The 57671-nt window shown below is 62.2% G+C and carries 49 protein-coding genes and 1 pseudogene (1 of these 50 running past the window's edge); 28 read left to right on the top strand and 22 right to left on the bottom strand.

Annotated features, from left to right (window positions below):
• Positions 1-195: 195 nt before the first annotated feature.
• From MMB74_RS25220 to MMB74_RS25255, 8 genes are all read right to left on the bottom strand, one after another.
• Positions 196-984: a Fic family protein gene (locus MMB74_RS25220; protein ID WP_277431391.1), complete on the bottom strand. Its 789-nt coding sequence runs from the start codon at positions 982-984 to the stop codon at positions 196-198.
• A gap of 523 nt (positions 985-1507) precedes the next feature.
• Positions 1508-2152, bottom strand: a complete 645-nt coding sequence (gene maiA / locus MMB74_RS25225; protein ID WP_277431392.1) for a maleylacetoacetate isomerase — start codon at positions 2150-2152, stop codon at positions 1508-1510.
• 15 nt (positions 2153-2167) lie between these two features.
• A complete protein-coding gene (locus MMB74_RS25230) occupies positions 2168-2866 on the bottom strand; it encodes a fumarylacetoacetate hydrolase family protein (RefSeq protein ID WP_277431393.1) in 699 nt (232 codons plus the stop codon).
• Between the two features lie 79 nt (positions 2867-2945).
• Entirely contained in the window at positions 2946-3992 is a 1047-nt protein-coding gene (gene gtdA / locus MMB74_RS25235; RefSeq protein WP_277431394.1) for a gentisate 1,2-dioxygenase, read from the bottom strand.
• A gap of 94 nt (positions 3993-4086) precedes the next feature.
• Positions 4087-4410, bottom strand: a complete 324-nt coding sequence (locus MMB74_RS25240; protein ID WP_277431395.1) for a non-heme iron oxygenase ferredoxin subunit — start codon at positions 4408-4410, stop codon at positions 4087-4089.
• A gap of 8 nt (positions 4411-4418) precedes the next feature.
• A complete protein-coding gene (locus tag MMB74_RS25245; protein WP_277431396.1) occupies positions 4419-4892 on the bottom strand; it encodes a nuclear transport factor 2 family protein in 474 nt (157 codons plus the stop codon).
• A 1-nt stretch (position 4893) separates the two neighbouring features.
• Positions 4894-6150 (bottom strand): aromatic ring-hydroxylating dioxygenase subunit alpha, encoded by a 1257-nt coding sequence (locus tag MMB74_RS25250; protein WP_277431397.1) that lies wholly within the window; start codon positions 6148-6150, stop codon positions 4894-4896.
• Between the two features lie 41 nt (positions 6151-6191).
• Positions 6192-7178, bottom strand: a complete 987-nt coding sequence (locus tag MMB74_RS25255; RefSeq protein WP_277431398.1) for a 2Fe-2S iron-sulfur cluster-binding protein — start codon at positions 7176-7178, stop codon at positions 6192-6194.
• 132 nt (positions 7179-7310) lie between these two features.
• On the opposite strand from MMB74_RS25255, the gene MMB74_RS25260 reads away from it, so the two are divergent.
• The 3 genes from MMB74_RS25260 (at position 7311) to MMB74_RS25270 (ending at position 10946) form a co-directional block, all read left to right on the top strand.
• Complete coding sequence (locus MMB74_RS25260) at positions 7311-8213, top strand: LysR family transcriptional regulator (protein ID WP_277431399.1); 903 nt, start codon at positions 7311-7313, stop codon at positions 8211-8213.
• A gap of 168 nt (positions 8214-8381) precedes the next feature.
• Positions 8382-9722, top strand: coding sequence for an aromatic acid/H+ symport family MFS transporter (locus MMB74_RS25265; protein ID WP_277431400.1), 1341 nt, complete (start codon positions 8382-8384; stop codon positions 9720-9722).
• 90 nt (positions 9723-9812) lie between these two features.
• Complete coding sequence (locus tag MMB74_RS25270; RefSeq protein ID WP_277431401.1) at positions 9813-10946, top strand: porin; 1134 nt, start codon at positions 9813-9815, stop codon at positions 10944-10946.
• A gap of 46 nt (positions 10947-10992) precedes the next feature.
• Here the strand turns inward: MMB74_RS25270 and MMB74_RS25275 are convergent, their stop codons facing one another.
• Positions 10993-11598, bottom strand: a complete 606-nt coding sequence (locus MMB74_RS25275; protein ID WP_277431402.1) for a CGNR zinc finger domain-containing protein — start codon at positions 11596-11598, stop codon at positions 10993-10995.
• Between the two features lie 83 nt (positions 11599-11681).
• On the opposite strand from MMB74_RS25275, the gene MMB74_RS25280 reads away from it, so the two are divergent.
• The 3 genes from MMB74_RS25280 (at position 11682) to MMB74_RS25290 (ending at position 16340) form a co-directional block, all read left to right on the top strand.
• On the top strand, positions 11682-12494 hold the full coding sequence (locus MMB74_RS25280) for an alpha/beta hydrolase (protein ID WP_277431403.1): 813 nt from the start codon (positions 11682-11684) through the stop codon (positions 12492-12494).
• A 558-nt stretch (positions 12495-13052) separates the two neighbouring features.
• Complete coding sequence (locus MMB74_RS25285) at positions 13053-13763, top strand: hypothetical protein (RefSeq protein WP_277431404.1); 711 nt, start codon at positions 13053-13055, stop codon at positions 13761-13763.
• Between the two features lie 510 nt (positions 13764-14273).
• Entirely contained in the window at positions 14274-16340 is a 2067-nt protein-coding gene (locus MMB74_RS25290; RefSeq protein WP_277431445.1) for a hypothetical protein, read from the top strand.
• Positions 16341-16432: 92 nt separating this feature from the next.
• Here MMB74_RS25290 and MMB74_RS25295 read toward each other — a convergent pair whose 3' ends face one another.
• Both MMB74_RS25295 and MMB74_RS25300 read right to left on the bottom strand, forming a co-directional pair.
• Positions 16433-16951: a helix-turn-helix domain-containing protein gene (locus MMB74_RS25295; RefSeq protein WP_277431405.1), complete on the bottom strand. Its 519-nt coding sequence runs from the start codon at positions 16949-16951 to the stop codon at positions 16433-16435.
• Positions 16952-17175: 224 nt separating this feature from the next.
• Positions 17176-18723 carry an MFS transporter gene (locus MMB74_RS25300; protein ID WP_277431406.1) on the bottom strand — a complete coding sequence of 516 codons (1548 nt, stop codon included), beginning with the start codon at positions 18721-18723 and terminating at the stop codon, positions 17176-17178.
• 320 nt (positions 18724-19043) lie between these two features.
• On the opposite strand from MMB74_RS25300, the gene MMB74_RS25305 reads away from it, so the two are divergent.
• Complete coding sequence (locus tag MMB74_RS25305) at positions 19044-20252, top strand: MFS transporter (protein ID WP_277431407.1); 1209 nt, start codon at positions 19044-19046, stop codon at positions 20250-20252.
• 23 nt (positions 20253-20275) lie between these two features.
• On the opposite strand, the gene MMB74_RS25310 is transcribed toward MMB74_RS25305, so the two are convergent.
• Complete coding sequence (locus MMB74_RS25310) at positions 20276-22144, bottom strand: chloride channel protein (protein ID WP_277431408.1); 1869 nt, start codon at positions 22142-22144, stop codon at positions 20276-20278.
• Positions 22145-22492: 348 nt separating this feature from the next.
• On the opposite strand from MMB74_RS25310, the pseudogene MMB74_RS25315 reads away from it, so the two are divergent.
• Positions 22493-22792: pseudogene (locus tag MMB74_RS25315) on the top strand (hypothetical protein); the annotation flags it as partial.
• Positions 22793-22970: 178 nt separating this feature from the next.
• Here MMB74_RS25315 and MMB74_RS25320 read toward each other — a convergent pair.
• Positions 22971-25271: a filamentous hemagglutinin N-terminal domain-containing protein gene (locus MMB74_RS25320; RefSeq protein WP_277431409.1), complete on the bottom strand. Its 2301-nt coding sequence runs from the start codon at positions 25269-25271 to the stop codon at positions 22971-22973.
• A gap of 231 nt (positions 25272-25502) precedes the next feature.
• Between MMB74_RS25320 and MMB74_RS25325 the strand changes: the two genes are divergently transcribed.
• The 9 genes from MMB74_RS25325 (at position 25503) to MMB74_RS25365 (ending at position 35843) form a co-directional block, all read left to right on the top strand.
• On the top strand, positions 25503-26423 hold the full coding sequence (locus MMB74_RS25325; protein WP_277431410.1) for a bifunctional helix-turn-helix transcriptional regulator/GNAT family N-acetyltransferase: 921 nt from the start codon (positions 25503-25505) through the stop codon (positions 26421-26423).
• Positions 26424-26591: 168 nt separating this feature from the next.
• Positions 26592-26750: a hypothetical protein gene (locus MMB74_RS25330; RefSeq protein ID WP_277431411.1), complete on the top strand. Its 159-nt coding sequence runs from the start codon at positions 26592-26594 to the stop codon at positions 26748-26750.
• Between the two features lie 237 nt (positions 26751-26987).
• Positions 26988-27686 (top strand): glycine zipper 2TM domain-containing protein, encoded by a 699-nt coding sequence (locus MMB74_RS25335; RefSeq protein ID WP_277431412.1) that lies wholly within the window; start codon positions 26988-26990, stop codon positions 27684-27686.
• Between the two features lie 99 nt (positions 27687-27785).
• Positions 27786-28106, top strand: a complete 321-nt coding sequence (locus MMB74_RS25340; protein WP_277431413.1) for a DUF4148 domain-containing protein — start codon at positions 27786-27788, stop codon at positions 28104-28106.
• A gap of 65 nt (positions 28107-28171) precedes the next feature.
• Positions 28172-28864: a response regulator transcription factor gene (locus MMB74_RS25345; RefSeq protein WP_277431414.1), complete on the top strand. Its 693-nt coding sequence runs from the start codon at positions 28172-28174 to the stop codon at positions 28862-28864.
• The gene (locus tag MMB74_RS25350) at positions 28815-30161 is read left to right on the top strand and encodes a HAMP domain-containing sensor histidine kinase (RefSeq protein WP_277431415.1); all 1347 of its coding nucleotides are present in this window, start codon (positions 28815-28817) and stop codon (positions 30159-30161) included. The genes MMB74_RS25345 and MMB74_RS25350 overlap by 50 nt, the downstream gene beginning before the upstream one ends.
• 76 nt (positions 30162-30237) lie before the next feature.
• Positions 30238-31632 (top strand): TolC family protein, encoded by a 1395-nt coding sequence (locus MMB74_RS25355; RefSeq protein WP_277431416.1) that lies wholly within the window; start codon positions 30238-30240, stop codon positions 31630-31632.
• Positions 31629-32690, top strand: a complete 1062-nt coding sequence (locus tag MMB74_RS25360) for a metal transporter (protein ID WP_277431417.1) — start codon at positions 31629-31631, stop codon at positions 32688-32690. The genes MMB74_RS25355 and MMB74_RS25360 overlap by 4 nt, the downstream gene beginning before the upstream one ends.
• A gap of 57 nt (positions 32691-32747) precedes the next feature.
• Entirely contained in the window at positions 32748-35843 is a 3096-nt protein-coding gene (locus MMB74_RS25365; RefSeq protein WP_277431418.1) for an efflux RND transporter permease subunit, read from the top strand.
• On the opposite strand, the gene MMB74_RS25370 is transcribed toward MMB74_RS25365, so the two are convergent.
• Together MMB74_RS25370 and MMB74_RS25375 are read right to left on the bottom strand one after the other, a co-directional pair.
• Positions 35840-36493 carry a glutathione S-transferase family protein gene (locus tag MMB74_RS25370; protein WP_277431419.1) on the bottom strand — a complete coding sequence of 218 codons (654 nt, stop codon included), beginning with the start codon at positions 36491-36493 and terminating at the stop codon, positions 35840-35842. The two genes, MMB74_RS25365 and MMB74_RS25370, sit on opposite strands and share 4 nt — an antisense overlap.
• Before the next feature lie 237 nt (positions 36494-36730).
• Positions 36731-37177, bottom strand: a complete 447-nt coding sequence (locus MMB74_RS25375) for a VOC family protein (protein ID WP_277431420.1) — start codon at positions 37175-37177, stop codon at positions 36731-36733.
• 230 nt (positions 37178-37407) lie between these two features.
• On the opposite strand from MMB74_RS25375, the gene MMB74_RS25380 reads away from it, so the two are divergent.
• The gene (locus tag MMB74_RS25380; protein WP_277431421.1) at positions 37408-37731 is read left to right on the top strand and encodes a hypothetical protein; all 324 of its coding nucleotides are present in this window, start codon (positions 37408-37410) and stop codon (positions 37729-37731) included.
• A gap of 52 nt (positions 37732-37783) precedes the next feature.
• Complete coding sequence (gene chrA, locus MMB74_RS25385; RefSeq protein WP_277431422.1) at positions 37784-39001, top strand: chromate efflux transporter; 1218 nt, start codon at positions 37784-37786, stop codon at positions 38999-39001.
• Positions 39002-39082: 81 nt separating this feature from the next.
• On the opposite strand, the gene MMB74_RS25390 is transcribed toward chrA, so the two are convergent.
• Positions 39083-39736: a peroxiredoxin gene (locus MMB74_RS25390; RefSeq protein WP_277431423.1), complete on the bottom strand. Its 654-nt coding sequence runs from the start codon at positions 39734-39736 to the stop codon at positions 39083-39085.
• A gap of 534 nt (positions 39737-40270) precedes the next feature.
• Here MMB74_RS25390 and nirB point away from each other — a divergent pair.
• The 9 genes from nirB to MMB74_RS25435 all read left to right on the top strand — a co-directional run bounded on the left by nirB (position 40271) and on the right by MMB74_RS25435 (position 52080).
• On the top strand, positions 40271-42703 hold the full coding sequence (nirB, locus tag MMB74_RS25395) for a nitrite reductase large subunit NirB (RefSeq protein WP_277431424.1): 2433 nt from the start codon (positions 40271-40273) through the stop codon (positions 42701-42703).
• 18 nt (positions 42704-42721) lie between these two features.
• Positions 42722-43042 (top strand): nitrite reductase small subunit NirD, encoded by a 321-nt coding sequence (nirD, locus tag MMB74_RS25400; protein WP_277431425.1) that lies wholly within the window; start codon positions 42722-42724, stop codon positions 43040-43042.
• Between the two features lie 17 nt (positions 43043-43059).
• Positions 43060-45795, top strand: a complete 2736-nt coding sequence (locus tag MMB74_RS25405; protein WP_277431426.1) for a nitrate reductase — start codon at positions 43060-43062, stop codon at positions 45793-45795.
• A gap of 55 nt (positions 45796-45850) precedes the next feature.
• Positions 45851-46426 (top strand): ANTAR domain-containing protein, encoded by a 576-nt coding sequence (locus tag MMB74_RS25410; protein WP_277431427.1) that lies wholly within the window; start codon positions 45851-45853, stop codon positions 46424-46426.
• 7 nt (positions 46427-46433) lie between these two features.
• Positions 46434-47540, top strand: a complete 1107-nt coding sequence (locus MMB74_RS25415; RefSeq protein ID WP_277431428.1) for a CmpA/NrtA family ABC transporter substrate-binding protein — start codon at positions 46434-46436, stop codon at positions 47538-47540.
• A 218-nt stretch (positions 47541-47758) separates the two neighbouring features.
• Complete coding sequence (locus tag MMB74_RS25420; protein ID WP_277431429.1) at positions 47759-48901, top strand: HPP family protein; 1143 nt, start codon at positions 47759-47761, stop codon at positions 48899-48901.
• 161 nt (positions 48902-49062) lie between these two features.
• Positions 49063-49479 (top strand): helix-turn-helix domain-containing protein, encoded by a 417-nt coding sequence (locus tag MMB74_RS25425; protein WP_277431430.1) that lies wholly within the window; start codon positions 49063-49065, stop codon positions 49477-49479.
• A gap of 21 nt (positions 49480-49500) precedes the next feature.
• On the top strand, positions 49501-51285 hold the full coding sequence (locus MMB74_RS25430) for a chloride channel protein (protein ID WP_277431446.1): 1785 nt from the start codon (positions 49501-49503) through the stop codon (positions 51283-51285).
• A gap of 471 nt (positions 51286-51756) precedes the next feature.
• Positions 51757-52080, top strand: a complete 324-nt coding sequence (locus MMB74_RS25435; RefSeq protein ID WP_277431448.1) for a hypothetical protein — start codon at positions 51757-51759, stop codon at positions 52078-52080.
• Here MMB74_RS25435 and MMB74_RS25440 read toward each other — a convergent pair.
• The 6 genes from MMB74_RS25440 to MMB74_RS25465 all read right to left on the bottom strand — a co-directional run.
• Positions 52010-53395 (bottom strand): amino acid permease, encoded by a 1386-nt coding sequence (locus MMB74_RS25440; protein ID WP_277431431.1) that lies wholly within the window; start codon positions 53393-53395, stop codon positions 52010-52012. The genes MMB74_RS25435 and MMB74_RS25440 overlap by 71 nt on opposite strands.
• 108 nt (positions 53396-53503) lie before the next feature.
• Positions 53504-53959: a universal stress protein gene (locus MMB74_RS25445; protein WP_277431432.1), complete on the bottom strand. Its 456-nt coding sequence runs from the start codon at positions 53957-53959 to the stop codon at positions 53504-53506.
• Positions 53960-54068: 109 nt separating this feature from the next.
• Complete coding sequence (locus MMB74_RS25450; RefSeq protein ID WP_277431433.1) at positions 54069-55145, bottom strand: NAD(P)/FAD-dependent oxidoreductase; 1077 nt, start codon at positions 55143-55145, stop codon at positions 54069-54071.
• Between the two features lie 263 nt (positions 55146-55408).
• The gene (locus MMB74_RS25455; RefSeq protein ID WP_277431434.1) at positions 55409-56506 is read right to left on the bottom strand and encodes a porin; all 1098 of its coding nucleotides are present in this window, start codon (positions 56504-56506) and stop codon (positions 55409-55411) included.
• Positions 56507-57065: 559 nt separating this feature from the next.
• Positions 57066-57419, bottom strand: a complete 354-nt coding sequence (locus tag MMB74_RS25460; RefSeq protein WP_277431435.1) for a DUF3564 family protein — start codon at positions 57417-57419, stop codon at positions 57066-57068.
• Between the two features lie 131 nt (positions 57420-57550).
• A protein-coding gene (locus tag MMB74_RS25465; protein ID WP_277431436.1) for a hypothetical protein crosses the window boundary here: on the bottom strand, positions 57551-57671 show its final stretch. Its footprint extends 446 nt past the window's final position; only the last 121 of its 567 coding nucleotides appear in the window; its start codon lies beyond the right edge, outside the window; it ends in the stop codon at positions 57551-57553.

Genomic DNA, 57671 nt, shown 5'->3' on the forward strand with positions numbered 1-57671 from the left:
GGCATGCATGGCCGGCTCCGTTGTCCCGCGTGGAACCGACCAGCATACCGAGGTTAAAACACGACATTTCTATCTAGCTAAAACACGACATTTGCATAAAGCCCTAACACCCAAAACGTTGATAATTGGGATTATGTCAAATCCAGAATGTGTATCCAACGGCCTGTGAAGCGCCCGTTGGCCATAGCGCCGTTCTCAAAGCGACGACGCTGGGCTGTCGGCTCCGTCAACCGGCCTCAGCCCCAACACCTCGAGATACACCGCAAGCGATCGCTGCACAGACGCAGCCACCAGCGCCGTAATCTCGCCGTAGTCACCGCTAACGCACGCAACGTCCAGCGCGTCGTAGTATGCCAGCCGATCTTCCTTACGGATAATCGCCGGCGGGTAACCGACCCTCATCAATTCGAAGTTCAGCAGCAGCCGTCCCGTTCGTCCGTTGCCATCGATAAACGGGTGAATCTTCACGAACCGCGTGTGCAGTTGCGCCGCCCGCGCGACCGGGTGCAGGTCGGCCGAATGACCGTACCAATCAATCAGCCCTGCCATTTCAGCCGCCACATGCATAAAGTCCGGGGGGGGCGTGCTTGTGCCCGCGATCACCACGTTCTCCTGCCGATACCGGCCTGCCTGTTCGGGATCGATACTCTTTAGGACGAGCGAGTGCAAATTCCGAATCTGCCACTCAGTTAGCGCCTCACGCTTTGCGACAATCTCCTCGACGTACAAGATGGCATCACGGTGATTCGTTGCCTCCAAGTGCTCGCGAAGAGACTTTCCGCCAACAGTAATACCCTCCAATACCACCTTGGTTTCTCGCAACGTCAACGTGTTGCCCTCGATCGCGTTCGAGTGATACGTCAACTCCAGCATCAGTTTCTCGCGCAGCGACGCAACCGTATGCGTCGGCAGCGGGCGTGCGGCGTCAAGCGTCGCCTTGTTAGCGTCGATCGCCGTCTGCAGCGCAGCGGTTTGATTCGACATTTCCTTCCCATCGGGATGTTAACTATGGCGAAACTATATACCCTCCAATGACCGAAGTCCGTCCGCCCCCTTCACGTCCCATGCGCGCCCTGCCCCAACCTCCCGTTCGAGATGCAAGTCTGGATACGCCGCCATCAGTGCTGGCCACGCGGCCCCGACGCTTTGTGCCAATTTGGTCGCCACGTTGTCGCGGGTGATGTCGGACATCGGCTCGACCCATAGCGGCTCCAGCGATGAAGGCGCTGATATCAACCAGCGCCGCGTGTGCGCCGCGCGGACGGATTGAAGCAGCATAGGGTCGATTTCAACGGGGAAGGCATGCCGGTTCCTCAAGACCGCCATATGCGCGGCGAGCGCTCAGCTTAAAGCCCTTAGCGAGGCGCCATGGTCCGTCCCGCGCGAAATCTTGGGGCTACAGGCGAATCATCGCGTTGCGTCTCTATCCCTTACCTCGTTCGATCGAACGACACTGCGCACGACCACGCCGGCATGGTGCCAACGCCCAGCTAAAACCTTGCTTCCGTCACGGCGCAACGTAGTCCGGCTGTAGTTTCGGCTGCGAAGCCGCAAACGCCGGATGCGCGCTCGCGTGCCGGTACACGGACAGGCTCAACGGATAAGCTTCCAGCTCGCATCCCATTCGCAACGCGTTCGCCATCTGCGGCACGAGAGCGCAATCCGCGAGTGTCGGTGCATCGCCGAAACACCAAGGCCTTTTCCCATGTTTCGCGAGAAGTCGCTCGACACAGGCCATCCCTTGCTCGATCCAGTGGTTGTACCAGGCGCGCTTTTGATCCGGTGTGACGCCCAATTCCGTCTCGAGGTATCGAAGGACGCGTAGGTTGTTGAGAGGATGAATGTCGCAGGAAATCAGATACGACAACTCGAGCACCCGCGCGCGAATCTCGCCGTCGAGCGGAATCAACCTGGGCTCGGGAAAGCGCTCGTCGAGCCAGTCGACGATCGCCAGCGATTGGCCCAAGCTGAAATCGCTGTCAACCAGCGCCGGTACCGCCGCCGACGGGTTGAGTCGCTCGACATACGACTCTATCCGATGCTCCCCGGTACGGATATTCACCGGTACGTAGCTGAACGGGACGCCTTTGAGCGCCAGAGCGATCCGCACTCGATAAGACGTCGAACTGTTGAAGAAGTTATAAAGTTGCATCGGCCGTTCTCGGTGTCACACGACCCGCACACGCAGTTCGCCAAGACGGTCGACGCCGACCGTCATGACATCGCCGTGCTTGACCGGGCCGACACCTTCCGGCGTGCCCGTATAGATCACGTCGCCCGGCTCCAAGCGGAAGAACTTCGACAAATCCGCAACCGTCTCGGCAACCGACCAGATGAGATGCGAAACATCGCTTTTCTGCTTGGTTTCGCCATTGACCGTCAACCAAATACCGCCCTGTTCGAAATGACCCACATCGCTCGCACGATGAATCGGCCCAATCGGCGCCGAGCGATCGAACGCTTTACCGATTTCCCATGGCCGACCCATTTCGCGCATCTTCATCTGCAAGTCACGGCGTGTCATGTCGAGGCCAACGGCGTAACCGAAAACATGCCCGAGCGCGTCACTCACCGGGATATCCGATCCCGCCTTCCCTATCACGGCGACCAACTCCGCCTCATAGTGATAGTTGGCTGTCTGGCCCGGATACGTCAATTCCAGCGTTTCATCGTATGCCACTGGTACGACGGCGTCAGCTGGTTTGCAGAAGAAAAACGGCGGCTCGCGGTCGGGATCGAATCCCATCTCGCGCGCGTGTGCCGCGTAGTTGCGGCCGACGCAATACACCCGCCGTACAGCCAACTGCGCATCGCTGCCGGCGACGGGAACTGCGATGGGCGCCTCGGGGGGGAACACATACGCCATAACGAGAACTCCTGTTTTTATGCCTTGAAATAAACATCGCGCAGAAACGCTCGAAGCATTGAAACGCTCTGCCGAAGAACTACTGGCGCGCCTCGCGCAGCAAGTTCAACGCTGCGAGCACCGGACGATCCGAGTAGCTGAACAACACGCAATCGCTGTTCGCTGTGAGGCTCACCGGCTGCCACGACGGAACGACGAACACATCGTGAGCTTCGAACTCGAAAGACTCCGTGCCGATTCGTGCCACGCCCGTCCCTTCCACGACGCAATAGACCGTCGCATCCGTGCTGCGATAGGTCTTGCCCACAAAACCCGCGGGGAGAAACTGCATGAAGGTCGCGATGGTGGGCATCGGCCAGCCGCCGGTCGTCGGATTGACGTAGCGCAGCTTTACGCCGTCCCAATCGTCCAACTCGCCGTTTCGATAGAGCACGTCGAGCGCCTCACGGCTGCGCTCATACGGGTAGCTGAAAACAGGCGACGACGGATTCGTGACTCGGTGCCGAACCGGCGCCATGTTGTGCCCGAATCGCGCGAAGCTGTCGCCTTCCGAGCGCAACACCGGCTGCGTCACCTCAGGATAGGTTTGCGCGAAACCCGCATCGAGAGTGCCGATCAGCGGGATATCGAGTCCGTCGAGCCAGACGACCGGCTCACCGCCGTCCTCGATGGCCGCGTTGCCGTGGTCGTGCCACGTCCAAGACGGCGTAATGATGAAGTCGCCCGGATGCATGGTCGTGCGCTCGCCGTCGACGGCGGTCCATGCACCGCGCCCCTCGACGATGAATCGCAACGCTGACTGCGTATGCCGGTGGCTCGGTGCGACTTCTCCCGGCAAGATCAGTTGCAACCCGGCATACAGAGTGGAGGTAATGCTGGATTTTCCCGCTAAGCCCGGGTTCTCCAGAACCAGCACGCGCCGGACCGCCTCCTGTGCGCTGATCAGCGAGCCCGCCTCCATCACGAGATCGCGAATCTCCGCGTATTTCCAGATCGCCGCGACCGCCTGGGGCCTGGGTTCCTTCGGTACGAGATTGTGCAGCGACTCCCATAGCGGCGAAAGCCGCCTGGTCTGAAGTTGCTTGTAGTATGCCGAGCGTTGCTCGCCCAGCGTAATAGCTGTCATGCGTGCCTCCCTCTTATGATCGATCGATTGTGGATCGCGGCGCGCAGGAGCACCGTCGGCGAACAAGCCCCGCACGGTGCGCTCCGAGCGTCGTTCAATCACCTGCGTGGAGTTCGACGAAGACATAACCGCCTTCGATCTTCACGGGATAGGTGCGAATGTCGGTAGTGAGCGGTTCGCACATCGCCTTGCCTGAGCGCACATCGAATTTCCCTTGATGCAACGGGCATTCGATTTCGTGCCCATCGAGAAAGCCGTCGCACAATCGTGCGTGACCGTGCGTGCACAGGTTGTCGGTCGCGAACACTGCGCCGTTGACGCCGTAGATCGCCAACTCCCGGCCGGCGGCGCTCACCGCCGTCACGTCGTCTTTCGGCACGGCCGATAGCTCGACCACTTTGATCCATTGCGTTGCCATCACACACCTCAAATCGGATAAATGATCGAATTCGCGATCATTTCGCTGTCGAACACACAAATTCGCGATTCAAACTTAAGCCCGTCGGGCGTAGAACGAATCGTGTCTAGATATCGCCCGGCGTTGAACACCGTCGTCAGCTCATCCGGCTTCGTCCTGAACACCGCGTAGTTGGCCTCGGCCTCGATACGCCCACCATCGACGCGCAGAATCCGCGGCGCGCCCACCACATGACGCTGGTAGTACGGGTCGTGGAAGATCGTCTCCGTCATGCCGTAAACACGATCCTTCAACATCCCCTTGCTCTCGAATGCGAGCGTCGCGAGCGGTAAACCGCGGTCGAAGTTCTCACGAGGCTGAATCTTGTAGCTGCATGCATCCGTAAAGAACTCCGGCCACTTGTCCCATTCGTTGTTGTCCACGACGGACGCATAGTCGGCGTAGAGCGCAAGCACCTGCTGATACGATTCGAAATCCAGCATGTCAAACCTCCATCACTTGGCGCCAGTATCGATACATCCCGCGAATCAACGTTTCGGTCACCATGTGATCGGTATTTTCGACTTCGCGTCCGCCAAGCTCGGCGACGGTTCGATGAAACGGCTTCTGTTCGAAACCTTCCTGCGAGAACTCGATGACCTCGCCGTCATCTGCCGAAACGAAACCGGCAGGCCCGAAGAGATTCGCCTGACGCAAGCGTCGACGCGTCATCTCTTCGCAGTCTTCTTCGAATCCGAAATGCGTCCACACGAAATCGAACGATCCATGTCCATTCGGTTGGATATGGCGTGTCGAGACGGAATTGACTTGCTGCTGAATGATCACGCTCGGGAACAGCGTCATCATGACCGCCGTAGGCGCGCCCCACCACGGTTCGTGCACCACATCGAGAAAACGATTGTCGTTGAGCGTCATCTGGTCCTTGAAGCTCGACACGCCGCTCGTGACCTCGCCCTTGCCGCCGGCCCCACGTGTCGAAATCATCGCGGCGTGGCGGAAAAGCTCATCCATTTTCAGTTCGGATTTGTTGTCCGCCCGCCAAAGACCGAACGTGACGAACCACGTGTGAAGCAGTCCCGGGTGATAGGGATCCTTGATGTTTTCTTGCATCAATTTCCAATTGCCGGGGATACGCTGGCGGTTGTATCCGAGGATCTTCAACTCGCGACCATCGAACACGCGGTCGAAGTATTCGAGGATCGTAGGGCCCAGGAAGCGCTCGAGCGACGGGAGGTCATGGTCGAACGACGCGAAGATCACACCATTGCGTCGAGCCACGTTCAGCTTCGTCAAGCCGTGCGCTTTCGGATCGAAATCCGCCGGCATGCCACCATTGACTTTGCCATCGGCCTTCACCCCTCGGCGAAATGGAACACCGACCAGGTTCCCCTTCAGGTCGTAATTCCATTGATGGTACGGGCAAGTGAAATCCTTGCGATTGCCGAACTTCTCCCGGCAGAAACGCACGCCGCGATGGGCGCAGACATTCTCCACGACGGCAACGTCGCCATCGGCCGTCCGCGTCACGATGACCGACCGTTCGCCGACCACGGTCCGCTTGAAATCGCCCGGATTCGGGATCTCGGCATCGAGGCCGACATAACACCAATGGCCCGAGTAAAAGAAGCGCTCGAGCTCGCGCCGATACGTATCGGCGTCGGTGTAAGCCCAGAATGGAACCCGGCTCGATCCGCCGTCCTTCCAACTCGGCCGCACAAATGCAACGGGGGCCTCGCTCATAATGTGTCTCCTACTTAGAAATGAATCGCGATCGGCCAATGTCACACGCCGCTTGCGTAAAATGCGTCCGCGTAAACGTGCTCTGCCCGAATGCCCTTCTGCCGCAGCAAGATCGAGGCGGCCTCGACCATCACCGGTGCGCCCGCGACATAAGCTCTCCAGCCTTTTAAACTGCCCCAGTCGCTGTTGACCGCTTCCGTCACGACACCGGAGCGGTAGGCGCTTTGCACGTTCGACGATGTCACCACCACGTGGGCCGTCAGATTCGGCAGCCGCTCCTTCAACTCGTCTAGCCAGCACACGCCGTAGATGTCATGCGGCGACTTGACGCCGAAATACACGTGCACCGGATTGGCCATGCCGTGCTCCGCCATCCCGCGAAGGATCGACAAGATCGGCGCGAGGCCGGTACCACCCGCGATGCAGATAAGCGAGTCAGACGTCTTTCGCCGCAGGTACGCCGTGCCGAGCGGTCCGCTCAACCGCACCGGATCGCCCTGCTTTAGTTCCGTGGAGACGTAAGACGTCACGCGCCCGCCGGGAACGACGCGAATGTGGAACTCGACTTCCTCGGCGTTGGCGGTAACCGCCATCGAATACGGTCGAATGTGATGCGGCGTGAACTGCAGCGAGGCGTACTGCCCGGGTGAGAATTCGAACGGTTTCGACAACGCCAGACGAACGCGCTTGATGTCGTGCGTGAGGTCCTCGATGCCGACCACGGTCGTCTTCATGATCTTCGATGGATGGACGACGACTTCATCGACTTCGGGGATTTCGATCACGCAGTCTTCGATCAGTGTCGCCTGACAGGCCAGAACCGACTGCCCGTTGGCCGCAGGCTGATTCGTATCGGACGCGCCGGTCATGAGCACGTTGCCTGACACGATGCGGCAACGGCACGTGCCACAACGCCCAGCCAGGCAACTGTATGAAACCGGGATCTGATGCGTGCGCAGCGCCTCGAGGAGGTTGTCGCCCGAACGCACGTCCAGCGTTCGTTGCAGTGGCAGGATCGAAACTTCCATGGGACCAGCATCTCCGGGTGGTTCAACTTATGCCCGCATGATGCCGTTCGCCATTCCATTGATAAATAGAAATCCGTTGATATTCGATATCACCGCAAGTGATAATGGTTCGCATATCGGAGGAGACGTAGCGTGGAACTTCAAGAAATCGATCTCAACTTGCTCGTGGTGTTCAACGAACTGCTTCGGCAACGGCGCGTTTCGTCCGTCGCCGCAACGCTTGGCATTTCCCAGCCAGCGATCAGCAATGCACTGAACCGTCTGAGGAAGGCGCTTGGGGATGAGCTGTTCCTGAGAACGTCGAAGGGCATGGTGCCGACGCCATTTGCCGAGACGCTCGCGGAACCGATCGGCTATGCACTGGGCGCGATCCATAGCACATTGAACGTCACGTCCCATTTCGACCCTGCATCGAGTACGCGCGCGTTCTCGATCGCCATGACCGACATCGGCGAGATTTACTTCTTGCCCGACCTTATGAAGCGGTTGGCAAAGGTTGCCCCCGGCGTCTCGATCAGCACCGTGCGCAATCAATCCGACACGCTGCGCGAAGACATGGAACGCGGCAACGTCGACCTTGCCATCGGCTTTTTACCCGACCTCAAGACAGGCTTCTTCCAGCGGCGTCTGTTCAGACAAAAGTATGTTTGCCTCTTCAGGAAAGGACACCCTCTTGCCAAAACCGGCATGACGATGAAGGCGTTTCTGCACTCGGAGCATGTATCGATCATTGCGGAAGGGACCGGGCATAGCATGGTCGATTCCGCGATTCAACGCGCCGGGATTCAGCGCAACGTTCATCTACGTGTGCCGCACTTCGTGGCGGTCGGTCACATTCTGCAGACGACCGACTTGATTGCCGTCGTACCGGAGGCCTATGCGACGCGCACGCTCGCGCCGTTCGACCTCGTCAGCGCGCCGTGTCCGATCAAGATTCCGGATATCGCGATCAACGTGTTATGGCATGCGAGGAATCACCGAGAGCCGGGCAATCAATGGATCCGGCAACTCGTGTTCGACGAATTCTCGATCTAGCGTCGTTGGACACGAACCCGACGCATCGAAACCAGCCGTAGGGCTTGGGCTCCAGACCAAAATAACTGTCGTGAATAACACGCATTCATGTGCCGGCGTAGACGCGCCCATATGAAATCGGCAACCTTCGCGACACAACAAAGAGCACACATAGTCTGGAGACGAAACATGCAATCTTCCCAAAGTACACTCGAAATCCGCAGTTGGCTGGATAACCAGCGCATATCCCTCTTTCAATGGCGCGTCTTGCTGCTTTGCTTCGCCTGCGTGGCAGTCGATGGCTTCGATACGGCGTGCGTCGGCTTCATTGCACCAGCGCTCAGTCAAGAATGGCGCCTGTCCCCTTCCGTTCTCGGCGCCCTATTCGGCTCGGGGCTCATCGGGCTGATGGTCGGCGCGTTATTTTTCGGCCCGCTCGCCGATCGCATCGGCCGCCGCGCGACGCTCATCGCGACGGTCGCCTTCTTTGGGGCGACCAGCTTAGTGACGGCCTACGCACCCAACATCGAACTGCTCGTCGCATTGCGCTTCGTCACCGGTCTAGGGTTGGGAGGCGCGATGCCAAACGCCATCGCATTGACCTCCGAATATTGCCCGGAGCGCAAGAAGTCGCTCCTCACAACCGTGATGTTCTGCGGATTCACCTTGGGGTCGGGCCTGGGCGGGGTGGCGGCATCGCAGTTGCTGCCGACGTACGGCTGGCGTAGCGTCCTGATTCTCGGCGGCGTCCTACCGCTCATGCTGGTCCCAGTCATGCTGGCCGCCATGCCCGAGTCGGTCCGCTACCTCGTGCTTGGAAACGACGATCACCGCGCGAAGATCGCAACCCTCTTGCGGAAAATCGCACCGCTCACGGTTCCCGATAACACGCGATTCACCTTGCAGGAGGCGCCAAAGAGCGGCTCGCCGGTGCGCCAACTTTTCACGCACGAATACCGGTCGGGCACGCTGCTGCTCTGGGTGGTGTTCTTCATGAGTTTGCTCGTCGTGTATCTGCTGACGAATTGGCTGCCGACGCTGATCCATCGTTCAGGCATGCCGCTCGTTCTCGCCTCCAAAGTAGCGGTGATGTATCAGATCGGCGGAACGATCGGCGCGCTGCTCATCGGACGGTTGATGGATAAGATCAGTCCGACCGCCGTTCTCGCTACTACCTACGCCTTCGGAGGGCTCTTTCTGATCGCCACCGGCATAGCGACCGGCGCGTTGCTGGCGACCGCGGTCATGGGTGTCGGCTTCTGCATCAGCGGCTCTCAGATAGGCGCGAACGCCTACGTTGCCCGCTACTATCCCACCGCCAGCCGCGTGACGGGGATCAGTTGGGCGCTTGGCATCGGCCGCCTCGGATCCGTTGTGGGCGCACTCGTTGGAGGGGCGCTGCTCTCGGCCAACATCACCTTCCCGATCTTGTTTTCGATCGTCGCCGTGCCGGCGGTCATTGCCTCCGTCGCAATCTTCGCGTGTGGCCGAAAGAGCCCAGCGATCGAAACGAAACCCGCAATTGCTTGATGGCCCCCTTGCCCGGACGGGAACGCGTAACCCGTCCGCGATCGATGCATCGAATCAATTAAATACGACCTCCTAGCGGAGCGGAGACACATGAAACTATCGACATGGATGATCGGTGGACTCGGCATGCTCAGCGTGTCGGCGTTCGCCCAAAGCAGCGTGACGTTGTACGGCGTGATCGACACGGGTATCGAATACGTATCGCATGCGAACGCGGCCGGTGGAAACTTGATACGCATGCCGGGTATAACGGGCGAGTTACCTTCCCGATGGGGCCTCAAAGGCGCCGAGGATCTCGGCGGCGGACTGAAGACCGTGTTTCAGCTCGAAAATGGCTTCAATCCGAGGGCTGGAGATATGGGTCAGGGCGGCCGGCTGTTCGGCCGCCAAGCGTGGGTCGGCCTGCAAGGACCATGGGGGCAAGTATCCTTTGGGCGGCAATACTCGATGACGTTCTGGGGCCTTGCGGACTCCGATATCCTGGGTCCTGACATTTACGGCAGTGCATCGCTCGACGCTTATATTCCGAACGCGCGCAGCGACAATACGATTGCGTACATGGGCGCCTTTCACGGGCTAACGCTCGGCGCAACGTACTCGCTCGGCAGGGATTCCACGGGGACAGGCAATTCGCCCGGCCAAGGAACGTGCGCCGGTCAGGTAGCGGGGCATTTCACGCAATGCCGCCAGTGGAGTGCGATGGTGAAGTACGACGCATCGGTATTCGGCGTTTCCGCGGCGTACGACGAGCAACGCGGCGGCACCGGCGCCGCCGCCAATTTCTTCAACGGTCTCGCCCCATTCGGATTGACCAACGAGGGAGACAAGGACGTTCGCATGCTAGCGAGCGGGTACGCGAAGCTCGGCCATGTGAAGCTCGGCGCTGGCTGGCTGGGACGTCATGTCGAAATCGTATCGCCGGCAGTCCCCGATGTGCGCTCCAATCTTTTCTTCGTCGGTGCGTCGTATCTGATCACACCAGCAGCTCTGATCGATGGCGAAGTGTTCAGAATCGTCAATAGCGAGCAGGACACACGCGCGACCATGACGACGCTGCGCGGCACGTACTTCCTGTCGAAAGAAACGGCCGTCTACCTTCAAGGCTCGTATTTATGGAACAGCGCGAGAGCGCATTACAGCTTGAGCTCGGGCGGTGGTGGCACGACACCCGCAGCCGGCGCGGGCCAGTTGGGCTTGATGGCGGGCATCCGGCATTTGTTTTGACCTGGACCGGCGCAGCACGCTGCGCCGTGGCCTGACCCACACGCGATCATCGATCGCGAAACGCTTGTACCTTCGCGCGATTGCCGCAAGTGCGCATATCGCACCAACGCCGCCCAGCGCCGCGGCCACGATCGACGAAGAACCAAGTGCACCGTCCGCACTGGCGAACCCTGCCCAAATCGTCACTGCGCATCAGGTGTTCGAAAGCGAGCGCGACTGCATCGACCCAGCGCCACGCCGTCTGCCCGTCGGGCCGCCATATGAAGCGGCCCTCGAATGCAGCTAACGTGCTGCGGCCGATCGCGTCGCGGATCGCCACAGCAAGCGAGTCCATCGCTCGCCCATCGCCCCTTCCGCTCGTCACATCTAGGATCGCCTCATACGCGACTTCGCGAAACCGACGCAGCGCAATCAGTTCGTCCGCGCCGTCCAGCCCCGGGTGCTGACGAAAACGCTTCAGATCATCCGGAGCTAGCAGCCCCGCAGCGGCAGCCCAAGCGTGCATGTCCCGCCATTGCATGAGCTTCTCCTCCACGCGCGTCTTGCCCTTGTCTGCCACCGTGTTGAGAAAGTCCAGCGCGGGGTGACCACCGACGAAGTCTGCGTCGCCCCATGGATGTTCATGAGATGGATGTTCAGTCGAAGTAACCATTAATTTCTATTTGACGGTTGCGTGACGGCGATAGCTACCGTAACCTATTATACGTCATTAACAGGTTACGAAGGAGTGCGATGATGCTAGAACTCCCAAACCGTTTCATCTTCGATGGCCACCGGATCGCATGGGGCAAGCTGGGCGACGGCCCGCCCATCGTGCTGGTGCATGGCACACCGTTTGCGTCGCAGGTGTGGCGCCGGATCGCGCCGTGGCTCGCGCGCAAGCACTGCGTGTTCTTCTACGATCTGCTCGGCTACGGCCAATCCGACATGCCGGACGCGGACGTGTCGCTGGGCATCCAAAATAAGCTCTTCGGCGCGATGCTGCGCGAATGGGGCATCGAGCGGCCGCGGGTGCTCGCACACGATTATGGCGGTGCGACCGTGCTGCGGGCGCATTTTCTCGATGGCATCGCGTACGCCGATCTGACGCTCGTCAATCCCGTCGCAATCACGCCCCAAGGTTCGCCGTTCGTGCGGCATGTGGCGCAGCACGAAGCGGCGTTCGCTGGCCTACCCGCCTACGCGCATCACGCGCTCCTATCGGCTTATATCCGCAATGCCGCTGCTAGGCCTCTGGACGAGGAGGCGTTGGCCATCCATCGGTCGCCGTGGCTTACGGCGGCGGGCCAGGCGGCGTTCTATCGCCAGATCGCGCAGATGGACCAGCGCTACGTCGAGGAAGCCCAAGCACGTTACGCGCCACCGCCGTTCCCTGTCCGTATCGTCTGGGGTGAGGACGACGTCTGGATTCCGCTCGAGCAAGGGCAGGCACTCGCGGACCGAATCGCGCACGGCATGCTGATCAAAGTGCCGAGCGCCGGGCATCTCGTTCAGGAGGATGCCCCCGAGGCGATCGTCTGCGCAGTGCTCGGTGGAATTTGCCGTTGAGCGATTCAGCCGACGCATTCGAGGCGGTTTCGCGACCGGATCGGTCTTAGCGTCGTTCGGCTGGCAGGCGCGCGCATAGGCAATGCAGGAGCCTGCGATGCGCGAGCCAGTCGTGACGAGTTGCGTCACAGTCCGTCGGCTAGCGTCAATACGCGCGAATTGTCGAGCCAATCGCATCTCAGCAGCACACCCTACTGACCTCGCCTGGACATGGCTGTAGTACGCCTTGTTCGTTACCTACCACATCTGCTAGGTAGCGAAATGGAACTGCGTCGCCAATAATTGGCGTACCAATTGAATTAAAAAGACGCGAGGCCCTTGGACCGGGCCATTTAAAGTCGGCATTCGCAACGATAATGCGAGCCGCAGCGGCGCCGACAGACGCCATTATCGCTACTCGTAAATAAGTAAGCGCTAACCGGGGATATCGTCACTCCGGACGCTGGCCGCCTGTCGCTTAATGCGACGCTCAGGCCCCATAGCGTAAAAATTTGGCGATTGTATCGCCCGCTCGAACCTTCGAGCGGGCGAAATCACTGAACCACTCAGGAGGCCATCATGAGTTTACAGGATTGGAACAAAGGGCAATTGATTACGCTTAATCCGGGTGACACTGCCACTTGCCAGCAACTCAATTCTGGCCAGATATACGGCCTGATCTTCTACAACAGCGCGGGCAACGACGCGGGTGCCAACATCTCCGTAGTCTGGAGTCAGTCCCAACCGCCGGCTTCCGTCCATGTGCCCGGGACGACGGGCAACCAGGGCCTTGCATCCGTGCTATTCGTCAATGGCTCCGACACCACTACGGTATCGGCCGCCATGCTACAAAACCAGCCTGGTGCGCAAGTCCAAACCTATATCGCCAGCGTCAAGATGCCTGTCGACACCACGGGCATCAACAACCAAGCGTTGTCGGCCGACGGTCAACCGCACGCCTTCACCAAATTCACCCGCTACTACACGGTGCCAGCCTCGCATTGGTATCAAGCGCAAATCCAAAGCAACATCAACCAGTTCATCGCGATTCAGTTCGCGCAACAGTCCGCGATCGTCAACGTGGTCAATTCCTTGGTCGACCCGGGACTGCTCATCCAGGCCGTGGGCAGCGCCACGAGCCAAGTCACCAAAAACGTCGTTCCCTATCAAGCGTACTCATGGCCGCTGCAAGGCAACGGGCAACAACTCGTGTTCGTCAATGCGGATAGCGTGCAAAACTCGCAGAGCGCAAATATCTCTCTACAATCGCTGAGCGCTCTGTATTCGTGATGTCGGTTTGGACGGGTCGTACCTTCTCATCAGAATCCGCCCGAAGTAATCGATATCGATGATCCGGCCACCTCCCCGGTGTGGCCAGCCCCTCCCGTAGGCGTCGCGGCCCATCGGGAGGGGCGTTTTTGCTTGCACATCCATCTGTTCCCTGCAGAAGCCGGCAGCGGGTTTCGCATACACGAACCAATAGCCTTCACTGCAACCGGCAATACGACATTCTCTCACTTCATGCGTCACGCTTGCAATGAGCGTGATGGCCCCGACGCCCGAAATCGGCCGATAGCGCCAAAAACGAGAATTTGCGATTCTTTAAAAATAGCGGCACATCGCTTGCTCCGCCACGAGCGTCTATTTCCGCAAATCCCAACGCTCAACGAAAACACCCAAGCACGCTCCACGCCATCGTCAATCGGCATCCCCGAAATTCCATAACAAACGAACATGGAGGCATATGTGAAGAAATTCGTTTGGAATCGCGCTTTTTACATTTTCATTGGTCTCACGACACTGCTCGTCGCCTGCTCCGGCGGCGGCAACGACGATAGCGCGCAACCTAGCGGCGACGCCCTCGCCTTTCAAATGCAAGCGGGCGGCCAAACCAACGCGTTCTACCGTCAAGGCAATGTGGCCGCGCATTTACTCATGCGCTCATCCACCAAACCAAGGCTGCTGGTCGTGTTTCCCGCCGGTAACAGCGGCACGGGCCTGTGGTTCCAAGATACGGCTCAGCCCGTCGCCTGGACCCTCGACTCACCGATCGCTCCCAGCGTGAACCGCGACAACCAGGGCCGCGATCTCTATGGGATCTCGGCCAATGTTTCCGTGAATACCAATCAATTGACGTTGCGTGGCGCGCTACTCACCTCGGTGCGCTTCATGCGCGACTTCAACGGCGGCTATTCGGTCCCGCCCAACGTCCAGACCCAGCCGGTCGTGAACGGCAATACGATTCATTGGCAGCGCAATCGCGTCGACGGTGCGCCCGGCTACGCACTCGTGGTTCAGGTGATCAACGGCGGCACGGTCAGCACGAATGCGGCGGGCTCGCTCGTGTTCAATGCAGCGCATGGCGATAACGCCGTGCATTTGCGCGTTCTCGCGTGGACCGGCGAAAGACCGCTCACGCCGATCACGCACGTCAACCTGTTCAACAACACCGTCAACCCGGATACGCAAAGCCAGAACGTCGTCGAATTCCTGAGCTACCAGGACAAGCTCCTCGCAGGCTCTTGGCAGTATGACACCTACTTCGGCCGCGACACGCTCATCTCCGTGCGCATGCTAATGCCCGTCCTACAGCCCCCCGCCATCGAGGCTGGACTCACCGCCGTCTTGAGCCGGCTCTCGTCCGACGGGATCGTGGCGCATGAAGAAGGCATCGGCGAATTCGCCGTCATCGACAACGAGCGAAATGGGCGCGGCAACACGGCCACGCCCACCTACGACTATAAAATGATCGACGGCGATTACCTGCTCGCCCCAGTGATGGCGGCGTGGCTCATCGACGATGCACGCGGCGCGGCCCGGGCGGCCGCCTATCTTGCACAGACGGAAGAAGGCGGACAGACCAACGGCAGCCGATTCGTGACCAATCTGGTTCATGTTGCCAATACCGCGCGCGCATTTTCACAGCAAAGCGTCGCGTCGAACCTCATTCACCTACGCTCCGGCCAAATCGTCGGTAATTGGCGGGACAGCACTGACGGCCTCGGCGGCGGCGTGTACCCGTACGATGTCAACGCGATACTCGTTCCGGCCGCACTGCGGGCCGCGAGCCGTTTCCTCGACAGCGGCCTGCTCGATCCATACCTGAACAGCGAGCAGCGCACCGCGCTAGCGGACGCCGCACAGCAGGCATCGGTTTGGGAGTCCGCCGCGGCCGCATTGTTCCAAGTGTCGATTTCAGCCGCACAAGCCGCGACCGCCGTGCCAAGTTACGCCGCGCAGACCGGCGTCCCCGCGGGTACGCTGCCGAGCACGACGACATCGTTCTACGCGCTGTCCCTCGACGAGCAAGGCAATCCGATTCCAATCATGAACTCAGATGGCGGCTTCGCCCTCCTGTTCGGCACGCCATCGACCGACGTCCTCTCCCGGATCGTGACCGCCGCCGTGCAGCCGTTCCCGGTGGGTCTCGTCACCGATGCGGGGATGCTGATCGCCAATCCGGCCTACGCCAATTCTTCGTTATGGCCACGCTTCACCAACGCGGCGTATCACGGCACCGTGATCTGGTCTTGGCAGCAGGCGATGTGGGTGGCCGGCCTCGACCGGCAACTCGCGCGTCAGGATTTGCCCGCCGACATCAGAACGCTGCTCGCCAATGCGCGCTCGCGAATTTGGCAGGTGATTTCGAACGCCTCCGACATGCGTGCCTCGGAGATGTGGACGTGGTCATATGCCAACGGCGCCTATCAGGCCGAAGCGTTCGGCACGCACAGCGCCGACGCGACCGAAGCGAACGCCGCGCAGCTGTGGAGCACCACCTATCTGGCGATTACCGATCCGAACCTGCGGGCGGGAAGATACTGGTGGCAAACGCGAAACGGCCATGAGGGGGTTGCGGCTCGCTAGCGCTCGAGCGATCGTCGCGACAAGCCCTGGACTACCGCAATCGACGTTGAAACGGACCCGCCGCGCCGTGCGGGTCCTCATTGCGAAGCGCCCTATCGTTCCCCTTCGTTAGACGTCTCGTGGTCACGCACCGATGATGAAGGCGCCACATAAGGTGACCCAATCTCGTCGACCGGCACCACCGCCGTGTCGTCCGGGCCGATCAGCCGCCCGTCTTGCGAGCGCAGTTCCAAGCGCCTGACGGGCAATCCTTGCCGCTTGTCGATGAGGCGCAATGGGCAATCGTCCATTTCGAAAAAGTATTGTTCGCCCCATTGCCGAAGCGCGACCAGCAGCGGAAACAGCCCCTTGCCTTTTTCGGTCAGCACGTACTTTTGATAAGCGCTGCCCTCGGAGGCGGGGACCGTTTCGAGAATGCCGTGCTCGACCAAATTGCGCAGGCGTACCGTCAAGATGTTCTTCGCAAGCCCGAGGCTCTTCTGAAATTCGCCGAAACGCTCGAGCCCATTGAAAGCATCGCGAACGATCAACAAGGACCACCAATCGCCGATCGCGTCCAAGGGCCTCGCAATAGCGCAAGGCGCTTCCTTGTGACTCGTTCGCTTCACCATCACGCTTCTCCGGTCTCACACTCGATCGACTTGGCCTTCGCGCGAATCATGCTTGCATTTAAGCCGGATCGCCGGGCCTCGCGTGCGCCGCAACATCGCGAATCTCAATCGTGCGAAGCGGCGGCGCAAGTGGTCCCATTATAAAACTCGCTTTGCCGGGCGAGATATCGGTGACGACTGTGCGGACACGGGGCGTCAATGGTGCGTCTGCGGTGTCGCAGCAATCACGCGCGCGCCCCCTGCTCAGCCTTGCCCGGCGAGAAGATCAGGAAACTGATTGCGCCGAGCACCCAAACGCCCAGCCCGCCGTACAGCATCAACCAACTGAATCCTTGCACCAGCGCGGCATGCATGATAGCGCCGGATGGATCGGCTTGCCCGAGCACGGGGAAGTGCTCATGGAGCGATTCGATGCTGCCGCCGCCCGCAATGCGCTCGGCCAAAGTCTGTAAATCGGTTGCGCTCAGTGCATTGGGCAGCGCGTGACGCAAGTAGTCGACGATGCCGGCCACGAGGACGAACCCCATCACCGCGATATTGACGGCAAGACTGATCAACCGGCCGCTGATGTCCATTCCGGAGGCCATTCCGGCGCGGTTGGACGGCACGGAGCCCGTCGTCGTGTTCGTCGTCGGTGTGTTGGTCAAGCCCAGGCCAATACCCGCGATCAGCGAACCGGGCAGCATCGTCCATCCGCTCGCCATGGATACGGTGGCGCCAAAGCGCATCAAGATAAAGCCCAAGCCGATCGTAAACATCCCCAACGGAATGACGACGCCCGGTTGATGCCGGTGCGAGAGCCGCTCGGCGATAGGCGGGACGACGAGCGTCGGCAACGTATAGGCGAGCAACGAAAGCCCTGCGGTAACGACGTCGTAATGAAGCCCGGTCTGATAAAAAATGGGCAGGAAGATAATGAACGGCCAAAAGCTGAAATTCATGCCCACCGAGCCCATGATCGCACCGGAAAACCTTCTGATCCTAAACACGGAGAAATCGAACATTGGATGCGGATTCATTTGCTCCACCCACACGAAGACGATGAAGCTGACGAGCGTAGCGGCAATGATGCAAAGCGCCGCGCGGCTCGTGAAGCCGATTTCGGAACCTTGCGTGATGTAGTACGTGAGGCCCAATACCGCCAGCGAAAGCGTCGCCATACCGACGAGATCGAGTTTTTTCGCCTCCGGATCGCTCGACTCCTCCACGCTGCCGAGCGAAAGCAGCAAGGTCACCACGCCGATCGGCACGTGAACCAGAAAGACCCACTGCCAGCCCGATAACGCGGCGATGCCACCGCCGATCATCGGCCCGAAGCCCAAGCCGAAACCAAGGAAAATGCCCCAAATGCCGAACGCTTTGACGCGCTCGGGGCCCTCTTTGAACTGGCTGGAGAGAATCGCGATGACGCAAATAAGCATGGCACCGCCGCCCATGCCTTGAACGAAACGGGCGGCAATCAAGAGTGGCGCGCTATGCGTCAGGCCGCAAATCAACGAGGCGGCGGCGAACACCGACAAGCTGATGACGAATAGCAATTTTCTGCCATACCTGTCCGCAAGCGTGCCGGCTGCCATCAGTACCGTGGTGCAGGCGATCGTGTAGGCATTCATGATCCATTGCAGATCTTTGAAACTCGCATGCAGTGTCTGCTCGAGCGTCGCCAGAATCACGGGCACGCTCGAAATCTCCAAGGCAAACATCAGTTGCGCGAGGCATATCGCCGCCAAGGCAACGGTGTTTTTATAGGAGCGCGTATAGGAAATATCCATGGGCTGTTTTCTCGATTCGATGTTCGAAGGGCCGGTCGCGGCGTCCACCGGGGCGTGTCTTTTCGCATAATGGTTTCAAGATAAAACCATGTGAATGGTAGTTTATGCGGTATTAAGTTGCAACCAGAAATCAAGGGGGGGTTGGCCTGACGATGGTTGCCAGGGAGCGTTGCTGCAGGGGGTTGGAAGCAAAAGGTGCCGGGGGGGCCGGTCGAAGCGCCTACTGCGAGGCTTGCTGGGGGCGCACGACGGCGCCGCGCGGCGCGCTACCGCGCTACCGCTCTACAATACCGAGCCTCGTTCGTCGCGCCCCTCGGCACATGAAAAACACGGTTCTCGAAATTCCGTCCTTTCGCTATTTCCTTTTCAGCCGCATCGCGACGACGATGTCCAATCAAATGCTGATGGTGATCGTCGGCTGGCAGATGTACGACGTCACCCATAGCGCTTTCGATCTAGGCATGGTCGGCTTGGCGCAATTCGTCCCGGCGCTTGCACTGTGCCTGGTCGTCGGGCAGGTCGCGGATCGATACGATCGCCGCTATATCCTCATGGGATGCCAGTTCGTGCAAGGCGGCGCGGCCTTGTTGCTGACGGTGGGCACGCTGTATGGATGGCTCGGGCGCGAAGTGCTTCTACTTGCATCGCTTGCGTTGGGTGCAGCAAGGGCCTTCCAATTGCCAACGCAGCAAGCGCTGCTGCCTACCCTCGTTCCGCTCGCATCGTTTCCGCAAAGTTTGGCCATCAGTTCGGCCGCATCGCAGCTCGCCACGATTCTAGGCCCGGCGGTGGGGGGTTTCATTTACGTAGCCGGGGCGGCCGTCGTCTATGCAACGTGCGCGGCGCTGTCCGTATTCGCCGCCGTCATGCTCTATTTGATTCACTACGACCATGTGCGCCCCGCCCGCGAGCCCGTTACTTTGCACAGCTTGCTAGCGGGCATTCGCTTCATCTGGCAACGAGAGCAGATCTTGGGCGCGATCTCGCTCGATTTGCTCGCCGTGTTGTTCGGGGGCGCCACGGCGCTGCTGCCGATCTTCGCCCGTGATGTTTTGCATGTCGGCTCGTGGGGCCTTGGATTGTTGAGATCGGCGCCGGCGGGCGGCGCGTTGGCGGTTTCGCTTTATCTCACGCGAAATCCGATCGAACGCCGCGCGGGGAAAACGATGCTCGGATGCGTGGCGCTGTATGGGCTAGCCACCTTGCTCTTCGCGCTGTCCCGTTCGTTCTCGTTGTCGCTTGCGGCGCTCGCGCTAACGGGCGCGTTCGATATGGTCAGCGTGGTGGTGCGGCAATCGTTGGTTCAGCTCGATACGCCAAACGACATGCGCGGCCGCGTCAGTGCCGTCAATTCGATCTTCATCGGCGCATCGAATCAGCTCGGCGAATTCGAATCGGGAATCACCGCTAGTTGGTTCGGCGCCGTGCCGTCGGTTTTGATCGGGGGCGCCGGGACGATCTTGATCGTTGCGCTCTGGACGAAGGTATTTCCGTCGCTGGCGCAGCGGGAACGATTGACAGGTTCCTAGACGAAACGAAACGAAGCGAGGAGCTACCCCTCGCGGTGCTCCGCCGTGATCTTTTGGCGGATGACGCCAATGCGTGGGCTCCCGGCTTCGTCACCGCTCTCGCTATCGCCATTGCGCTCGATGGTTGCGAACCGCGAACCGCTCGAGGGCCAGACGCGCCGGAACTGCTCCAATTGACGTTCCTCGGCGAAGACGGACACCGACGGTTTCAGCAGGTCGTGCCGCGACACGATGCCGACCAGCCGGTAGTTCTTTTGATCCTCCACCACGGGCACGCGATCGAGCCCCATCGCCGCGAGCCGGGCAGCCACGTTTCTACAGGTTTCGCCCGGCAATGCCGTTTCGGGCCGCGATCGCGCGAACGCTTCGCCGATGAGGCCATCGGGGCTATCTCCCCGCCCCGCGCGAGCACGATCGAGCAAGGCCTTGTCCACCATGCCGACCAATCGCCCCTTGTCCACCACCGGATAAGCGCGAAATTTCTGCGTGGCGCCGAAGTATTCGCGGATGACATCGGCGATGGACGTGTTCGCATCGATCGTCTGGACGTTGACCGTCATCACTTCGTCCACATAGTGCCGTTCCAATGGGTCGATGCTGTATTCACGATAGATGTGATACCCGCGGCGCGCGATCTTCTCGGTCAGAATCGAGCGGCGCATGAGCAAGACGGTAAACCCGTAGGCCACCGCCGCCGCCGCGAGCAACGGCAGCAACGCATTCGCATCGCCGGTCAATTCGAAGGCGAACACCGCCGCCATCACGGGCGCGCGCATCATGCCGCCGAGGGCTGCGGCCATGAAGATGAGCGGCCACACCGTGGGATCGCCGCCGGGCATGTACGGCCCGACAATGGCTCCCACCCCGGCGCCCATCATGAGCAGCGGGGCCAGCACGCCGCCGGACGTGCCCGAGGCCAAGGCGATGACCCAAATCACTGCCTTGACGAGCACGATCCAAACAACGGCGTGCAAGACGAGGTGGTTTTGCAGCAGGTCGCCGATCACGTCGTATCCCACCCCGAGCGTGCGCGGCTGAAAATACCCGCCGATGCCCACCGCGATGGCCCCCAACGCCGGCCACCACATCCAATGAATCGGCAACTTGCCGAACGCGTCCTCCACCTTATAGAGCCAGGTCGATAAGCCCCACGACAACGAGCCCGCGATCAAACCGGCCACGGCCGAAGAAACGATGCCGATGGGGCCGAGCGGCAGCGTATGCAGTGGAAACAACGGCCCGCTGCCGAGCAACAGCGGGCGAGTAAAACCGGCCACGGCGCATGCGATGGCGACCGGCAGCAGGCTGCGCGGCCGCAGTTCGAACAAGAGCAATTCGATTGCGAGCAGGACCGCCGCCACGGGCGTGCCGAACACCGCCGTCATCCCCGCCACGGCGCCCGATACGAGCAACGCCTTGCGTTCAGCGCTCGACAAATGGAAGAACTGCGCGACGAGCGAGCCGATCGCGCCGCCCGTCATGATGATGGGGCCCTCCGCGCCGAATGGCCCGCCGCTACCGATTGCGATGGCGGACGCGAGCGGTTTGAGCACGGCCACCTTCGGCGACATCTTGCTCTTGCCGAACAAGATCGCCTCGATCGCTTCGGGAATACCGTGCCCGCGTATTTGCTCCGACCCGAAGCGGGCGATCAGTCCCACCAGCAGCCCGCCAACGACGGGCACTGCAATCACGATCCACCCCAGCGTGTTTTCCGCCGGGGAGCGATTGGCCGTCGATATCGTCTGAAAGAAAAACAGGTTGTTGAACAACCGAATCAAGTGGAGCAAGAAATCGGCAGCGACCGTGCTCAGCGCGCCGCCGACTGCCGCGATCGCGGTGATGCGTAAAAGCCTGACGTCGGTCGCAAAATCGCCCTTGTGCTCGCTCATGAAATTCCTCTGATTGACACGCACTGATGCAATGGCCTTTCCGGCCGCAGGGTGACATTTATATCACAACGTGATGCAATCTGTGCGAGCCGGGCTCGGAGCCGCCCCGCGCGGTTCGTTGAATCCGCTCAAGTTAGCGAGGCGGCCGCGGATGTAGCGCGCACGCTCGAAGAGCAGGCGGTGAGCCTGGATGGCGCCGTCTCCACGTTCAAGCTCGCCGAGGGCAATCCGGCCGTCCCGCGGTCGTCCACGCCCGTTGCGTCTCGATACAACCGGTAACAAGGTTGCGTTGATTTGCGGCACGAGGTTCGTACAATCGCCTCACAGGCGCTCGCTTGGGAGGACTATATGAAAACGAATCGTTTCGCAGTAATTGCGGTGACTAGTTTGGCTCTGGCCGTCTCTTCGGCGGCATTCGCTGCCGGAGGCGGAGGCGGAGGTGGCGGTGGAGGAGGTGGTGGTGGCAATGGAGGCGCCGGTGCGGGCGGAGGCCATGGCGGCGCGACGGGCGCTGCGATGGGCGCAGGCGGAATGTCAGCGGGACATATGAGCGCCAAGGGAATGAGCAACACCAACGGCCCGATCTCCGGCGATCGAGACAAGGGGTTGGCGCGCGCGGAAGATCGCTCCGACACGCAAGCGGATCGCGTGGGCGATGTCGATGCGACGAGCCCGACGTCGAAGCATCACAGCATGGCCGTCAAGACGCATCATCAACATCTCACGCGCAAGCCCACGTCCACGCTGAACTGAGCTGTCCTTCGTGAGCGAGGCGGGGCGATCGGTTGCGTGCTACGCCCCGCGCGTCATGCAGCGCTTGCAGTTGCTATTGCAGCACGGGATGCGTCGCACCGGAGGGCATCACCCACGCGGCGCCCGCGCCGAAATCCCAACCTACGAAACTCGCCGGGTTGCTCATTTGTGTTGTCGTGAGACCGTTTTGCGACGGGATGCCGCCACCGCCGACATTGACACCTGTGGCCTGGGCGTTCCAGTAGTCGTCGTTGCTGCCGCCTGTACCGCTACCGATCACGCCGCCCGTTGAACCGCCTTGACTGAAACCAGTGGCGAACGACTGCGTGACCGAACCGTAATTGCCGCCGACGAGCCCTCCAACGGTCGACGCACTTCCCCCGCTCACGTCTCCGGTCGCATACGATTGCGTGATCGTGCCGTAATTGGACGAAACAAGGCCGCCCACTTGCCCCGCGCCCGGGGCGATATCGATGTCGGTTGCCCCGATCACCGTGGCGCTGCTCCACGATTGGGCGATGGTACCGAAGTTCGTTCCGACCAGCCCACCCAAATCGGAGCTCCGCGACGTGGGCGAATCCGGATCGAGGATGAACGAGACGCGGCCCGTCGTATAGACGCGGCTGATAGTCCCGTCGTTTTCCTCGGCCAGGTTCCCGTTGATGCACCAATCGACACAGTAAGGCGACATGTTCGTCAGCCCCAGGTTGCGGACAGATCCGGTCTTCCCGATCACGCCAAAAAGGCCCGGCGCATAGAGTCCGGGCTGGTCGATAGCGTGGCCGCGCCCATCGAACTGGCCGCTGAAGGGCTGCGTGTCGGCCAACGGCTCGATGTAAGCGCCGCCCGCCTCGATGTCGCGCCCGAGCGCATAGTTGCCAGCGGGATTGCCGGGTACCTTGCCCAGATCGGAAAGAGTATTGACGAGTTCGTAGCCGGTGATTTGGGCAGCAAGACCGCTATACGTAGGCGGCGCCCATGCCGCATTGCTGAAGAGCATGCCCGGAACGTAGGTCCCGTTCATGTCGAAGTACGCGCTGACGATGCCGGTGCTTTTCGACCAGTCGATCGCGCCGTGGTTGATCACACTGCCGCCGTTGTCGATCGACGAGGCATCGGCGTCGAGCGTCAGGTTCCCCGCTCCGTGATTCTTGATCGTCGCGCCATCTTCGATCGTCAGCGAGTGGTCGGCGCCAAGCGTCAGCGATGCTGCGCCGTTCCAATGAATCGACGACATGACGTCGACGTCGCCGGTGCCGCCTTGGGCGGCCGTCGCTTGCGCATCGATGGACGTTCCTGCGTTCAAGCTCCGAGCGAAGGTGGCAGCCGCCGGATCGTCGATCGTCAAATCCGGCGTGCTGACGTTCCACTTTCCGGCCTTCACCAGTGGCTTGATGCCGTCCGCCCCGAGTTCGAGCAATGCGCCATGGGTATCGACCGTGCCGCCGCTGCCGTCGGCATTCTTTGCCTCGATCGTTCCGCCGAGCGCAACGGCGCCCGTATCCGCCACGAGCCAGACATGCCCGCCGCGCGTCGCGGTGCCGGTGGCGCGAAGCGTCGTGTGCTCGCCCGCGAGCGCAAAGATGTTGCCGTCGGCTGCCTGCAAGCTGATTTGCGCGGCATCGACCGGCCCGGCGTTCTCGATGTTGCCGCCGCTGCCCGATTGGACGAACACTTGCCTGCCCGTCGATGAGTCCTGTAGCAGCACCTTTTGTCCAACGGCCATCTCGGCCGTGCCGTGGGGCGCCGAGATTCGACCCGCGTTGACGATACTGTTGCTCGAGATGAGCATGACGTCGCCGCCTGTCGAGCCCACGGTGCCGAGATTGATGATGCCCGCGTTCGAATTGCCTTTGAACGTCAGCGGATGTCCCTTCATGAAGCCGCATGTGCAGGTATCGAGCGTCGACGCGACGAAACGGCCTCCGGTGCTGACGACGCCGCTCGGCCCGATCAATATTCCTTGCGGGTTGATCAAGTAAACGCTGCCCGTAGCGGACAACGTCCCGTATATCGCCGACGGATCGCCGCCCGTCACACGATTGAGCGTCGCGCCCGCACCGTTGTTGAACGTCACCCGGTTGCCGCCGCCGATAGAAAAACTCGACCATTCGATCACGCCGCGGCTCGTCGCTTGATCGATCGTCAGTGCGCCGGCGTTGCCGCCGATCGATCCAGAACCAGCGATGAAATGGCCGCCGCTCGGAAGCGGTCCTGCGGCATGCGCCAACTTCGCCGATGCGCCCCACGCCCACAACGCCACGACAATCGATATCAGCCCTGCAACGGGCCGTCGCCGCGCAAACCGGCCAACCTCCAACGAACTCACACCGCGAGCAGCACCCTCGGTCTCTGATCCGATACGTTTGGCCATCCCCTGTCTCCAAAGATTGAATTCGTACAGCGCCGCCTTTCTCCGAGCGGCGGGCGCGACCACAACGATAGCCGGTGTCACTCACGAAACAGTGGGGCGCATGCCCACGCATTGCGCCAAGCATTCGGCGTTTTCGGTCGATGCTCTCCCCGGCTCGGCCTTCGACGATTCGTTGACATATTTGCTTTTAGCAACTAATAATGTGCTAAAAGCAAATATGGAGACCTCCCCATGACGCCAGCCCAGCTCGACGATCGCACTGAAACCGTGCGTCGCTTCAACCGTTTCTACACGCGTCAGATAGGTCTTTTGCACGAGCACCTGCTGGACAGCCAGTTCTCGTTGACCGAGGCGCGCATCCTGTACGAGCTCGCGCACCGGATCGGCATTACGGCTTCCGACTTGTGTCGGGAGTTGGGCTTGAACGCCGGCTACGTGAGCAGAGTCATCGCCGGCTTCGAAAAGAAGGGATTGCTCGTCAAAACACGTTCGACCACCGATGCGCGCGTGGCACAACTCGAACTGACGAAGAAAGGACGCGAAGCGTTTCGACCGTTGAACGACGCATCGAAGCGCGAAGTCGGCGCCATGCTGAAGCGCCTGGCGGAGCCCGCGCAGCTCGACCTCGTCGACGCCATGACGCAGATTCATGCGCTGCTCGGCGAAGCCGAGCCCACCTACGTCCTGCGCGATCCGCGCCCTGGCGACATGGGCTGGATCGTGCATCGGCAATCGGTGCTCTATGCGCACGAATACGGTTGGAACGCCGAGTTCGAAGCGCTCGTCGCTGAAATCGTCGCCAAGTTCATTCGCGAGTTCGATCCGAAGTCGGAACGCTGCTGGATCGCGGAGAAGGACGGAAGGCCTGTGGGATCGGTGTTCGTCGTGCGCGAGAACGACGACACGGCGAAACTGCGGTTGCTCTATGTCGAGGCGAGCGCACGCGGCCTCGGCATCGGGCGGCGCCTAGTCGACGAATGTCTGCGTTTCGCCCGGCTCGCTGGCTACAAAAGGATGATCCTTTGGACCAACAGCGTGCTCGCCGATGCCCGGCGCATCTACGAAAAGGCAGGATTCGAACTGCTCGAAGAGGCGCCGCACCACAGCTTCGGCAAGGATCTCGTCGGCCAAGTCTGGGGGCGCGATGTGTAATCGCGTCCCTATCGAGCTGTTGTCTTTGTGCAACGCGACATGACCACAGGCCCGGAAAAGCGGGTCCTCTTCCGATATTTTTGTGCGGCGCACTAGACTTAGCCTAGGGAAAACCCTAGAATGCATTCTAAGGATAAACCCTGATACGCATTCAACCCGGGAGTCGCCATGAGCTTCGTTTTCGCCTTCGTTCAAAAGATCAACGATCTCTTCGTTTCGCCGCACCTGCCGCTCGATTCGGACTACTCGTTCGAGGCGCGCCACCGCGAAGCCGAGCGCGTCCGTCGCTCGCAGGCCACCGTTTTCGGCATCCGTCTCGTCGATTAATGCGGCTTACGCCCACAGCCGGCGCGCCGCGCACGGCGCGGCGTTAGCGGTCCGCTGCTGTGTTAGAGGATACGCCCGGATGTTAGCGCCGGCTTCGCTTGCCGGCGCCCTGGTTTAATCGGCATTGGAGTACGGCGCCGCGGGCGGCGCTACAACTACTTACAGATGTCACCAATGCGTGGTCCACCGATACACGCAATCCGGCGTTTCTGCAGACATCCTTGTCCGGAGTCTGTCATGAACGCAAACCTTCCCTCGAATCAAACCCCCAACCGCATTCATCCGCTGATCGCTGGCGCTGCAGTTGCAGTCATGCTGGTGAGCGCAACGGGCATCGCGGCAATTGCCGGATGGCTGCCGACGTCGCATGCGGGTTCCGCGCCGCCCGAGCAGAGCGCGATGCAAAGCGCCCAGGTGGCCAGCGCACCAGTCACGCCTTCCCCCGTACATCGCGAAACCCGCGAAACTAGCAATGAAGCGGCTGCCGAAGCTCGCCGTCATCATCACGTGGTGAAGGTCGCGCCCTCGCCCGCATATGGCAGCAACGGCGGCGTCGAGCAAAATGCCGGCGCTTACAACGGTAATGTGCGCGCCACGGCCTACGATCCGAACGCAGGCGAAGTCGTTGCGATCAACCAAGTGCAAGCCCCGGCGCCGACGACAGGCATCGGCGCGGTCGGCGGCGCAATCGCGGGTGGATTGCTCGGCAACCAAATCGGCAACGGTCGCGGACGCACGCTCGCCACGATCGCTGGCGCGGTCGGCGGCGGCCTCGCCGGCAACGGCATCGAGCATGAAGTGCGCAAGGCAACGTCGTACCAAGTTCAAGTGCGGATGCAAGACGGCAGCTACCGGAACTTCAACTACACGACGCAGCCTCAGTTCCAGCCCGGCGAGCATGTGCGCGTGGTAGGCGATTCGCTGGCAGCGGCCTAAGGGGCGCTTAACCAAGCCTTAAGCTTGATCGAACATACTGTGATGGCAGGCTGCGGGCGATCGCCGCTCGCAGTTGAAGCGAAACAGGAGGTACCGATCATGAAGGCGTTATTCCAAACCGCAGCGCTCGCCGTTGCCCTCACGTCTGCCGCGACATTTGCGCAAGCGCAACCAAGCGATCAGCCGCTCACGCACGCGCAGGTGATGAGCCAACTCACGCAGTTGAGGCAAGACGGTTACGTCCCGAATAAAATCCACTATCCTGCGGATATCCAGGCAGCGGAAGCACGCGCCGGCATGCACGCGGGCGTGAGCACGGCATCGAATAGCGGCGTTGGCGGCGCACGGGCCGGCGCCACACTGTCCGGCTCGCGCATGACGACGAGCGCCGACTGGAACTCGATGTATGGTCATCACTAATCAACCCATTGTCACGTAGAGGGTCTGCCGCACGTTGCGGCGCCGCGCCGCCGCAACGACTGCCCATGAAGGTACTCATCGTCGAAGACGATTCCGCGATTGCGGCCAACCTACACGACTACCTGACAAGCCAGGGCTACGATGTCGATCTGGCAATGAACGGGCTGGCGGGGTTGAGCTTTGCCGTGGAGCAAACGTGGGATGCCATCTTGCTCGACCTCGCGCTGCCGGGCATGGACGGACTCTCGCTTTGCCGCGAGTTGCGCGAGCAAGCCCATCGCGACACCCCCGTGTTGATGCTGACCGCGCGCGACACGCTCGACGATAAGTTGGCCGGATTTCAACACGGCGCCGACGATTACTTGGTCAAGCCGTTCTCGCTCAAAGAAGTGGGCGCAAGGCTGGAAGCACTAATCAAGCGTTATCGGGGGCGCGTCGTGGCGTGCCAACTGCGCTTCGAGGACGTGCGGCTCGACATCTCGACGCTCTCGGTGCAGCGCTCCGGCCGCGCGCTGCGCCTGTCGCCCAAATGTCTTCACTTGTTGCGCATTCTGATGCAGTCGCCAGGCCGCGTTCTCGGTCGGGAGGAACTGGAACTGCAGATATGGGGCGATACGCTGCCCAACAGCGATACGCTCCGCTCCCACGTCTACACGTTGCGGCGCGCGTTGACGGCGCACGGCGAAGAGGACCTGATCGAAACGGTCCATGGTATCGGCTACCGGCTCGTCGCTCCTTCCCATGCGCGCGCATCGTAGCCTTCGTTTCAAGGTCGCCGTCGTTTTTTCGGTGCTCACCATCGCGCTGCTCGTCGCGCAAGCGCTGGGTGTGCGCACCCTCGCCGAGGCGCAGGAAGAAAGGCTCATCACGGCACTCGTGGAGGACGACATGGCCAGCGTCACGAAAGCCTATCGCGCCGACTCCGCGCTTCTACCGCCATTCGATTCGCGCCTGCGAGGTTATGTTTCCAGCGCCGATCGTTCGCCAGTCGCGCTGCCCGAGTCGGTCGCCGCGTTGCCCGACGGCGTGCATGAAATCATCTTGAGCGGGCGCGAGATTCATGTTGCCGCCGTGCCGTTCGGCGATGCGCGTCTTTACCGCGTTTACAACTTCAGCGCGTACGAGCAGCGTTTCAAGCGGGTTATCGACGCACTGATGGCAGTCACCGGTTTGTTTGCATTACTCACCATTTGGCTTGCATTCGGTCTGTCGGGATTGCTCGTGCGGCAGATCGCCGGCTTGGCCAACCAAGTGAAAACGCTCGGATCGACACCCTCTGCCCCCATCCAACCAGGGAAGTACGATGAAACCGAACTGATCGCGCTCGTTGATGCCTTCAACGATTATCACCACCGCATGGCCGCGATGATCGAGCGGGAAAAGGAATTCACGGGCAACGTGAGCCACGAGCTACGCACACCGCTCACGGCGATCAAAACCAGTTGCGAGTTGTTGGAACAAGACGCCTCGCTCGGCGAGAAAGCGCGCGCACGGATTGCTCAAATCGACCGCGCGGCAGAGAACATGCGCCAGGTGGTCAATGCGCTGCTCACACTCGCCAGGGAACATAGCGTGCGGGACGCCGTCAGCGTTCCCTTGGCCACCGCGATCGACGAGGCGCTGACGCCTTTCGCCGATCGACTTGCCGCAAAAGGCATCGCCACGCGTGTTGATATCGAGCCCGATCTATGCGTAATGGCAAACCCTTCCGCACTGGCGATCGTTCTATCGAATTTAATCGACAATGCCGAGCGCCACATGGTGGGCGGTCACCTGAGCTTCACCTACGCTCACCCGTGGTTGCGGATCGAAGATACGGGCTCGGGTATCGCACCCTACGCAGCGCCGCACGTATTCGATCGGTTCTATCAAGCGCATCCGGTTCGGCATACGAAAAAAGGCACCGGTATCGGGCTGTCGATCGTCAAGAAAATCGCCGAGCGCTACGGTTGGCAGATCCAGCTCGAGAGCGAGCCGTCGCGGGGCACCAGCGTGTCGCTCCTACTGCCTCCCCCCGGCGCTGGTGAAGCCAGCCCCGGGCGTAACCCCTCTTGACGAAAATTTCACAAGCGCCGGGATAGCATCGACAGTCGAAGGCCTCGCATCGAGCGCCTCATCGATCAATACCGAAATGCGCCGCCTGCTGCCCTTCGCCGTTTGCCTGCTGACAAGCTGCGCCACTTACCATGCGCAGCCGCTCGCGCCCGCCGAGCTTGCACGCAGCTTCGAGCACCGTTCGCTTGCCGATGCAAGCCTGCATGACTACGTCACGCGTGCGCTCGGCCACGACATTACGCCCTGGCCGCCCACGAAATGGAATCGACGGTTGCTGACATTGGCGGCCTGGTACGACAATCCGGCGCTCGAAGTCGCTCGCGCCCACGCGGACACGGCGCGCGCCGGCGTCGACGTGGCCGGGGCCTTGCCGAATCCAACGCTTCAATTGCCCGCCGAATACGCGACGCCGAACCCGGGGCCCGGCGCTCCTTTCACTATGGGGCTCGCGCTCGACATCCCGATCGAAACTGCAGGGAAACGAGGCTATCGCATCGACCAGGCGAAGCATCTCTCCGATGCGGCGCAATTGGCCATCCAAACCGAATCATGGAGGGTGAGCGGCCAAGTGCGCGACGCATTGACTGCGCTTTACAGCGCCCAAAGACATTGCTCTCTGCTGGCGCGCCGTGTCGCGGACGAGCGGGACGTCGTCGCCATGATCGAGAAACGACATACCGTTGGCGAGAATTCCGCGGCCGACGTCGGCTCCGCAACGCTGGCGATGGACCAGGCGCAGCGCGACTACGCTGCAGCCCGCGCGGCGCTGACCGATGCGCGCGCGCAACTTGCCGCTGCGATCGGCGTACCGCTCGCAGCCGTCGACGGCATTCATATCGACACGGCTTCCTTCACAGCCCCCCCGCCCGTGCCGCCCATAGCCCAGGCGCAGCGCGACGCGATTTTTCATCGCTCGGACCTGCTCGCTTCGCTGGCCGACTATGCGGCTTCCGAATCGGCGCTGCAATTGGAAATCGCAAAACAATACCCGGACGTTCATTTGGGTCCAGGCTACACGTACGACACGGGCACACGACGCATCGCGTTCGGCTTGGCCGGCATCACGTTGCCGATCTTCGATCAAAACCAAGGCGGCATTCGCGAAGCCGAGGACAGGCGTAAAGAAGCCGCGGCGCGCACCGCCGCGCTGCAAGACAAAATCATCGGCGATCTCGATCAAGCGCTGTCGCGCTACCGGCAGACGCTTCGCGCGCTCGCCTTCGCAGACGACCAACTGAATCGCGCACAAAAGCAGCTCGCCGGCGAGGCCGCCCGGTTTGCCGCCGGCGAGATCGATCGGCTCGCCTATACGAAAGCGAAGATCGATTTCGACATCAACGCCGGTTCTCGCTTGGATTGGCTCGTTGCGGCTCAGCAGGCGGCGGCCGCACTCGAAGATGCGATGCAGCGTCCGCTCGAGCGCGAAGAATTGGATGATCTGCGGCCGCATCGGCCGGAGGAACCACGATGAACGCACGACTTTCATTGGCGCTAGCAGCCTCCCTCGCCATTGCCACGGCGGCAGGCTGGTACATTTTTCGAACCGTCGCTATCCCTGGCCCAGCGACGTCCGCGCCCCGGCCCGCATCCGCGCCGGCAGTGCAAACGATCGGCGCAGAAAGGGTCCTTACCATCGGGCTCGACGCGCAACGAGCGAGCGGCATCGAGGTCGCGCCGGTCACCACCACCCGCGTCCGGACGCAATACGACGCGTATGCGACCGTGGTCGATCCGCAACCGTTATTCGATCTGAGCACGAGGCTCGCCGCCGCGCAAGCCGATGTCGCAACCGTCGCTGAGCAGGCGGGGAACTCGAAGGCTCAATATCAACGCAGCCGCCAACTCTTCGACGACGATCACAACGTCTCGCTGAAAGCCCTACAGGATTCGCATGCGCTCATGCAAGCGGACCGAGATAAGCTGCAATCGGCGAGGGCGGCGCTGGCGGGATTGAGCGCGACGGCGCGCGCGCAATTCGGCGAAGTCCTCGCGCACGCAGTCGCTTCGCCCGGCTCGGGATGGCTTGCGCGCCTGCAGTCCGGGAGCACGTCGCTCCTGCGCGTGACGCTCCCCTCGACCATCGGAAGCGGCGCACCCGAGCGCGTAACCTTGCACGCGCCCGATGGAGAATCGATCACTGCACACAGGCTGTCGCCGTCGCCCGTCGCCGATCCCGCCGTTCAAGGGGACCCATGGTTTTATGCCGCGCCGCGCGCACTGCCGGCCGGCATGCACACGCTGGCGGTTGCGGCAACGCCGCAGAAGAGCGCCCCAGCGTGGTTGATCCCCGCCGATGCGATCGTCTGGTATGGCGGGCAGACCTGGGCTTACGTTCGCACCGCCCCCGACCGATTCGCCCGCCGGCTCGTGCAATCGGCCAGCGAAGACGATGCGGGGGTTGAAGTGACCACAGGCTTTCGCGCAGGCGATTCGATCGTCACGCGCGGCGCGCAATTGCTGCTCTCCGAAGAGCTGAAGCCAGAAGGCGTTGCGACTGCCTGCAAAGATCCGCCCGAGTGCGACGATTGATCGTAGCCGACGGCCGCGGCGCGGCTCGTCGCCCTCTCACCTGCGTCCCGGCCGCCCATGCTCCAAGCCATTATCCGTTTTTCGCTGCGCTTTCGCGGCGTCATTTACGCGCTGGCGCTCACCGCAGCCGGCTATGGCATCTATTCGACGACGCGCGCGAACCTCGACGTCTTTCCCGAATTCGCGCCGCCGATGAGCATCGTCCAAGCTGAAGCACCCGGCTTGACGAGCGAGCAAGTGGAAACGCTCGTGACGCAGCCGATCGAGAACGCGCTCGCCGGCATGGCTGGACTCAAGTCGATCCGGTCACGGTCGATGCAAGGGTTGGCGTCGATCACGCTCGTCTTCGAAGATCGCGCCAACGTACTGCAAGTTCGGCAGTTGGTTTCGGAACGGCTCAATACGCTCACTGCGGCGATGCCTGCGGGCGTTATGCCGCCGACGTTGCTCCCGCTCACGACGACGACGAGCGTGGTGCGCACGATCGGCCTAACCTCCAAGACGCTTTCGCCGACCGCACTCTACGACATCGCGCAGTGGACGGTTCGACCGCAGTTGCTCAGTGCGCCCGGCGTGGCCGATGCCATCGTGTTCGGCGCGGCGGCGCGGCAACTGCAAGTGCAAGTCGAGCCGCAACAACTATTGCGCTACGGCCTATCGCTTCAAGACGTCATCGCAGCTGCGCGCCAAGCGACGGGCACGCGAGGGGCCGGCTTCATCGAAAACGAAAATCAACGCATCGCCGTGCACGTCGATGGCCAGATCGCCGATCCGAAGACGCTTGGCGATGTCGTGCTGCGCTGGAGCAACGGCGCAGCCCTGCATTTGGGCGATGTCGCCGAGATCAAATGGGGCGAGGCGACCCAAGTCGGCGCTGCGACGATCATGGGAAAGCCTGGCGTCATGGTCGTCATGGAGAATCAATACGGCACGAATACCATGGCCGTGACGCGCAGCATAGAGAAGCGGCTGGCCGCGCTCGCTCCCGTCTTGGCACGGCAAGGCGTCGAACTGCAACCCAATGTGTTTCGCCCGGCCAATTTCATTACGACGGCAATCGCACACCTGCGAACCGCGCTGCTGGCCGGCGCACTGCTGGTCGTCGTCGTGCTGTTTCTGTTTCTGCTCGATCTGCGCACCGCGGCGATCTCGGCCGCGGCGATTCCGTTGTCGCTGCTGACCGCGATCGTCGTGCTGACGTCTTTCGGCGCCAGCCTGAACACGATGACGCTTGCAGGCTTAGCGATTGCGCTCGGCGAAGTGGTGGACGACGCGATCATCGACGTCGAGAACATCTACCGGAGGCTGCGGGAAAATCGACTCCGCGCTACGCCGCTGCCCGCGCTGCGCGTCGTGCTGAAAGCATCGTTGGAAGTACGCAGCGCCGTCGTGTTCGCCACCTTCGTCGTCATGTTGATCTTCCTGCCGGTGCTAACGTTATCGGGCGTGGCCGGCAAATTGTTCGCGCCGCTCGGTGTCGCGTATATCCTCGCCGTGCTCGCATCGTTGGCCGTTGCGTTGACCGTCACGCCGGCGATGTCGCTGGCGTTGCTATCGCGCGGCGAATTGCCTTCGCGCGAGCCGCGCTCCATCGTCGCTCTCAAGGCTCGTTACGCCCGCGTGCTCGCGGCAGTCGAACGACGAACCAGGACGACGATGGTCCTCGTCGCGCTGTTGTGCGTCGCCGCGCTCGGCGCGCTGCCTTTTATGAACGGCAATTTCATTCCGCAACTGCGCGAAGGGCACTACATTGTGCATATGGGCCTCGCGCCGGGTACGTCGTTGCCGGCATCGATACGTATCGGCACGAAGGTTTCGAATGCCTTGATGCACGTTCCCGGCGTGCGGCTCGTCGCACAGCGCGCCGGCCGCGCCAACGAAGTCGTCGATCCGACAGGGGTGCAACTCTCGGAATTCGAAGTCGAGCTCGACGCCATGAGCCCGTCGCATCAGGATGCGACGATTGCCGCCATGCGCCACGCCCTCGCACGATTTCCGGGCCTGACGACTTCGATCAATACGTTTCTCGTGGAACGGATCGACGAGACGATTTCGGGTGTCACCGCGCCCGTGGTCGTCAATGTCTACGGGAACGATCTCGACCTTATCGACCGCAAAGCGCAACAGATCGCCCAGGTGCTGGCCACGATTCATGGCGTCGCGGGCGTCAACGTAGAGTCGCCCCCGGGCATCCCCGAGCTGGAAGTTCGGCTCAAACCTGAGCAGTTGACCAGGCACGGTTTGCGCCCCGGGGAGGTGCTAGACGCGATCCAGGCAGCCTACGAGGGCGTCACGGTCGCACAAGTTCATCAAGGCAGCCGAGCTTACGACTTGACCGTTCAGCTTGCGCCCTCCGCACGCCGCACGCTGAGCGACGTGAGCGCACTGAGCGTTAGGAACCCTGACGGATTAGCCGTGCCGCTCGGCGCGCTGGCGACGATTCGCCAAGTTTCGGGTCGGTACCAAATCACGCACGACGGGGGACAGCGGGTGGAAACCGTCTCTGTTACGCTCGGTCGCCGGCCAGTGAGCGAATTCGTAAGGGAAGCACAGGCGCGTGTGAGCCGCGACGTACCCATGCCGGCGGGCGTCTACGCCGTTTTCGGAGGAGAAAGCGAGGCGCGCAGCCAATCGCAACACGACTTGCTGGTTTACGGTGCGGTTTCGCTGGTCGGTATCCTCGTGTTGCTTTCGCTTGCGCTGCGCAGTGCGCGGGCCGTCGCCGTGGTCATGCTCAATCTGCCGTTCGCTCTCGTCGGGGGCGTGGTCAGCGTCGCCGCGACGGGTGGCAACCTGACGCTCGGCAGCATGGTCGGCTTCGTCACGCTGCTGGGCATTTCGCTGCGCAACTCGATCATGCTCGTCAGCCACTACGAACATCTCGTGCATGTCGATGGCTTACCTTGGAATGCGGACACGGTACTGAGAGGGGCGTCGGAGCGCCTCGTGCCGATCCTCATGACCGCGCTCGCCACGGCGCTCGCGCTGCTGCCGCTCGCGCTCACGAGCGGCGCCGCGGGCAACGAAATCGAAGGCCCCATGGCCGCCGTCATTTTGGGCGGGCTACTCACGTCGACCGCCCTGAATCTGCTCGTGATGCCTGCGTTGGCTCTGCGGGGCCTGCGTTTCGCGCCCGACGACCAGGCGTATTAATCCCGATCCGGCGCCCCGAGCGGAAACAGCGAACGATAAGGCCGCGCTTGGTCAACCGCGCGCGCGAACGAGGGCCGCGCGAGCAGCCGTTGTCGATAGCCGTGGGCGTGCCGCAGCGAGCGGTCGATCGGATGAACCCAGTCGGCATAGAACAGCGATGGCGCCGCGGCGCAATCCGCTAGGCTAAACGCATCGCCGGCCGCCCATTCGCGCTCTTGCATTCGTTCGTCCAGCCATCGATATGCAACTTCGAGCATCTGCTTGGCTTCTTCGACACCATGGGGATCGCGCACGGCTTGCGCACGCAGCCGATCGCCGACAATCTTCTGCGTCGGCGTCATGACGTAGTTGTCGAAGAAGCGGTCCAACATGCGCACGTCTAGGGCTGCGCGCCGGTCCTCGGGGATCATCGGCGCCGAGCCGCGATGAAAAAGATCGAGGTACTCGATGATGACGCTCGACTCGAGCACCGTGCGTCCTTCATCGACTAACACGGGAAAGCGCCGCATCGGCCAAAGCGTTGCGAACTCGGCCCCCACCTGCGGGTGCTCGGGCGAAAGCATGGCGAACTCGAACGGCGCGCCGTTCTCGTACAGCGCTGTCAGGACCTTCTGGGAATAGGCGGAAAACGGGTGGGCGTATAGCTTCATAGCGTCGTTGGCTCCATGGATTCGGGCGCACGCCGATGCGTGCAGGCGGCTCAGCGGCGAACGACCTGCCATCGCGTTTTCGATCCGCGTCGATCGATCTTCTGCCGAGCTCATAGGCTCGACGTGCGACGCCACCCGAAATCGACGCCGTCAGCCAAAAAGTGCGCCCTGCGTATCGCACCCACGCGTACCCCACGTCGAACCTAAGCTGAGATATCCGTGCGCGTGGCGCCCCGCTTACGTTCGGCTTGCGGCTTGCGCGCGGTGCGCGATTTCCTCGCTCGATACATCTTCGATATGCGTTGCGAGCCACCACGTGTTGCCGCACGCGTCGCGCACCCCCGCATTGCGATCGCCATAGAACTGATCGGCCGGCTCCATCACCGATTCCCCACCGGCGCGTAGCGCCCGTGCATAAGCCCCGTCGACGTCCTCCACATACAGATAGAATGCCGCCGGCGCCGGGCGGCATTCGTCGTTGCCGTCAGTCAGCATCAGCACCGAATCGCCGACCTTCAACTGAGCGTGTCGGATGCGACCCTTATCGTCGTCGATACGCTCGAAAACGGTGGCGTCGAACGCACGTTGCAGGAAATCGATCACCGCTCGAGCGTCGGACGCCGTAATGTACGGCGTCACTGTATGAAATCCTTCCGGTATGGGGCGTACGTTCGTCGCGCGCATCGGCGTCTCCAAGTGGGTGGGCAAACGCCAAAGATTGTAGGACGCGTTATGCGTGGACGCGCTTACGTGTTTTCGTAGCACGTTGCGATTGGCGCCCCCGCTCCCCCGCCGATCGCGGCCGCCGACGAATGCGAGTCGCCAAACCGTTCGGTCTAGCGCACAAGGGGGCAACGGGGCTACACTCGAACAATGGGGCTTACACTCAGACATCTTTCGTCGCGGAGCGCATCATGGCCGACATCGATCCCGCGCGGACTTTCCGCGGACTTCCGCTCACACCGGAACAAGACGCCGAAATCAGGCATTACATCAAGGTCTGCAAGCAGCACGGCAAACCGTGGGACACCCCCGAGCTCGACGCCATGCTGCGCGACATGCTCGAGCCGCCGGACGACGATACGCTCGCCGACGACTTGGACGCCGATTTCGGCGACGCGCGCACCGCGGCCGAGCGCGCGCAGTTCTCGATCGACGACGAGACCAACCCCATCGAAGCATCGGAAGAATGGCAAGCTGCGATGGAATCCGAAGCGATGAAGAGGTTCAACCATTAAACCGCTTGCCATCGGCGCCGCCGCGGCCGGGCGCGGCTACGGCGCGCTCGAAGTGCTCGCCGTTTTTCTGAAACTCGGATTGACCTCGTTCGGTGGTCCAGTCGCGCATCTAGGCTACTTTCGCCGCGAATTCGTGGAACGCCGGCGCTGGCTGGACGAAGCCGCCTACGGCGATCTCGTCGCGCTTTGCCAATTCCTTCCGGGGCCGGCAAGCAGTCAGGTCGGGTTTTCCGTGGGGCTGTTGCGCGCCGGATGGCTGGGCGGTCTCGCGGCGTGGTTCGGCTTCACGCTGCCCTCGGTGTTGCTTTTGCTCGTGTTTGCAACACTCGCCCCCGATCTTGGAGGAACCGTCGGCCAAGGTCTCGTCCATGGGCTCAAGCTGACGGCGGTCGCGGTGGTGGCGCAGGCGGTTTGGGACATGGGCCGGCGCCTGTGTCCGGACTTACGCCGCACGGCTATCGCACTCGTGTCGATTGCGCTGCTCGCTGTGATGCATTCGGCCTATGCGCAACTGGCCGTGATTGCGTTGGGCGCGGCGGCCGGATTAGCGTTCTACCGGCGCGGCGACGGCGCGCTCGGGCGTCGCCCTGCGCCGATTGACGGCGACACCGGCGCGCTACTGCCGCGACGCGTCTCGCACGTTGCCGGCGCGCTCGCCTTCGCCTTGTTCTGCTTATTGCTGATAGGCGTTCCCGCAGCCGTGCGGCTCGTCCCCGGCATCAGCGGCTCGGCGACCGAAGCATTGCAAGGTTTCGATGCCTTCTTTCGCTCCGGCGCGCTCGTATTCGGCGGCGGCCATGTCGTGCTGCCGCTGTTGCAGCAGCAGAGCGCGATCCAGCACGCAGTGAGTTCGAATGCGCTCCTTGCGGGGTACGGTGCGGCGCAAGCGGTACCCGGGCCGCTATTCAGCTTCGCCGCCTATCTCGGCTGGATGATGTCGGGCACGGGCGCTAGGGCCCCCGGCGCGGCGCTCGCTACCGTCGCGATCTTTTTGCCGGGGCTTTTGCTCGTCGTCGCGGCACTGCCCCACTGGCAAGCTTGGCGCGCTCGGGCTTCGACGGCAGCCGCTTTCGCGGGAATCAACGCCGCCGTCGTGGGTCTGCTCGCCACAGCGCTCTACTCGCCGGTCTGGACGAGCGCCGTGCATAGGCCGCTCGACTTCGCCATCGCCGCGATAGCGTGCCTACTTCTCGTCAGATGGAAGGCGCCGCCGCTGGCCGTGGTTGCGCTGTGCGCCGCCGCGGGGATCGCGGCCGCCGTTTTGGGGTAGACCTTAGCCCCAAGTCCTTAAACCTACCCGTGCGAATTCGCTCGCGTTCGGCCGCCACGGGCGGCGCGAACGCACCCGCCGTTACTTGGGCTGCGCGACCGTGCGCAGGTACGGCTTGAGGGTCTTGAACCCCTGCGGATATTTCTTCTTCGCTTCTTCGTCGGACACGGACGTCGGGATGATGACGTCGTCGCCCGGACGCCAATTGACGGGCGTGGCCACCGCGTGTTGCGCGTTCAACTGCAGCGCGTCGAGCAGGCGCAGCACTTCGTCGAAATTACGGCCCGCGCTCATCGGGTAGACGAGCATCGCCTTCACCTTCTTATCGGGACCGATGATGAACACCGAACGAATCGTGGCGTTATCGTTCGCCGTGCGCGTGCCGCCGCTGGCGTTCGGATGAATCATGTCGTAGAGCTTGGCCACCGTCAGATCGGCGTCGCCGATCATCGGATAGTTGACCGCGTGCCCTTGAGTCTCCGCGATATCGCCAACCCAATTCTTATGATCGCTGACGGGATCGATGCTGAGCCCGATGATCTTCGTTTTGCGCTTGTCGAACTCCGGCTTCAAGCGCGCCATATAACCGAGTTCGGTCGTGCAAACCGGCGTGAAATCCTTCGGGTGCGAGAACAGAATGGCCCAGTTCTCGCCGATCCACTCATGAAACTTGATCGTGCCTTCGGTGGTTTCGGCGGTGAAATCGGGGGCGACGTCGCCAATACGGATGGTCATTTCAAACCTCCTGGGTTAGGTACGTTGGCAAGCCGGTAATCCACGCGCCGCGATATCGATCAATGACGGCCGCGCAGCGTGAGAACGATGAGGCTCCGAATTATAGACCGCGTGGAGCGAGTCCAACACGGCCAGCGCGCACCGAAGCGGACGACATCGCGCCGAACGAGTGCGACATGAGCGGGCGCTGCACTGCTGCGGTGCGGCACGATTCGCCATGCATGCCTTCGAGCGGTGCGCAATCCCGCGCACCGCCCCGTCCCATCGGCATTTCACGCAGCTGGCATAGCCTTTGCGTAGACCTCGCCCGTACCCGGCAATGGCGTCGGGATGCATGCAATGCAACGCGATTGCGAGGTGATGGCCGAAGGCAGTTCGCCCAAACGCCGATTCACCCCGCGCACGCTTCAAGGACAACGGCGTCCCCTCGTGCCTCGACACGAGCGGACGCCGTTTTCGTTGATGCATGCCTTTTGATTTTTCCCCAGTCGAGCAATGACGCTGCGACCTCAACGGTTCAAGGAGTAAGCAACGATGAACGCGCCCCGACTCGTCGTAATCGGCAATGGCATGGCCGGCATCCGTACGATCGAAGAGCTGCTCGCGCTCGCGCCGAATCACTACGAGATCACCGTCTTCGGCGCGGAGCCGCATCCGAACTACAACCGGATTCTGCTCTCGCCCGTGCTCGCCGGCGAACAGACGTTCAAGGACATCATTCTCAACCCGCTCGATTGGTATGAGCAAAACGGCATCCGGCTGCATACCGGCAAAGCGATCTCGCGCATCGACCGCAAGCGCCGCGTCGTCGTGGCCGAGGATGGCGTCGAGGCGCCCTACGACCGCTTGCTGATCGCAACAGGCTCGCAACCGTTCATCCTGCCGGTGCCCGGTGCCCAGCTCAAGGGCGTCATCACGTATCGCGACATCGGCGATACACAGGCCATGATCGATGCGGCAACGGTGAAACGGCGCGCCGTCGTGATCGGCGGTGGCCTGCTCGGTCTCGAAGCGGCCAACGGCCTGAAGTTGCGCGGCATGGACGTGACTGTCGTGCATTTGGCTTCGACGCTGCTCGAGCGTCAGCTCGACGCGAACGCGGGCCGTCTGCTGCAGCGCTCGCTCGAGGCGCGGGGCCTGCAGTTCCTTCTGTCGAAGGCGACGAGCGAAATCATCGGCAACGACGCCGGCGAAGTTGCGGGCGTGCGCTTCAAGGACGGCGAAGAAATCGAAGCGGACCTCGTCGTCATGGCCGCTGGCATTCGCCCGAACACGGCGCTGGCCGAAGCGGCCGGGCTGCACTGCGATCGCGGCATCGTCGTCAACGACACGCTGCAGACCTACGACCCGCGCATCTATGCCGTGGGCGAGTGCGTGAGCCATCGCGGCGTCGCATATGGTCTCGTCGCCCCGCTCTTCGAACAGGCCAAAGTCTGCGCGAACCACCTCGCGTTAATGGGCATCGGCACGTATAAAGGCTCGGTGCTCTCGACGAAGCTGAAAGTGACGGGCATCGACTTGTTCTCCGCGGGCGATTTCATCGGCAGCGAGACCACCGAACAAATCGTGTTGTCGGATCCGGCGGGCGGCGTATACAAGAAGCTCGTCATCGAGGACGATCGCTTGGTCGGCGCTTGCCTATACGGCGATACGGCCGACGGCGCATGGTACTTCAAATTGCTGCGCGAGGGGCGCAAGCTCGGCGAGTTGCGCGATCGCCTCATGTTCGGCGAATCGAGCATCGGCGATGCCGGTGTGCAGGGCCACAACCGCGCCGCCTCGTTGGCCGATTCGGATGAAGTCTGCGGCTGCAACGGCGTGTGCAAAGGCACCATCGTCAAGGCGATCACCGAAAAGGGCCTGTTCACGCTCGATGAAGTGAAGAAGCACACGAAGGCCGCGAGCTCGTGCGGTTCGTGCTCGGGACTCGTCGAACAGATTCTGATGAGCACGGTTGGCACGAGCTTTCAAGAAACGCCGAAAACGAAAGCCATCTGCGGCTGCACCGATCGAACCCATGACGAAGTGCGCAAGGCGATTCGCGAGCACAAGCTGCTCACGCATCGCGCCGTGTTCGACTTCCTCGAATGGCGCACGCCGAATGGCTGTGCCACGTGCCGCCCGGCGATCAACTACTACCTCGTATCCACCTGGCCGCACGAAGCGCTCGACGATCCGCAAAGCCGCTTCGTCAACGAACGCGTGCATGCCAACATCCAGAAAGACAATACGTTTTCAGTCGTGCCGCAGATGAAGGGCGGCGTCACGACGCCCGACGAATTGCGCCGCATCGCCGATGTCGCGGACAAGTACGACATTCCGATGGTCAAGGTCACCGGCGGGCAGCGCATCGACTTGCTCGGTGTCAAGAAGGAAGATCTCGTGAACGTGTGGCAAGACCTCGGCATGAAATCGGGCCATGCGTACGGCAAGTCGATCCGCACCGTCAAAACCTGCGTCGGCAGCGAGTTTTGCCGCTTCGGCACGCAAAACAGCACGCAGATGGGAATCGACCTCGAGACGATGCTCGCGAATATGTGGTCGCCGCACAAGGTCAAGCTCGCCGTATCAGGCTGCCCGCGCAATTGTGCGGAAGCCGGCATCAAGGACGTCGGCGTGATCGCGGTGGACAGCGGCTGGGAACTCTACGTCGGCGGCAACGGCGGCATCAAGACCGAAGTCGCGCAGTTTCTCGCGAAGGTCAAAACGGCCGAGGAAGTGAAGGAATATACGGCGGCGTTCCTGCAGCTCTATCGCGAGGAAGCGCATTACCTCGATCGCACCGTCCATTACATCGCGCGCGTCGGGCTCGATTACATCAAGCGCAAGATCGTGGACGACGACGCCAGTCGCCGCGCGCTCTACGAGCGCCTGCTCTATTCGCTCGAAGGGCTGCCCGATCCGTGGCAGGCGCGCATCGAGGGGCAGCATCGGCGCGAATACATTCCGATCAAAGTCATCGCTTGAGGTCATCGATACATGGATATGCCGACTTCCTCCATTTGGACGCACGTGTGCAGCGTGTCCGACATTCCGCGTCTGGGCAGCCGCGTCGTCAAACGTGACGATGGCGACGTCGCCCTGTTCAGGACCGCCAACGACGAAGTGTTCGCCCTGCACGATCGATGTCCGCACAAGGGCGGCGCGCTCTCGCAAGGAATCGTTCACGGCAATACCGTCACGTGCCCGCTGCACAGCTGGAACATCTCGCTCGAGTCGGGTCAAGCCTGCGCGCCCGACGAAGGCTGCACGATGCGTTTCGCCGTGAAGGTCGACGGTGAAGCCGTGTTCGTTCGCTTCGCATGAGCGAGGATGACATTGCGATGAAAACCGACCGCGAGGGAGGTGTCGCCAAAACGGTCACACGCTCGACCTGCTGCTACTGCGGTGTCGGCTGCGGCGTTTTGATCGAATCGGAAAACGGCCGCATCACCGGCATCGAGGGCGATCCCGAGCATCCGGCCAACTTCGGCCGGCTCTGCACGAAGGGGCGCTCGCTGCCGGAAACGGCCGCGAGCGTGGCGGGCCGCGCGCTGCATCCCGAGATTCGGCTCACGCGCGAAGCGCCGCGCGAGGCCGCCGAATGGTCCCACGCGCTCGATCACGTCGCCGCGCGTTTCGCCGAGGTGATCGAGCGCGACGGACCGGACGCCGTCGCGTTCTATGTTTCAGGGCAGTTGTTGACCGAGGACTACTACGTCTTCAACAAGCTCGCGAAAGGACTGATTCGGACCAACAACATCGATACCAATTCGCGCTTGTGCATGTCGAGCGCGGTGACGGCCTATAAAAAGGCCTTCGGCGCCGACGGTCCCCCCACTTGCTACGAAGATCTCGAACTTGCTCGCACCGTGCTGTTCGCGGGGAGCAACATGCCGTACGCGCACCCGGTGCTGTTCAGGCGCTTGGAGGAGGCAAAGGCCAAGGATCCGTCGATTCGATGGATCGTCGTCGATCCGCGCCGCACCGACGTCGCGGCGTTGGCCGATCTGCATCTTGCGATCGAACCGGGCACCGATGTCGCCTTGTTCAACGGGATGCTGCATCACATGATCTGGGAAGGCGCCGTGGACCCGGCGTTCATCGCGGCGCACACGAACGGCTTCGAAGCGCTCAAAGCGCTCGTGCGCGGCTACACGCCCAGTATCGCAGCGGATATCTGCGGCATCGCCGAATCCGATCTGCTGCAGGCCGCGCAATGGTTCGCCGCTAGCCCCGCTTCGCTGTCGCTCTATTGCATGGGCCTGAATCAATCGAGCCACGGCACCGATAAGAACCTTGCGCTGATCAATCTTCATTTGGCGACGAGGCAAATCGGCAAGCCGGGCGCAGGACCGTTTTCGTTGACGGGCCAGCCGAACGCCATGGGCGGGCGAGAGGTAGGCGGCATGGCGACGATGCTCGCTGCGCACCGCGATATCGGCAACGCCGAGCATCGCGCGCAAGTCGAGGCGCTGTGGGGCGTGAGCGGGCTATCGGCGCGCCCCGGCTTGCCGGCCGTCGACATGTTCGACGCGCTCGCCGAGGGGAAAATCAAGGCGATTTGGATCGCCTGCACCAACCCGGTCCATTCGATGCCCGACATCGAACGCGTGCGCAAGGCCCTGAACAAGGCCGAGTTCGTCGTCGTGCAGGAAGCGTTCACGCAGACGGACACCGTGCCGTACGCCGACGTGCTGCTGCCTGCTTCGAGCTGGGGCGAGAAATCGGGCACGGTGACGAACTCGGAACGCCGGATCTCGCGCGTGCGCGCCGCCGTCGAGGCGCCGGGCGAAGCGCGCCCGGATTGGTGGATCGCCAACGAGATCGCGCGCAGACTCGAAACGCGGCTCACGGGCGGGCAGGCGCGAGCCGACCGCCCCACCCTATTTCCGTTCGCATCGCCTGGAGACGTCTTCGACGAACATCGCGCGCTCACGGTCGGACGCGATCTGGACATCGGCGCGCTGTCGTACCCGCGGCTCGAAGCCGACGGCCCGCAGCAATGGCCTTATGCCTCCGATGCAGCGACGGGCACCGCGCGCCGCTACACCGATGGCGTCTTCGCCACCGCCGACGGCCGCGCCTGTTTCCACGCCACCGCGTATCGGGGCGTAGCCGAGCCGGCCGACGCGCGCTATCCGTTCCGTTTGCTGACGGGGCGGCTGCGCGATCAGTGGCATGGCATGAGCCGCAGCGGGCGAACTGGCGCATCGTTCAATCACGCGCCGGAAGCGACGTTGTCGATGCGGCGTGAGGATGCAGCTCGCCGCGGCGTCAAGGACGGCGATCTCGTCACCGTGACGAGCCGGCGCGGCCGCTTGGTCTTGCCCGTCGAAACCACCGACGACGTGCCCTCCGGCACCGTGTTCGCCGCCATGCATTGGAGCGGCCAATTTCTGGCGAGCGGCGGCATCAACGAAGCGACGATCGGCGCCGTCGATCCCGATTCGAAGCAACCCGAGCTCAAGCATGCGGCGGTGCGCGTGGAAGCGGCCAAGCTGCCCTGGCGGCTCGTTGCCGCGAAACGCGGCGACGTGCTCGCATTGCGCGAAGCCGTGCAACCGCTATTGGCGGCACGCCGCTACGCCTCGATTCGCGTCGAGGGCGACGATCTCGTCGTCGTCTCGGCGGCCGATGTCGACGCCGATGCGCAATGGACCGAAAGACTGCATGATGCGCTAGGATTGGCGCGTGGCGACGAGTTGCTCGAGTACCGCGACGCGCGTCGCGGCCGCGCGCAACGCGTTGCCTGGAATGGGGATCTGGTGGACGGCTTTCTGGTGACCGGCGACACGAGCCCCGCGGCGGCGCTGATCGAGCAAATTCGCACGGCAAGCCCATGGGAAGGGCCGCGCCATGCCATCGTCTTGCTCGGCGGCGACTCCCCGGCGCGCAGTTTGGCGCCGCGCGTGCGCGTGCTCTGCAATTGCAAGCAAGTGACGCAACCGCAGATCGAGCAAGCGATAGCGAACGGAGCAGGGCTCGATGCGCTCAAATCGACGCTCGGTTGCGGTACGGTTTGCGGCTCGTGCGTCCCGGAAATCAAGCGCTTGCTGAACGCAACGACGCCCGCGTGAGCCGCGCCCCCGGTCGCGGCAACACACGTGCGTTAGCGATGTAAACAGACTCTCGATGCTGCGTATTTTGCTCGTTTCCGATACTGACAAACCGATTGGCGAACTGCGCGAGGCGCTCGCTCGCCTGGGCTACGACATGCTGCCGGAGACTGCCGCGCCGAACGCGTTGCCGAAAGTGGTCGAGCGCGAGCGGCCGGATGTCGTCATCATCGATACCGAATCGCCTTCGCGCGATACGCTCGAGCAATTAGCCGTGATGAACGAGACGGCCCCGCGCCCCGTGCTGATGTTCAGCCATGACGCGAATCAGCAGTTGATCCGCTCGGCCGTCGACGCCGGCGTCACCGCGTACATGACGGAGGGCTTGTCGCCCGACAAGCTCGCGCCGATTCTGGAAGTGGCGCTCGCGCGTTTCGCCCATGAGGAAAGACTGCGACAGCGCTTAGCGAAAGCCGAGACCGAACTCGAAGAGCGCAAAACCATCGATCGGGCGAAGCGCCTGCTGATGGAGCACAGCAAACTTTCCGAAAACGACGCATACGCCACCCTACGCAGGCGAGCCATGGATGCCGGCGTACGCTTGGCCGAGATCGCGCGCCGCGTGATCGAAGCGGCCGAATCTTCGAGGTAGCAACGCAATGGACATCGCAATGCCTGGCGCGCATCCCCTGGAAAAGACGCATCTGCGCATCGGCTTCGTTTCGCTCTCCGACGCCGCGCCGCTCGTCGCGGCCAAGGTGCTCGAATTCGGCCATCGTCACGGCCTCACGCTCGAGCTATGCCGCCAGCCATCGTGGGCGGCGGTGCGCGATAAGCTGCTCTCGGGCGAGCTCGACTGCGCCCATGCGCTCTATGGCCTCGTGTACGGCGTCGAACTGGGCATCGGCGGCCCGCGCGACGAGATGGCCGTATTGATGGTGCTCAACCGCAACGGGCAGGCGATCACCTTGTCGACGCAGCTCGCGCACGCGCTCGACATCGAGGGAAATCTGAAGGCGGCGCTCGCCACGCTCGGGCGCCCGCCGGTATTCGCTCAAACGTTTCCGACCGGCACCCATGCGCTCTGGCTTTACTACTGGCTTGCCGCGCATGGAGTGCATCCGCGCGCCGACATCGAAAGCGTCGTCATCCCGCCGCCTCGGATGGTCGATGCGCTCGAAAGCGGAACGCTGGACGGCTTTTGCGCCGGGGAGCCCTGGCATGCCGTAGCGGAAGCGCGCGGCGCTGGCGAGACGGTCGTCGCGACCAGCCAGATCTGGGCAAACCATCCCGAGAAGGTCTTGGCATGCCGCCGCGACTTCGTGGCGCGCCACCCCGCCACGGCGCGCGCATTGATCTGCACCATGCTGGAAGCTTGCCGATGGGTCGATGCACCGGTTCATCGCGACGAAATCGCACATTGGCTTGCCAAACCCGATGCGCTCGACGTGCCGCTCGAACTGATCGCCCCGCGCTTGAGCGGCCGGGAAGGCGGCAAGCGCTTCGCGCAACCGCCGATGCCCGTGTCGTTCTTCGACGGCGGCGCGGTCAATTTCCCGCGCGAATCCGAGGGCCGCTGGTTTCTCGCGCAATATCGGCGCTGGGGTCTTTTACGCGAAACCGACACGCCGGCAATCGACGACGAAGCGATCGCCGCACGCATCAATCAAACGGCGCTTTATCGCGAAGCGGCAGCTATCGTGGACGTACCGGTGCTGTCGGCAAACGCCGCCCCGCCCGATACCCTCAGCAAAGATGCCCTCTAGGCGCTAATCAGCCCGCTGCGCACGAGCGCAGGGCGCCAGCACCGGTCCGGTCCGCCGCTTCATCGTACCCGCCTGATGAACGACATTTGCGGCGTCGCCGCAACGGTTGCCTGCTCGCGATGGCGCACATATATCACATTGACATATAATCTCGCGCTTCCGCGGCGCGGCATGCGACTTTTCGCCGCGTTTTCATCATGTGATCCGAAGAAACCTCTGTGCCTAGTCAAGCCGTTCTGCGTTGGTTCGCCAGCTTCGCCCCGCATCCGGTCGCCGTTTCGTGGCGCGAGCGTCTGCGCTCGTGCTTCGGCGCCTTGCTCGGCATCGTCGCGACCGGCGCCGCGATGCATTGGCTACTAGGCCCGCAAGCGCAGATCCCGTTTTTGATCGCGCCGATGGGCGCATCGGCTGTCTTGCTGTTCGGCGTGCCCGCCAGTCCGCTCGCGCAGCCATGGTCGTTCATCGGGGGCAATCTCGTCGCCGCGACGGTCGGTGTGCTCAGTGCGATGTGGATCGACGATCCCATCGCCGCGGCAGCCCTCGCTCTGGCCGCGGCAACCTGTGTGATGTTCGCGCTGCGCTGCGTTCACCCGCCCTCGGGCGCCGTCGCGCTCACGGCCGTGCTCGGCGGCCCTGCCATTCACACACTCGGGCTTCGCTTCGTGCTCGAACCCGTCGCGCTGCAATCGTTCGTGCTGCTTGCATCGGCCATCGTCTATCACACGGTGACGGGCCACCGCTATCCGCACGTTGCCCGCGCCGCCTCGCATGCGGCGCCAGGCTCGACTGGCGTGACCCGCGCCGAACTCGAAACGCTGGTACGACAGCGCGGCGAATTGATCGACGTGGCATCCGACGATCTCGAATTGCTCGTGCGCGAAGCGCAGCTGCTTGCCTACGCGCGCAGCTTCAGCGAACTGACTTGCGCCGACATCATGACGCGGGACGCCGTCTACGTATCGAGCGAAACGACGGCCGCCGCCGCGTGGCGCCTGCTCGAGCGGCATCGCATCAAAGCGCTTCCGGTGATCGACCCGATGCGGCGCGTCGTGGGCATCGTAACGCGCACCGATTTCGTCGGGCGCACGGCATTCGGCCTGCGCGGCCCGCGCAATCGCGGCTTCTCACTGCGGCGCGATACGACGGAAAGCCGCTGCGTCGACGATCTGATGACGCCGAACGTGCGCACCGTCGATGCGCAGTTGCCGGTGGCCGATCTCATTCCGGTGTTCGCACATTACGGGCACCACCATATTCCAGTCGTGGATGGCGATCGACGACTCATCGGCATGATCACGCAAGCGGATTTGATTGGCGGCCTGCATCGGCAAACCCAGACGCGGCAATTGAGGACGGCCTAGAAAGCGCGCGGACAAAGACGAGGATCGGAGCCGCCCACCCTTCGCGCTGATCTGGCATTGCCACGCTGAGAGTCGAAGCGTTATGTGACGGGCCTGAGCGAGAAAATATATCACATCGTGATATTATATTCGCTTTCAAACTCATCCTTTGCGTGACTCCGATGAAACTCTCCGCTTCCCGTGCGCTGGCCAAGACCGATTTCGAGCAGTTGTCGGAATTTCGCTATCAGATGCGTCGCTTCGAGCGCTTTTCCGAGCGCGCCGCGCACGCAGAAGGTATCACGCCGCTGCAGTACTTGCTGTTGTTGCACGTGAAGGGCTACCCCGGCCGAGAGTGGGCGACGATCGGCGAGTTGGCCGAACGGTTGCAGGCCCAACACCACGGGGTCGTCGCGCTGGTGTCGCGCTGCGAAGCGCTCAATCTCGTCAAACGCAAGGTGAGCGAGACCGACCGGCGGCAAGTGGAAGTGCATCTGCAAAAAGCGGGTGAAACGGTATTGGTGAAACTGGCGGCGCTGCACCGCGCCGAGTTGAACTCGCTGCAAGGCGCGTTCAGCGTGCCGCAAATCGATTTATGAGTGCATGAACTAGGCGAATGGATGAACATGGATCACAACAAGAGAGATTTTTCCGCCAACGCGCGCTTGCCCGGCATCTGCGCGCTCGCAGCCGTCATCGGCGTGCTAGGCACGATCGCGGCCTTCGCTCTGCTCAATCTCATCTACTTGTTCACGAACGTGTTCTTCTTCGGCACGTTCTCGTTCGCGAACCATTCGCCCGCCGATAACCACCTCGGTGTCTGGGTCGTCCTGATCCCCGCGCTCGGCGGCCTCATCGTAGGCTTGATCGCCCGCTTCGGCTCCGACAAGATTCGCGGCCACGGCATTCCCGAAGCGATCGAAGCGATCTTGTTCGGCAAGAGCCGCATGTCGCCGAAAGTCGCCGTGCTCAAGCCGCTTTCTTCCGGCATCGTCATCGGCAGCGGCGGGCCGTTCGGCGCCGAAGGCCCCATCATCATGACGGGCGGCGCACTCGGCTCGCTGCTTGCGCAATGCGTCAAAGTGACGGCGGCGGAGCGTAAAACGCTGTTAGTGGCGGGCGCCGCCGCCGGCATGACCGCTGTGTTCGGCACGCCTGTCGCCGCGGTCCTGCTGGCCGTCGAACTGCTGCTGTTCGAATGGCGCCCTCGCAGCTTTCTGCCCGTGGCGTTGGCATGTGCCGTGGCGGGTTTCCTGCGCGCCATCTGGTTCGGCGTCGGGCCGTTGTTTCCGCTCGAAACCGCACCGCCATCCGCCATCTCGCTCGTCTCCTGCCTGATCCTCGGCGTAGCGAGCGGCGCGCTCGCTTCCGGGTTGTCGGTGGCGCTCTATGCGACCGAAGACTTGTTCGCCAAACTGCCGCTGCATTGGATGTGGTGGCCTGCGATCGGCGGGCTCGCGGTCGGCCTGGGCGGGTTGATCGAGCCGCGCGTGCTCGGCGTCGGCTACGACGTGATCGGCGATCTGCTGCATCAACATCTCGCGATCAAAGTCGCCATCGCGATCCTCGTGGTGAAGGCGATCATTTGGGTCATCGCATTGGGCTCCGGCACCTCGGGCGGCGTGCTCGCCCCGTTGCTCATGCTCGGCGCCGGGCTCGGGATCGTGATGGGACCGCTGCTTCCCGGCCATGAAGTGGCGTTATGGCCTCTCGTGGCGATGGCCGCCACGCTCGGCGCCACCCTCGGTGCGCCGCTCACCGCCATCGTCTTCGCCTTCGGGCTCACGCACGACAGCAACGCGCTCCTGCCTTTATTGGCCGCAACGCTCGTTGCGCACGGCTTCACCACCGTGGTCATGCGCCGCTCGATCATGACGGAGAAGATCGCGCGGCGCGGATATCACATCTATCGCGAATACGGCGTCGATCCGCTCGAACGGCATCACATCGACGAGGTCATGACGCGCGACGTGAAAACGATCGACGCGAGCTTGCCCGTGCGCGAAGCGCTGGCTTCGTTCTTCGGCCCGAGCCAGAGTCATCGCGCCTACCCGGTCGTGCGCGGCGATCGGCTTGTCGGCGTCGCCGATCGCGAGACGCTCGTGGCGTTGACCGACGCTGAAAACGGCGTCGGCCGCGACATGACGCTGGGCGGCGCGCTCGCCGCGAGCCCCCCCGTCGTCGCCCTGCCGGGCGAAAACTGCCGCCTCGTAGCTGCGCGGCTGGCCGTGCAAGGCCTCGAGCGCGTGCCGGTCGTGCTCGATCGCGAATCGATGAAACTGACCGGTATCGTCTCGCGCAGCGATCTCGTCAAACCCGCGCGTCTGCACTTCGAGGAAGAACAGAAGCGAGAGCGTTTCCGGCGCGTCGCCTGGCGGCCCGCGAAACGCCGCCGGCAGGTTTAGCTCGGCGCGCGCGTTGCCCGCATCGGGCCACACCGCCCTAGGTAGTTACCACGCTGTCACTTGCGCCGTTGCTCATCTACTATTCTTCAGAACAATGGATGAACGAAAAATACGGGGGGCGCTTCGATAGCGCCGGCGCAGGGAGCGGTGCGCGCTTTCGCGAATAAAAGTCCAACGATAAGCGGTGGGCGGTTCGCCCCCGCACATTCGCGACGGGACGACGAGCACGAGAATACGCTCACGTGGAATGGTATCGATGGCAATACGCCGTTCCACGTGAATTTACGATCGTGTACGTCAATGGCGTCTGCACAAAACGAGAACGAGCGAGCGGGGATACCGGCTGAATACTCGGCACGAATACGATTGCGCGCAGGATCGGTGCGCGCAACGCACAAAAAACTGGGACGAGTGATTCAGCCGGTTTCGCAACGCTACACCGTGCGGCAGCGCCGAACGGGGAGGCGTGACATGGACATCTTGGAACTGGCCCGGCAAGCGGGCTTGCAAGTGCTGCTCGATGCGCGCATCGGCAGCCAAACCTATCACAGCGTATCCGGTTCGCTGCCGGCACTGCAACGTTTTGCGGACGCAATCGAAGCTCACGCGCGAGATGCATCGGCCGCGCAACGAGATTCGCTCAAGCATCATGCGCCGCCCGCGCGCCCCGCGGCGTCGACGCGGCTGCGCAAGCGCGCGCGCTGGCTGCCGATGCGTCGCCTGCCTATCGGCCGCCGGCTCCAGCCGGCAGGCTCGAACCCGAACGCCGCTTCAGGCCATGCCCAAGCCACATGACGAAAAGCCAAAGAGGAACGAGCCAGACGGCAACGGACAGCCCCGGCGTAAATGCGAGAATGCCGAGCACGATCGCCATGAACGCTAGGCAAACCCAATTGGCGAACGGGAACGCGATCGATTTGAACACGAGGTGCTGGCCTGCCGCGACCATCGCCCTGCGCGCCTTCAAATGCGTGAGGCTGATCAGCGACCAATTGATGACGAGCGCCGCTACCACAAGCGCCATCAGAATATCCAACGCGCGCGCGGGAATTAGATAGTCCACGATGACGCAAGCAAACGTGGCGAGCGCCGACAGGCCGATGGCGACATACGGCACGCCTCGGCCATCGACCTTGAGTAGCGCTCGCGGTGCGTTGCCCTGCTCCGCCAAGCCATACAGCATTCGGCTATTGGCATAGACCGAACTGTTGTAGACGGAAAGCGCAGCCGTCAGGACGACTAGGTTGAGGATATTGGCCGTCAGCCCCGCGCCGATCTGCGAAAAAATCATGACGAACGGGCTCCCGCCTTGGGCCACCTCGTTCCATGGATGCAGCGCAAGCAGCACGACGAGCGAGCCGATATAAAAAATCAAAATGCGATAAAGCACCTGGTTGACGGCTTTCGGAATCGTGCGGGCTGGATCGTCGGCCTCGGCGGCCGTGATGCCGATCAGTTCGAGGCCGCCGAAAGAGAACATGATGACGGCCAGCGTCATGAACAAGCCGTTCAAGCCATGCGGAAAGAATCCGCCATAGCGCCATAGATTCGAAATCGATGCCTGCGGGCCGCCGCGCCCGCTTTCGAGCAAATAGGCGCCGAACACGATCATGCCGATGACGGCCGTCACCTTGATGAGCGCAAACCAGAATTCGGTTTCGCCATACGCTTTGACGTTCGCCAAATTGATCGCATTGATGGCGGCGAAGCACACAAGCGCCGACACCCAAGTGGGAACGGCTGGCCACCAAAAGTGAACGTATGTGCCGACGGCGGTGAGTTCCGCCATGCTGACGAGCACGTACAGCACCCAATAGTTCCAGCCGGAGAGGAAACCGGGGAAGTCGCCCCAATACTTGTATGCGAAATGGCTGAACGAACCCGCCACCGGCTCCTGCGCGACCATTTCGCCGAGCTGGCGCATGATCAGGAAGGCGATGAGACCGCCGATGGCGTAGCCGAGGATCATCGACGGCCCGGCCGCCTTCAACACGCTTGCCGACCCGAGGAAGAGGCCGGTTCCGATCGCGCCACCGAGCGCGATCAGTTGAATGTGGCGATTCTTTAGCCCGCGCTGTAAGCCCTCGTGCTGCTGCGAGTGACGCGTCAAAACAACCCTCCTCTCCTGATCGGATTTATCTATAAGCGAGGCGCCGATCGACCGGAATCGATAGGACAAAACCTAACATTATAGCTAGTCCGACCCGGAGCCCCGGCCCTACTCCTGCTCCCCATTGCGCAGCAATAGCAACGGGACGGTCGTATCGTGCAGCAACGATTCGGCCACGCTTCCGGCAAACAGACGGCGAATGCCGCTGCGCCCATGGGAATACATGACGACGAGATCGGTGTCGAATTCGTCGATCGTGCGCGCCAGGACCGTTGCCAGGCTGTCCCCATACGCGTCGACGGCGCGTACGCTGCCTTGATCGGCCAACGCCGCCAAGCGCTCGCGCGCTTCGCCCAGCACGCTCGTGGCGGTTTCGCTCGACGTATCGCGCACCGGCATTTGCTCGGCGAAGCCGGCCGAGACATCGACGACTCGCGTCGGGTGCTCGAGCACATACACGGCTTGCAATTGCGCCCCCGACAGCTGCGCGAGCTTGATCGCCTCGTCCAACGCACGGCGCGCACCCTCGCTGCCGTCGACGGGGACTAGAATCCGCTTGTACATGGCACTCTCCATGAGTTGCGCCGCGCACGAACTGGCGCGCGACTGTCTCGAAACCGTTCGCATCCCAAGCAGCATCGTGACGTTGCTACCGTTCGATCGCCTGCCGAGCTTACGAATGGACCTCCTCTGCCGCCTGCGAACCGAGTATGCGTTCAGACAACGTGGCGTCGTAGCTCGAATGCACATGCACCCGTTTCTTATCCGGATACGCATAGCTATAAGCCTTGCGCAACGCGAGCGACGCTTCGTGAAACCCCGACAAGATGAGTTTCTGCTTATTCGGATAGACGGCGATATCGCCGACGGCGAAGATGCCGGGCACGGATGTCTCGTAGTAGGACGTGTCGACGGCCACGCGGCCCGCCCGGACGTCGATGCCCCAATCGGCGATCGGCCCCAAATCGGCCACGAGGCCGTACAGCGCGATGAGATGATCTGCCTCGATGGCCGTGGCGCCGCCGATCGTTTTCACGCCGATGGACTGCAACACGCCGTCTGGCGCATTGAGCGCCGCGATGGTCCCGATCACGATATCGAGTTCGCCGGCGGCCGCTGCGCGTTTGACCTCTTGCACGGTCGCCTCGGCCGCGCGGAATGCATCGCGCCGATGCACGAGCGTGATGTGCCTGGCGTGACCGCGCAGCGCCAAAACCCAGTCGAGCGCGGAGTCGCCCCCGCCGGCCACCACCACGCGACTATCGTCGAACATCGCGCGCTTGCGCACTGCGTAATGAACGTGCCGGCCTTCGAGCGCTTGCGCTTCGGGCAATCCCACGCGCTGCGGCACGAACGCCCCATTGCCCGCCGCCAGCATGATGGCGGCCGTATCGAAGACGAGCCCGCGATCGGTCGCAACGCGCCAGCGCTTTGTCTGCTCCTGGCGCTCGACCTGCATCACGCGCTGCGCCAGATGGATTGGCGGGGCGAACGGCTTGCACTGCTCGGTGAGACGTTCGACCAACTGACGCGCCGTGCATACCGGCACCGCCGGAATGTCGAAGATCGGCTTTTCCGGGTAGAGCTCGATGCACTGGCCGCCCACTTCCTCGAGCGCATCGACGATATGGCATGACAACCCCAGCACGCCGGCTTCGAAGGCTGCGAAGAGCCCGACAGGTCCTGCGCCAATGATGACGACGTCTGTGCGTAGCACGCTCTCGTCGACCGATGCCGCTTCTTCGCTCACGTTGGATCCTCGATGATGTCGATGGCTGTGCGATAACCTGCATGGCGCGTGCATGCGTGGGTGAAATCGTTCGTCACGACGCGCATGACAAGAACAAGTATAGGGAGAACCCGGAGATCTCGCCGCAGTGGCCCGCCGGCTAGTAGGGGGAAGCGATGCGAAAGCGCTACAGCCGCCGCGGCCGATCGCCGCGGCAAGCACACACAAAAAAAGCGCCGCGACAAGCGCGGCGCCTTTTGCGCAACTAGACCCGCAGTGTGGGCTTAGAAGCGGTGACGCAGACCAACCGTAGCAGCCGTTTGGTTGTCCGACGTCGACAGGCCACCGAACGTGCCGTTGTAGATCGAGGCGCCGGCCGTGCTTGCATGTTGATACACGACTTGAGCGTACACGTCCGTGCGCTTGGACAGCGAGTAGTCAGCTTGTGCGCCGATTTGGTGGAAGCGCGCCGACAGGCCGCTCGCCAAGCCCGAGCCTTGCTGGTCCGTGAACGTATAGGCAACGCCCAGGCCCAAAGCGGGCGTCAGGTTGTACTTCGCATTGACTTCGTAGTTGTCTTGGCGCAACGATTGCGCGACCGCGAAGTTATCCAGGCGCGTTTGCGTCCACACCGCACCGACTTGTGCGGGGCCGAATGCATAGGCAGCGCCTACGCCGAACGTACGGTCGCGGAAGTTGCCGTTCGCGATCGCGGCGGCGTTATCGGTCGCACCGACGGTGTTGCTGAGCGGGTTGTTCAGCTGCGCGTACGAAGCTGCAATGCGCAAACCTTGCAACTGATAAGCCGCACCAATGCTGTATTCCCGGTTGTTCGCGAACGCGCCCGCTTGGTTCGAGAAGCCGTACGTGCCGCCGAACGTGAAGCCCGCGTAGTTCGCGCTCGTGAACTTGATCGAGTTGTTGACCGAGCGGCCGCCGTTCGTGTTCAGGTTGTCGAGGTTGCCGACGTGAGCGAACTGCGTACCGCCCCAGCTACCCGTGGCGCTCAGCGGTGCCAGGAAGTCTTGCGCGGCGTCGTATTGACGACCGAGCGTGACCGTGCCGTAGTTGCTCGACAGGCCAACGAACGATTGACGATTGAACTCGCTGCCGCTATTGGCGAAACGGCCGCTGTTCAGGTTGAAACCGCTTTCGAGGGTGAAGATTGCCTTCAGACCGTTGCCGAGGTCTTCAGAGCCCTTCAGGCCGAAACGGCTTTGGCTGATGCCACCCGACGTTTGCTGCCAGTTCGAGTTGCCACCGACGTTGCTGGTGTACGTAAGACCGGCATCGATCACGCCGTAGAGCGTGACGCTGCTTTGAGCGTGTGCGGCGACTGCGAAAGAGGCGGAAACCGCTGCGACGACCAGGGTTTTTTTCATTAGAGAAGTCCCTTTTATAAAACTGGCTCACTGCCAGACTTCGGAATGGACGGATTTGCTGCCGGCGCCGTAGTAGCGGCGGCCGCGTAATCGAAACGATTGAGGCCGTCCGATGAGCGCCGAGTCTACGTGTTGACCCTAGCTAGGGTATACGTGGGTCGCACAACAGGCTGTTGCGGGAAATGAAACAATCAACTTAGGATAAACCCCTAGGTTATTGTTTTTGAACACATTTATTTTCTGATAGACGCGCGCTGAGCACAGCTCGTCGGATGCTATTCAACAGCGTTGTGAGTTGCAAATTCGCAACGTTTTCATCGGGGCGTCATTTTCGAGAGGCGCCGCCCGTGGGCGTGTCCAGCCAGCGCCAGGCCTTCACGAATGTGAATGGCAATAGAAGCTCGGGGAAAAAAAGACGGCCCGACGGCGAAACGCCGAACGGGCCTAGGAGGGTTGGCCTCGAGATAGCCAAGGCCGACTATACCTAATCGAAATTCGCCGCGGGCGCTTCGTAACGAACGGTAAAACATTCGGTGCGCCGTCAGCCCGGCGCGTTGGCTCACCGGCGAAAGACGCTGTTTTCGGGGCGGACGGCTTTCTTTTCGACCGCCTGCAGACGCCAGACGCCATCGGTCCGAAGCTGCTTGCCGGATGACCATTGCGCGCCGCCTTGTGCCGCAGTTGGGAAATCGTATTCGACGTGCAGCCCGCTCAACGTGCATAGCGGCTGCTCGTTCGTCGGTGCGCAGAGTTTGGTCACACCTCCCTCGTCGCGCAATTCGCCCCACGGCGGCAGATCGATCCCATCGTGCGATTCTCTGGACCACACGCGCTCTTCCGTATCGAGCCAAAGCACGGCGTAGTCATGATTGACAGTGGGATCGGAACCGTTAATCAAAATCGTCAGGCGCATCTGCTTCCCTCCCACGATGTTCGGCGAGACCTAAAGTCTATGCCGCGACGTCTCGAATTCAAGCGATGAAACGTCGTGGGCCGATCGGCGAGCATTGAAAACGATGCCGATGCAAGTTCGCGCGCCGGCTGTCACCGCACCCCATAACCCCGGGCTTGCATACAGTCTCCGTACGCTTGCCAATAGATGGTCATCGGTGGCTGCGGCGGGGGCAATGGCGGGAGGTTCGCCAAAGCGGAAGCCGAAGCCGCG

Source organism: Trinickia sp. Y13, from assembly GCF_029522115.1.
Taxonomy (GTDB): domain Bacteria; phylum Pseudomonadota; class Gammaproteobacteria; order Burkholderiales; family Burkholderiaceae; genus Trinickia.

Excerpts from the sequence above, each read along its gene's own strand:
- MMB74_RS25300 (WP_277431406.1), bottom strand. The coding sequence starts at position 18,723 with ATGGATATTTCCTATACGCGCTCCTATAAAAACACCGTTGCCTTGGCG.
- nirD (WP_277431425.1), top strand. The coding sequence starts at position 42,722 with ATGCCGACTTCCTCCATTTGGACGCACGTGTGCAGCGTGTCCGACATT.
- MMB74_RS25280 (WP_277431403.1), top strand. The coding sequence starts at position 11,682 with ATGCTAGAACTCCCAAACCGTTTCATCTTCGATGGCCACCGGATCGCA.
- MMB74_RS25460 (WP_277431435.1), bottom strand. The coding sequence starts at position 57,419 with ATGCGCCTGACGATTTTGATTAACGGTTCCGATCCCACTGTCAATCAT.
- MMB74_RS25335 (WP_277431412.1), top strand. The coding sequence starts at position 26,988 with ATGAACGCAAACCTTCCCTCGAATCAAACCCCCAACCGCATTCATCCG.
- MMB74_RS25360 (WP_277431417.1), top strand. The coding sequence starts at position 31,629 with ATGAACGCACGACTTTCATTGGCGCTAGCAGCCTCCCTCGCCATTGCC.
- MMB74_RS25415 (WP_277431428.1), top strand. The coding sequence starts at position 46,434 with ATGGACATCGCAATGCCTGGCGCGCATCCCCTGGAAAAGACGCATCTG.
- gtdA (WP_277431394.1), bottom strand. The coding sequence starts at position 3,992 with ATGACAGCTATTACGCTGGGCGAGCAACGCTCGGCATACTACAAGCAA.
- MMB74_RS25330 (WP_277431411.1), top strand. The coding sequence starts at position 26,592 with ATGAGCTTCGTTTTCGCCTTCGTTCAAAAGATCAACGATCTCTTCGTT.
- MMB74_RS25370 (WP_277431419.1), bottom strand. The coding sequence starts at position 36,493 with ATGAAGCTATACGCCCACCCGTTTTCCGCCTATTCCCAGAAGGTCCTG.
- MMB74_RS25310 (WP_277431408.1), bottom strand. The coding sequence starts at position 22,144 with ATGAGCGAGCACAAGGGCGATTTTGCGACCGACGTCAGGCTTTTACGC.
- MMB74_RS25305 (WP_277431407.1), top strand. The coding sequence starts at position 19,044 with ATGAAAAACACGGTTCTCGAAATTCCGTCCTTTCGCTATTTCCTTTTC.
- MMB74_RS25265 (WP_277431400.1), top strand. The coding sequence starts at position 8,382 with ATGCAATCTTCCCAAAGTACACTCGAAATCCGCAGTTGGCTGGATAAC.
- MMB74_RS25390 (WP_277431423.1), bottom strand. The coding sequence starts at position 39,736 with ATGACCATCCGTATTGGCGACGTCGCCCCCGATTTCACCGCCGAAACC.
- MMB74_RS25380 (WP_277431421.1), top strand. The coding sequence starts at position 37,408 with ATGGCCGACATCGATCCCGCGCGGACTTTCCGCGGACTTCCGCTCACA.
- MMB74_RS25240 (WP_277431395.1), bottom strand. The coding sequence starts at position 4,410 with ATGGCAACGCAATGGATCAAAGTGGTCGAGCTATCGGCCGTGCCGAAA.
- MMB74_RS25365 (WP_277431418.1), top strand. The coding sequence starts at position 32,748 with ATGCTCCAAGCCATTATCCGTTTTTCGCTGCGCTTTCGCGGCGTCATT.
- MMB74_RS25295 (WP_277431405.1), bottom strand. The coding sequence starts at position 16,951 with ATGGTGAAGCGAACGAGTCACAAGGAAGCGCCTTGCGCTATTGCGAGG.
- MMB74_RS25270 (WP_277431401.1), top strand. The coding sequence starts at position 9,813 with ATGAAACTATCGACATGGATGATCGGTGGACTCGGCATGCTCAGCGTG.
- MMB74_RS25345 (WP_277431414.1), top strand. The coding sequence starts at position 28,172 with ATGAAGGTACTCATCGTCGAAGACGATTCCGCGATTGCGGCCAACCTA.
- MMB74_RS25220 (WP_277431391.1), bottom strand. The coding sequence starts at position 984 with ATGTCGAATCAAACCGCTGCGCTGCAGACGGCGATCGACGCTAACAAG.
- nirB (WP_277431424.1), top strand. The coding sequence starts at position 40,271 with ATGAACGCGCCCCGACTCGTCGTAATCGGCAATGGCATGGCCGGCATC.
- MMB74_RS25375 (WP_277431420.1), bottom strand. The coding sequence starts at position 37,177 with ATGCGCGCGACGAACGTACGCCCCATACCGGAAGGATTTCATACAGTG.
- MMB74_RS25410 (WP_277431427.1), top strand. The coding sequence starts at position 45,851 with ATGCTGCGTATTTTGCTCGTTTCCGATACTGACAAACCGATTGGCGAA.
- MMB74_RS25250 (WP_277431397.1), bottom strand. The coding sequence starts at position 6,150 with ATGAGCGAGGCCCCCGTTGCATTTGTGCGGCCGAGTTGGAAGGACGGC.
- MMB74_RS25405 (WP_277431426.1), top strand. The coding sequence starts at position 43,060 with ATGAAAACCGACCGCGAGGGAGGTGTCGCCAAAACGGTCACACGCTCG.
- MMB74_RS25275 (WP_277431402.1), bottom strand. The coding sequence starts at position 11,598 with ATGGTTACTTCGACTGAACATCCATCTCATGAACATCCATGGGGCGAC.
- MMB74_RS25320 (WP_277431409.1), bottom strand. The coding sequence starts at position 25,271 with ATGGCCAAACGTATCGGATCAGAGACCGAGGGTGCTGCTCGCGGTGTG.
- MMB74_RS25445 (WP_277431432.1), bottom strand. The coding sequence starts at position 53,959 with ATGTACAAGCGGATTCTAGTCCCCGTCGACGGCAGCGAGGGTGCGCGC.
- MMB74_RS25430 (WP_277431446.1), top strand. The coding sequence starts at position 49,501 with ATGAACATGGATCACAACAAGAGAGATTTTTCCGCCAACGCGCGCTTG.
- MMB74_RS25255 (WP_277431398.1), bottom strand. The coding sequence starts at position 7,178 with ATGGAAGTTTCGATCCTGCCACTGCAACGAACGCTGGACGTGCGTTCG.
- MMB74_RS25245 (WP_277431396.1), bottom strand. The coding sequence starts at position 4,892 with ATGCTGGATTTCGAATCGTATCAGCAGGTGCTTGCGCTCTACGCCGAC.
- MMB74_RS25285 (WP_277431404.1), top strand. The coding sequence starts at position 13,053 with ATGAGTTTACAGGATTGGAACAAAGGGCAATTGATTACGCTTAATCCG.
- MMB74_RS25340 (WP_277431413.1), top strand. The coding sequence starts at position 27,786 with ATGAAGGCGTTATTCCAAACCGCAGCGCTCGCCGTTGCCCTCACGTCT.
- maiA (WP_277431392.1), bottom strand. The coding sequence starts at position 2,152 with ATGCAACTTTATAACTTCTTCAACAGTTCGACGTCTTATCGAGTGCGG.
- MMB74_RS25350 (WP_277431415.1), top strand. The coding sequence starts at position 28,815 with ATGGTATCGGCTACCGGCTCGTCGCTCCTTCCCATGCGCGCGCATCGT.
- MMB74_RS25425 (WP_277431430.1), top strand. The coding sequence starts at position 49,063 with ATGAAACTCTCCGCTTCCCGTGCGCTGGCCAAGACCGATTTCGAGCAG.
- MMB74_RS25230 (WP_277431393.1), bottom strand. The coding sequence starts at position 2,866 with ATGGCGTATGTGTTCCCCCCCGAGGCGCCCATCGCAGTTCCCGTCGCC.
- MMB74_RS25325 (WP_277431410.1), top strand. The coding sequence starts at position 25,503 with ATGACGCCAGCCCAGCTCGACGATCGCACTGAAACCGTGCGTCGCTTC.
- MMB74_RS25355 (WP_277431416.1), top strand. The coding sequence starts at position 30,238 with ATGCGCCGCCTGCTGCCCTTCGCCGTTTGCCTGCTGACAAGCTGCGCC.
- MMB74_RS25435 (WP_277431448.1), top strand. The coding sequence starts at position 51,757 with ATGGACATCTTGGAACTGGCCCGGCAAGCGGGCTTGCAAGTGCTGCTC.
- MMB74_RS25455 (WP_277431434.1), bottom strand. The coding sequence starts at position 56,506 with ATGAAAAAAACCCTGGTCGTCGCAGCGGTTTCCGCCTCTTTCGCAGTC.